The organism is bacterium (assembly GCA_016789445.1).
Taxonomy (GTDB): Bacteria; Patescibacteriota; Minisyncoccia; order Phycocordibacterales; family UBA2100; genus UBA10103.
In genome coordinates this window covers 115,344-173,014 of record JAEUQT010000002.1, presented here as the reverse complement: position 1 = coordinate 173,014, position 57,671 = coordinate 115,344, and the positions used below count along the sequence as shown (strand labels likewise).

General features: G+C 55.7%; 34 protein-coding genes and 1 tRNA gene (1 of these 35 only partly in view). 5 read left to right on the top strand and 30 right to left on the bottom strand.

Translation table 11 applies throughout. The annotated features are described in order from the left end of the window. Positions 1-232: 232 nt before the first annotated feature. The 9 genes from JNK62_02780 to JNK62_02740 all read right to left on the bottom strand — a co-directional run bounded on the left by JNK62_02780 (position 233) and on the right by JNK62_02740 (position 6,828). Positions 233-304 (bottom strand) — tRNA-Thr (locus JNK62_02780). A 38-nt stretch (positions 305-342) separates the two neighbouring features. Continuing rightward, positions 343-741 (bottom strand): hypothetical protein, encoded by a 399-nt coding sequence (locus JNK62_02775; GenBank protein ID MBL8158430.1) that lies wholly within the window; start codon positions 739-741, stop codon positions 343-345. Positions 742-745: 4 nt separating this feature from the next. After that, complete coding sequence (gene tsf, locus JNK62_02770; GenBank protein MBL8158429.1) at positions 746-1,327, bottom strand: elongation factor Ts; 582 nt, start codon at positions 1,325-1,327, stop codon at positions 746-748. Between the two features lie 59 nt (positions 1,328-1,386). Beyond that, positions 1,387-2,091: a 30S ribosomal protein S2 gene (rpsB, locus tag JNK62_02765; GenBank protein MBL8158428.1), complete on the bottom strand. Its 705-nt coding sequence runs from the start codon at positions 2,089-2,091 to the stop codon at positions 1,387-1,389. Positions 2,092-2,114: 23 nt separating this feature from the next. Then, positions 2,115-3,107: a PCRF domain-containing protein gene (locus tag JNK62_02760; GenBank protein ID MBL8158427.1), complete on the bottom strand. Its 993-nt coding sequence runs from the start codon at positions 3,105-3,107 to the stop codon at positions 2,115-2,117. A 57-nt stretch (positions 3,108-3,164) separates the two neighbouring features. Beyond that, positions 3,165-3,422, bottom strand: a complete 258-nt coding sequence (locus JNK62_02755) for a type B 50S ribosomal protein L31 (protein ID MBL8158426.1) — start codon at positions 3,420-3,422, stop codon at positions 3,165-3,167. Between the two features lie 173 nt (positions 3,423-3,595). Then, a complete protein-coding gene (locus tag JNK62_02750) occupies positions 3,596-4,921 on the bottom strand; it encodes a lytic murein transglycosylase (GenBank protein ID MBL8158425.1) in 1,326 nt (441 codons plus the stop codon). A gap of 82 nt (positions 4,922-5,003) precedes the next feature. After that, complete coding sequence (locus tag JNK62_02745; GenBank protein MBL8158424.1) at positions 5,004-5,633, bottom strand: 50S ribosomal protein L25; 630 nt, start codon at positions 5,631-5,633, stop codon at positions 5,004-5,006. A 343-nt stretch (positions 5,634-5,976) separates the two neighbouring features. Further along, on the bottom strand, positions 5,977-6,828 hold the full coding sequence (locus tag JNK62_02740) for a class II fructose-bisphosphate aldolase (GenBank protein MBL8158423.1): 852 nt from the start codon (positions 6,826-6,828) through the stop codon (positions 5,977-5,979). Positions 6,829-6,868: 40 nt separating this feature from the next. Between JNK62_02740 and JNK62_02735 the strand changes: the two genes are divergently transcribed. Then, positions 6,869-7,855 (top strand): carbohydrate kinase family protein, encoded by a 987-nt coding sequence (locus JNK62_02735; protein ID MBL8158422.1) that lies wholly within the window; start codon positions 6,869-6,871, stop codon positions 7,853-7,855. A gap of 11 nt (positions 7,856-7,866) precedes the next feature. On the opposite strand, the gene JNK62_02730 is transcribed toward JNK62_02735, so the two are convergent. Continuing rightward, entirely contained in the window at positions 7,867-8,130 is a 264-nt protein-coding gene (locus tag JNK62_02730) for a hypothetical protein (GenBank protein ID MBL8158421.1), read from the bottom strand. Positions 8,131-8,207: 77 nt separating this feature from the next. On the opposite strand from JNK62_02730, the gene JNK62_02725 reads away from it, so the two are divergent. After that, the gene (locus tag JNK62_02725; GenBank protein MBL8158420.1) at positions 8,208-8,978 is read left to right on the top strand and encodes an alpha/beta fold hydrolase; all 771 of its coding nucleotides are present in this window, start codon (positions 8,208-8,210) and stop codon (positions 8,976-8,978) included. 23 nt (positions 8,979-9,001) lie between these two features. Here the strand turns inward: JNK62_02725 and JNK62_02720 are convergent, their stop codons facing one another. The 19 genes from JNK62_02720 to gatB form a co-directional block, all read right to left on the bottom strand. Continuing rightward, positions 9,002-9,667, bottom strand: a complete 666-nt coding sequence (locus JNK62_02720; protein MBL8158419.1) for a hypothetical protein — start codon at positions 9,665-9,667, stop codon at positions 9,002-9,004. Between the two features lie 61 nt (positions 9,668-9,728). Continuing rightward, a complete protein-coding gene (locus JNK62_02715) occupies positions 9,729-10,718 on the bottom strand; it encodes a transketolase family protein (GenBank protein ID MBL8158418.1) in 990 nt (329 codons plus the stop codon). Position 10,719: 1 nt separating this feature from the next. After that, on the bottom strand, positions 10,720-11,580 hold the full coding sequence (locus JNK62_02710; GenBank protein MBL8158417.1) for a transketolase: 861 nt from the start codon (positions 11,578-11,580) through the stop codon (positions 10,720-10,722). Between the two features lie 22 nt (positions 11,581-11,602). Next, positions 11,603-12,307 (bottom strand): peptidoglycan-binding protein, encoded by a 705-nt coding sequence (locus JNK62_02705; protein MBL8158416.1) that lies wholly within the window; start codon positions 12,305-12,307, stop codon positions 11,603-11,605. An 8-nt stretch (positions 12,308-12,315) separates the two neighbouring features. Then, positions 12,316-12,975 (bottom strand): hypothetical protein, encoded by a 660-nt coding sequence (locus tag JNK62_02700; protein ID MBL8158415.1) that lies wholly within the window; start codon positions 12,973-12,975, stop codon positions 12,316-12,318. 3 nt (positions 12,976-12,978) lie between these two features. Continuing rightward, positions 12,979-13,434, bottom strand: coding sequence for an RpiB/LacA/LacB family sugar-phosphate isomerase (locus JNK62_02695; protein ID MBL8158414.1), 456 nt, complete (start codon positions 13,432-13,434; stop codon positions 12,979-12,981). Beyond that, entirely contained in the window at positions 13,431-14,447 is a 1,017-nt protein-coding gene (gap, locus tag JNK62_02690) for a type I glyceraldehyde-3-phosphate dehydrogenase (protein MBL8158413.1), read from the bottom strand. Before gap ends, JNK62_02695 begins: the two co-directional genes overlap by 4 nt. Positions 14,448-14,480: 33 nt before the next feature. Next, entirely contained in the window at positions 14,481-15,914 is a 1,434-nt protein-coding gene (locus tag JNK62_02685; GenBank protein ID MBL8158412.1) for a hypothetical protein, read from the bottom strand. 31 nt (positions 15,915-15,945) lie between these two features. Then, entirely contained in the window at positions 15,946-17,406 is a 1,461-nt protein-coding gene (locus JNK62_02680) for a hypothetical protein (GenBank protein MBL8158411.1), read from the bottom strand. Positions 17,407-17,438: 32 nt separating this feature from the next. Beyond that, positions 17,439-18,878: a hypothetical protein gene (locus JNK62_02675; protein ID MBL8158410.1), complete on the bottom strand. Its 1,440-nt coding sequence runs from the start codon at positions 18,876-18,878 to the stop codon at positions 17,439-17,441. 83 nt (positions 18,879-18,961) lie between these two features. Beyond that, the gene (locus tag JNK62_02670) at positions 18,962-20,932 is read right to left on the bottom strand and encodes a LamG domain-containing protein (GenBank protein ID MBL8158409.1); all 1,971 of its coding nucleotides are present in this window, start codon (positions 20,930-20,932) and stop codon (positions 18,962-18,964) included. Between the two features lie 419 nt (positions 20,933-21,351). After that, entirely contained in the window at positions 21,352-21,894 is a 543-nt protein-coding gene (locus tag JNK62_02665; protein MBL8158408.1) for a hypothetical protein, read from the bottom strand. A gap of 12 nt (positions 21,895-21,906) precedes the next feature. Then, the gene (locus tag JNK62_02660; protein ID MBL8158407.1) at positions 21,907-22,902 is read right to left on the bottom strand and encodes a serine hydrolase; all 996 of its coding nucleotides are present in this window, start codon (positions 22,900-22,902) and stop codon (positions 21,907-21,909) included. Positions 22,903-22,905: 3 nt separating this feature from the next. Beyond that, positions 22,906-23,892 carry a serine hydrolase gene (locus JNK62_02655; GenBank protein ID MBL8158406.1) on the bottom strand — a complete coding sequence of 329 codons (987 nt, stop codon included), beginning with the start codon at positions 23,890-23,892 and terminating at the stop codon, positions 22,906-22,908. Between the two features lie 24 nt (positions 23,893-23,916). Beyond that, entirely contained in the window at positions 23,917-40,077 is a 16,161-nt protein-coding gene (locus tag JNK62_02650; GenBank protein ID MBL8158405.1) for a hypothetical protein, read from the bottom strand. Positions 40,078-40,417: 340 nt separating this feature from the next. Further along, a complete protein-coding gene (locus JNK62_02645; protein MBL8158404.1) occupies positions 40,418-41,014 on the bottom strand; it encodes a hypothetical protein in 597 nt (198 codons plus the stop codon). A 169-nt stretch (positions 41,015-41,183) separates the two neighbouring features. Further along, positions 41,184-41,882: a helix-turn-helix domain-containing protein gene (locus tag JNK62_02640; GenBank protein MBL8158403.1), complete on the bottom strand. Its 699-nt coding sequence runs from the start codon at positions 41,880-41,882 to the stop codon at positions 41,184-41,186. A 119-nt stretch (positions 41,883-42,001) separates the two neighbouring features. Next, positions 42,002-43,096, bottom strand: coding sequence for a helix-turn-helix domain-containing protein (locus JNK62_02635; protein ID MBL8158402.1), 1,095 nt, complete (start codon positions 43,094-43,096; stop codon positions 42,002-42,004). A gap of 86 nt (positions 43,097-43,182) precedes the next feature. Further along, the gene (gene gatB, locus JNK62_02630) at positions 43,183-44,619 is read right to left on the bottom strand and encodes an Asp-tRNA(Asn)/Glu-tRNA(Gln) amidotransferase subunit GatB (GenBank protein MBL8158401.1); all 1,437 of its coding nucleotides are present in this window, start codon (positions 44,617-44,619) and stop codon (positions 43,183-43,185) included. Positions 44,620-45,181: 562 nt separating this feature from the next. Here gatB and JNK62_02625 point away from each other — a divergent pair. Beyond that, positions 45,182-54,481 carry a hypothetical protein gene (locus JNK62_02625; GenBank protein ID MBL8158400.1) on the top strand — a complete coding sequence of 3,100 codons (9,300 nt, stop codon included), beginning with the start codon at positions 45,182-45,184 and terminating at the stop codon, positions 54,479-54,481. 136 nt (positions 54,482-54,617) lie between these two features. Next, positions 54,618-55,187 carry a helix-turn-helix transcriptional regulator gene (locus JNK62_02620; GenBank protein MBL8158399.1) on the top strand — a complete coding sequence of 190 codons (570 nt, stop codon included), beginning with the start codon at positions 54,618-54,620 and terminating at the stop codon, positions 55,185-55,187. 453 nt (positions 55,188-55,640) lie between these two features. Here JNK62_02620 and JNK62_02615 read toward each other — a convergent pair whose 3' ends face one another. Then, complete coding sequence (locus JNK62_02615; protein ID MBL8158398.1) at positions 55,641-56,285, bottom strand: transposase; 645 nt, start codon at positions 56,283-56,285, stop codon at positions 55,641-55,643. A 1,069-nt stretch (positions 56,286-57,354) separates the two neighbouring features. Here JNK62_02615 and JNK62_02610 point away from each other — a divergent pair. Next, a protein-coding gene (locus tag JNK62_02610) for a hypothetical protein (GenBank protein ID MBL8158397.1) crosses the window boundary here: on the top strand, positions 57,355-57,671 show its beginning. It continues 979 nt past the right edge of the window; the window shows 317 of its 1,296 coding nt (coding positions 1-317); the start codon lies at positions 57,355-57,357; its stop codon lies beyond the right edge, outside the window.

Here is a 57,671-nt window from a genome sequence, read left to right as displayed (position 1 = left end):
GGGAGCCGCCACCCGGATACCTTGAGAACCCTCGGTTCTCAACGGATGCCTGCGCTTCGCTCGGCACCCTGCTCTCAGACACGGGAAAACAGCATGTTTTCCCGGTCACGCATACATCGCTGCTGCGATGTTGCGCGACCCCGCCTCCCTCGCCTACGCTCGGTCCGACCTTGCGACGGGGCCCCAACCCCGTCTCACCCCTCCCGGAGTCGTCTCCCTCACTTCGTTCGTGAGCCGCCTCCCGGATTTGAACCGGGGACCTTCTCTTTACAAAAGAGTTGCTCTACCGCTGAGCTAAGGCGGCTTAGTACACACCGCGGTGAAAGAACTATACCCGACCGGCTAGACTGTCGCTACCGGTCCGTGCCCGTTATCACTCTTGTCGCTGACCTGCTTCAGGTACTGGGACTTCGTCTCACGACGTTCGAAATTACGCTTATGCGAGACGAAATCCGCGACGTTGTGCGCCTGCGCTTCGGCGCGACGCGCGAGGCGTGCCGTGTAGAGTGCACCGATACGGATACCGTAGCGCGTGAGAAGAAACAGGAAATCCGGCAAGCGCGAGAGGTACCATTCGATGACGAGGAAGATCCACTTCACGCGCATCGCGAAGAGATCCGCATCGTCACGGAACGAGCCGCCGATGAGGACGCCGCGCGAGAGTTCGTATTTCTTAATGGCGAACAAGAGGAGAATGCCGACGATCGAGAACCCGAGGACACTGAGCGCGGCGATCATCATGGAACTACTTCACGGCGAGGCGTTCCATGCGGACGACCTCGATCTTCTCGCCGAACTTCTGGACACCGCTCTCGATGAGCTGACGGATGGTGATGTCCCCGTTCTTTACGAACGGCTGGTCGAGAAGGACCTTCTCCTTGATGAATGATTCGAGCTTTCCGTCGATCACCTTCGCACGCATCTCTTCTTTGACGCTTGCTGCTTCCTGCGTGAAAACTTCGCGCGCCTTGGCGATATCCTCCTCCTTTACCTGCTCCTTCGTGATGAATTCAGGACGCATTGCGGCGACGTGCATCGCGATGTCGTACGCGATCTGTTGGAATTCCGGATTGCGGGAGACGAAGTCGGTCTCGCAGGCGAGCACGATAGCGCCGACGACCTGACCGCCGGCGTGGGTATACGCTGCGGCGACACCTGCAGCGAGTTCGCGGTCGGCCTTCTTGCCTGCGCCGGCAGCGGCGATCTTGCGGAGGATGACGATTGCCTTCTCAAGATCCCCTCCTGCTTCTTCGAGGGCCTTCTTGCACTGCATGACCGAGACACCGGTCGCATCGCGAAGCTGCTTGATCTCTTCAGTAGTTGCCATATCAAAAAGACTTAGGAAAACGATTTAATGTATAGCTTACCACACCCCGCAGGATGAAGTTACTTCGCCGCGGGAGCGCGCTTCCCTGCGGAATATGCACCTGCGATCGCATCGACGATGAGTGCGATCGACTTCACCGACGTATCGTTTGCAGGGATCGGGAACTGGACCTTGGAGAAGTCGCAGTCGGAGGATGCGAGCGAGATGACCGGGATGCGCATCTGGTTTGCTTCCTGAACTGCGGTCTTCTCGTGACGGGAGTCGACGACGAAGAGTGCTGCCGGGAGGTCGCGGAGATTGGTGATGCCACCGAAGCGGCCCTGCAATTCCTCGATCTCGCGATCGATCATGAGGCGCTCCTTCTTGGTGTACTTCTCGAGCTCGCCGGATTCGCGATCCTTCATGAGCTTCTCCATGCGGTCGATGCGCTTGCGGATGTTGCGGAAGTTGGTGAGGGTACCGCCGATCCAGCGACCAGCGACGAATGGAAGGCCGGCTGCTTCAGCGCCGGAACGGACCGAGCTTGCTGCTTCGTGCTTGCCACCGACGAAAAGGAGGGTCTTGCCTGCCTGAGCGAGGGATGCAGCGAATTCAGCCGCAGTCGAGAGGCGCTTTTCAGTCTCCTCGAGATTGAAGATGTCGGTGCGGTCCTTGGTCGAGTAGAGGTACGGTGCCGACGTCGGGTGGCGGCGGGTGCGGGCATAGCCCACGTGCGCCCCTGCGTCGTAGAGCGTCTTCATATCTGCGGCTGAGGTAGTAACCATATGTGGCGCGGATTCTAGCAGGATTATTCGTCTTCCGCAACGTCTGAAGCTTCCCCGCCACCCCCCTTTTCAAGGGCTTCCATGATAGGACCCAAACGGCCACCCATGATGGCTTCGACATTGGACCACGACTCCTTGAGGCGATGGTCGGTGATGCGGTCCTGCGGGAAGTTGTAGGTACGGATCTTCTCCGAACGATCGCCGGTACCCACCTGGGATTTGCGGTCTGCGGCACGCTTGCGGTCGTCCGTTTCGTCCTGAAGCTGCTGGAGCTTCGATTCAAGGAGCTTCATCGCGCGCTCCTGATTGGCTGCCTGTGAGCGTTCCGAGGTGCATCGGACGTCGATACCCGTCGGCTTGTGGATGAGCCGCACGGCGGTCTCAACCTTGTTGACGTTCTGTCCGCCCGCGCCGCCGGAGCGTGATGTCTCGCGCTCGATGTCCGCGGGATTGATCTGGATCTTGATGCGCTTGTAGATCGGCATGATGGCAACTGATGCGGTGGAGGTGTGGATGCGGCCCTGCTTCTCGGTCGCCGGCACGCGCTGCACGCGATGCACGCCGGTCTCGTACTGCAATTCGCGATAGACGTTTTCACCCTTCACTTCGACCTGGATCTCCTTGATGCCCCCGAGTTCAGCACGGCTCTCTTCTATGGTCTTCGTCTTCCAGCCCTTGATCTGCGCATACTTGAGATACATGGAGGCCAGCTCCTCAGCGAAGAGCGATGCTTCTTCACCGCCGACACCGGCGCGTACTTCGAGTACGATCTCATTCGGCCATTCGCGCTCGTTCGGGTCCCCCACGATCTGCACCATCTGCTTCATCAGCTGCTCTTTCTGCTGGTCGATCTCTTCGACTTCCTTTTCAGCGAGCTCCTTCATCGAGGGATCGACTTCGAGGAGTTCCTGCGCATCCTTTTCAGCCTGCAGGAGGCGCTTCCATTCGGTAACCAAAAACGCCACGCGGTGATCATCGGCGTAGTCTTCGGGGTTCAAAATCGGTTCCTGGGCCATGGTGCGATAAGTATACGCCAAACCCCGCTTGTAGCGGGGTTTTGTTCGGCAGGGTCGTTACTTCTTGGAGGTCTTTGCTGCGCGAGCCTTGAACTTCTCGACGCGGCCGGCGGTGTCGATGGTCTTCGACTGGCCGGTGTAGAACGGATGCGATGCAGAGGAGATTTCAACCTGGAAGACCGGGTATTCCTTACCATCCTCCCATTTGTCGGTCTTTTCCGTGCGGATGGTGGAACCAATGAGAAAACGAGCCCCCGAGGAGACATCCTCGAAGATCACGTCGCGATAGGTATCCGGGTGCAGGTCCTTTTTCATGTCGGCGTACTATACAAAAAACGCACTGTTTCCGCAAGGAAGGGTCTACCGTCACGCATATTCGCCTGCTGGCGAATTGCGCGACCCCGCCTCCCTCGCCTACGCCCGGTCCGGCCTTGCGACGGGGCCCCACCCCCGTCTCACCTTCCACCTTGAGAAACGTCTCGCGGTGCTCAACGTCCCTCAAGGACGTCGATCTGGGCCTGGAACTCATCGGCGAATCCGAGAACGCGGGTGCCGTAGGAGGCGAATGCCGGGTTCTTCCAGTTGCCGCCGGCGAAGTAGCGGAGTGCCGCTTCCCGCTCCCCTTCGCGCGTGCCACGCGCCGCGCCGATGTCGGAGAGGAAGATCGCGGATGCGGTGAATGCGGCCCGATTGTCCCAAGGGTTCGGCGGATTCTGGCCGGTGGCCGACGCGATGCGATCCTTGTACATCATCCACGTCGAAGCGATGAACTGCGATGGACCCATAGCGCCGCCGTATCCGACCGATTGCGGACACGACACGCGCTGCGATTTCCAGTCGATGCCGAGTTCCGCGGTGATCTCCAGGAAGGGATCGACGTCGCGTGTCGGGTGCATCACTTTCGGGAACGCGGTGCCGGTATTCGCACCCTTGCCGTTGCCTTTGGCCGGTTCGTTCGTCAGGAGGCACTGACCGACATTGCGGCCGAGGTCGCTCTCGTTCTTGAGGATGCCGAGGATGAACGCGGGACGGACACCGGTAGCCTCACTCGCCTTCTTGGCAAGATCGTATGCCACACCGAACGAGACCTCGCTGGAATCGGCGAGCTGGAAGAGACGTGCCCGGATCTGTGTCGCCGTCTGCTGACGCTCGGCGATGATCTTCTGGTAATTGGCTTCCTGGCCTTTCGCCGCCGAAACGAGTTGGGATTTCTCACGCTCTGATCTCTGGAGCTGCTCACGTTCGAGCTTCTGCAGCTGGAGGATCGATTGTTCCTCTTCCTGCTGGCTCTGCAGTGCTTCGCGTCGTGCCGCGAGATCGGAGCGGGCGATCGCCATCTCCTTGAATGCGTCATCAAGCGCCTGCTGCACGATCTGGTAGTTGTCGATCTCGGTGAAGAGGTCGGTGATGGAACCGCCGAGCGCGAGCTCTGCGATGGAGATGCCGTCGATCTCGTGCGTGCGGCGGATCATCTGCGCCACCGACTCCTGCCCTTCGGCGACTTTCCCATCGAGCACCTTGATGGCGGCCTCCTTGTCGGTGATGCCGTCGGTGAGCTTGCGGACGGCAAGGTCACGCTGTTTGATCGCGAGCTGCGTCTCGCGTATCTGTCCATCGAGTATCGCCACATCGCGTTCCAGAGATTGGCGTTCACCCTGCTTCTTTTCGAGCTCGGTCTTATTGGCCGCGATCTGCTGCTCGACTTCGGCGAGCTGCTTCTCGAGTTCCGCGCGCTCCTCGGGAGTAAGCGCCGCGGAAGCGGAAAGCGGCAGGGCAAGCAGCACAAAAAAGACCAGCAATCGCGAGAACTTCATGACCTGATGATTATAGCGTATCTGAAATGAACACAAGAAAAGGCGGCCGGAGGCCGCCTTTCTGATTGGTATTTCAGGAAAATTACTCTTTTGCCTCTCCTTCGGGAGCTGCCGCTGCAGCACCTTCTGCCGGAGCGCCTTCTGCTGGAGCCGGAGCTTCGATCTTCTCTTCGACGAATGCCGTGACGGAAACGACGATTTCTTCCGGAGAGATCTTGAGCTCAGCACTCTTCGGGAGCTTGATGTCGGATGCGAGGACGTGATCGCCGACATTCTCGAGCTTCGAGAGATCGACTTCGAGGTGCTGCGGCAATTCTGCCGGAGCGACTTCGATCTCGACTTCGTGGAGGACCTTCGTGAGGATGTGGCCCTGCTTTTCTGCCGGCGCTTCACCGACGAATTCGAGCGGAATGTTGAGGGTAACCTTCTTACCCTTCTCCAAGACATAGAAGTCCGCATGGAGGACGGTGTCGGTCACCGGGTGTCGCTGGATGTCGTGGACGAGACTGTCCTTTTCATCACCGATACCCTTCAGCTTGATGATCGTGGTCTCTCCTGCCTGCTTGAAGAGGCGCTCGAACTCCTTCTGATTGATCGTAATGGCGGTCGCTTCCTCCTTCGGGCCATAGATGACAGCCGGAAGGACGCCCTGGGCGCGGAGGGTTTCTGCAGACTCTTTCGAGTCACGCGGCTTGATTTCAAGCTCTAACATAGTGCGCGCAGTATACGGATTGGGGGCTATTTTGCAAGGTTTATTGAGAAGGGCGCCTCAGAGGCGCCCTTGTGGCTTATCGAAGGTTCTCGAAGAACCGATACAGGTACGGGAGCGATTCCTGCATGCCCATCAGCACAGGCAGGATCCAAAGCATCGCCGCGACGCAGCCGCTGATAAGACAGGCCATCCAGAAGGCGAATCCCTCCAGTGACAGATCACGACGATAGTATGGCCATTCATTCCACGGCTCGCGGTCCCACTTCTTCCGATCATAGAGCACTGTCTTCCTCCTTCAGCCAGTTACTGAAAAAACAATACAATTATTCAGGAAGTATGTCTACTAGGGATTCGCAAACAGCTGGAGCTTGGCTTTGACCACCTCCTTTAATTGAGCGGCACCGGAGGCAAGGTATTTGTACGGCGCGACATCATCGGAGGCTGCGAGGCCGGCTTCGATTCCCTTTCGGTACGCGACGCGGATTTCCGTATTGATGTGTACGACCCCCATGCCGTTCTTGATGGCCGCACGGAAGTCAGCCTCGGAATTGCCCGAACCGCCGTGGAGTACGAGCGGGATGCTGGTTGCCTGACTGATGCCGCCGATGCGCTCGATGTCGAGTGCGGGCTCCGGAGAATTCTTGAGCATGCCGTGGATATTACCGACTGACGGTGCGAGCATATCGATTCCTGATTCGGTGACGAATCGCTTCGCGACTTCCGGATCGGTCTTATCAAGGCCGGCGCCTTCCGGAATGGAATCAAGGAGGGCACTTGAGCGGCCGATGTAGCCGAGCTCACCTTCGACGAGGACATCGCGGCCGGATGCACGCGCATAGGCAACCGCCTCCTTCGCCTTCTCAATGTTTTCCTCGAGAGGGAGTTCGCTGCCATCGAAGAGGACTTCGTCGTAGCCTGCATCAATCGCCTCCTTGATGCCTTCGATCGTCTTGGTGTGATCGGCATTCATATAGATCTCCTGCCCTTGATCGCGGAGCGCTTTCACCAACGCGGCCGCCTGACGGGTGCCGATGAACTTTCGCTCGCCTTCCGATGCGCCGATCATGACCGGCAGATTCAATTCCCGCGCTGCTTCCGCGATCGCGTTGAGCTGTGTCGAATCAGAGATATTAAAATGCCCCACTGCTACCTTGCGCCCCCGCGCGTCCATAATCACCTCGCGAAGTGTTCTCATGCGGGAATCATAGCATCTTCGTGCGTGATAGAATCCCGATATGAAATACGATTTCGTGGCATTCGGGGATATCGTGATCGACGCATTTATCCGTTTGAAAGACGCCCGCGTCAATTGCGATATTAATGATGAGAACTGCATGCTCTGCGTCAAATTCGGACAGAAGATCCCGTTCGAGAGCGTCCAGGAAGTCTTCGCCGTGGGTAACGGCCCGAACGCAGCGACCGCCGCGGTGCGATTGGGCCTCGCATCGACCGTCGTCGCGAACGTCGGCAACGATCGCAATGGCGATGATTGCATCGCGACGCTTGCCAAGGAGGGAATGAATACTGAATTCATCCGCAAGCACGATGGCATTAAGACGAACTACCACTACGTCCTCCAGTACGAGGCGGAGCGCACCATCCTCGTGAAGCACGAGCAATTCCCCTACGCACTGCCGCAATTCGCAGAAGCACCGGCGTGGTTCTATCTCACCTCGCTGCCGCTTGAGACACTCGAATACCAACTGGAGATCGCGCGCTATGCGAAAGCGAACAACGTGAAGATCGCGTTCCAGCCGGGCACGTTCCAGTTGCAGCTCGGCAAGGAGAAATTGAAAGAGATCTATGAGGCTTCGGAAGTCTTCTTCTGCAACAAGGAAGAGGCACAGATGATCCTGGGCAACCAGGAACACGATGTGAAGAAGCTTCTGGAAGGCGTGAAAGCCTTGGGCCCGAAGATTCCGGTCATCACCGATGGCCGAAACGGCTCCTACATCATGCAGGACGGGAAAGCCTGGCACATCCCGATGTATCCTGATCCGGCACCGCCGATTTCGCGTACCGGCGCAGGGGATGCGACCGCCTCGACGACCGTCGCCTTCCTCATCAAGGGACTTTCCGCTCCCGAAGCCCTCATGCGCGGCATGGTGAATTCCGCCTTCGTGGTGCAGAAAGTCGGTGCACAGACCGGACTCCTCAAGCTCGACGAACTTGAAGCCGCATTCGCAAAACGACCGCCGGAATTCACACCCATGGAGATATAAACGAAGGCGCCTCACTGAGGCGCCTTTTTAGATTGGGGATCCGGCGGGACCGGAAGATCGAAGAGCATGATCTCGAAATCGTCGAAATGCAGGCCGACGTCGTGGAGTTCTTGCTGCTCCATCATGTACTTCACGAAACTGTATACATCTGCCGGCGCGTACTTCTTCGGGTCGAACGATCTCATTTCGGACTCGATAGCGCCTCCCAACGGATAGTGGGATGCATGCGCCGAGGTCGTGAACAGTATCGCGAATGCGAGGAGTGCGATCCGCATGGCTTCCTCCTTTCTCCTACCGGCACCATACCACGAAACCGCGCGAGAGCACGCAATGGTAAAATGCGTCGTTATCTATGACCGAACGGCATCGAGGATTCGATATAGGACGGCGCGACGCATCGCGGCGCATCCTTTGGATTCATGGATATACCGGTTCTCCTGACGCGTTTGCAGGAACAGCCGAGAGATTGGCACACGAACTTGATGCGCACGTGCTTGCACCGCTCCTGCCGGGACACGGCACCGAGCAGCACCACTTGCTCAATCATTCGTTCGACGAGTTCCTTTCGGCGACGCGGTATTTCGCACGCACGCTGACCGAAGGCAGTAAACCGACCGCATTCATCGGATACAGTTTCGGCGGATACATCGCAGCGCTCCTTGCCCAAGAGTTCAAACCGGATGCGCTCGCGATCGCACTCACCCCATACCGATTGCGTTTGCCGTTCCGTCTTCCGGGCATGTCGGCCATCCTTGGCATGCGTAGTTTCTGGAGGAAGTACCTGACTGCCGAGGATCTGCGCATCCGCAAAGGACTCTTCTATTATCGTGATTTCCCGGGACGCTCGCTTTCGCTGATACAGGAGGGGAATCGTCGTCTCACTTCCGCGCTGCCGGAGATCAAAAGCCCGATTCTTACCTTACATACTGCCGGCGACCCTCTGGCAGCACCGGAGAGCGGTGCGCGCATCGTGGCCGGTAACGGGAATGCCGCCGACGAATCCCATGTGCTCTCCGGCGGCCGTCACGCGCTCTTCTTCCGCCCCGAACACAAGGAAGAAGAAAGGATACTGATCGAATTCCTCAAGAAGAATCTACAAAAGAAGAACGCCGCCAGGGAATGACCTGGCGGCGCGTAGTCGTGGCATCACGATGCACAGAAGAACTGTGTCTGATCGATGGGCTGCTTCGCGATCAGCCCTTCTTTCAGGAAATCTTCCTGGATGGTTTTGAACCCACCGGGAATCCTGTTATCGAGCAGACCGCCATAACTGCGGATGAACTTGATCGCGCATCCGTAGTCTGACATTTCTGCCGGCAGGACGCTTGCAGGAGGCTTCCCGTCAGCGACGGCATCAAGGAGCTCTCGTGCAACCGCACGCGCTTCCGTGTATGTCGCACTTCCGGTCGTGCCTGAAGCTTCAGAGAGCACCCAGCCGACCTTCCGAATCGGAAACAACGAAGCTCCTCGCAAGGACTCCGCCGGATGTGCCTTCGAGAGAAGCAAGCGGGCCTTCTCGAAGATCACACACATGTTTTCCTGCTTCGGCGCAGTCAGCTTGTAGTTGAGTGCCGCGACACCGATAAGGCGCATGACGCGCTTACCGGCGACACCTTTCTCAGCTCCGTGCCACATCTCGAGCGCAAGACATACTTGATCGCTCTCATCCAGCGTCATCTTCTCCTGAACCTCTTTCGAGGTCATGATCGTTTGAAGACGCGCCACGAAGTCGACCCCGAGTATCGAACCGATCATCCACACGAGGAAGATCGACGCGATAAGGATGGCGAGCGTAGTCAGCTTGTTGACCATCAGCTATACCCTTCTGCTTGAGACTGATATAATTATACCACTTTTGTTACAAAAGTCCAGCCTATTTTACGGCTCTACTCAGCGCTTTTTTGACCGCTTCACTGATACTTCTCACTCCCATGCCGTAATGCTCGATGAGCTCTTTGGGCTCGCCTGATTGGCCAAAAGTATTCTGGACGCCGATGAATTCGATCGCCTTCGGATTGTTTTTTGCGAGAAGTTCCGCGATCGCGCTTCCTAGTCCCCCATTCACTTGATGCTCTTCGACGGTGACAACGGCCGATACGTTCTGGACTGCAGAAAGGATCGTCGCTTCGTCGAGCGGTTTGATCGTGTGGACGTTGATGACCGTCGTTTGGATTTCGTTCTCTAATTCTTTTGCTGCGAGAAGCGCGTTATGGACGAGCGGCCCCGTCGCGATGATGACAACTTTCGGTGCATCTGATTTCCAGAGAACATTCGCCTTCCCTATCTCGAATGGCGTATCAGGCGTCGTCATGATGGGTGATTTGTCACGAGCAAAGCGGAGATAGACCGGCTTACCTGCTTTTGCTGCGGCGATAGTCGCCTTACGGCCTTCTTCTGAATCGGAAGGAGAAATCACGATCATATTCGGCATGGCGCGCATGAGCGCGATGTCTTCGAGCATCTGATGCGTCGCGCCGTCAGGACCGACAGAGACGCCCGCATGCATGCCGCAGACGATAGCCGGCACATTGTTGAGCGCGATGGTGGTACGGATCTGTTCCCAGTTGCGGCCGGGAGAAAATGCCGCGTACGAAGTAAAGAACGGAATCTTGCCGTAGTTCGCCATACCTGCAGCGACCGTCGCCATATTCTGCTCGGCGACGCCTATCTCGATGAATCGCTGCGGAAATTCTTTCACGAACCATTCAGCACGGGTGGATTCGGTGAGATCGGCAGAAAGTACGACGACGCGTTCGTCGGCTTTACCCACTTCTGCCGCGCCTTTGCCGAAACCATCACGCGTCGGCGCCGTTTCGGGCGTGTCGAAGATATTTGCTGCAAGTCTTGCGTCGGGATTGAGCATACTATTGATGTTCACTAGAGACCTTTCCTTGAAGCGTACGGAGTTCGCTCAAGAATTTTGCGGCTTCTTCCTTGGATGGCGGCTTGCCGTGCCATTTGTAATCGAATTCGATTTCTTTCACGCCCTTGCCAGGGATGGTATGCGCGATGATCACCGTCGGCTTCTCGTAAATGGCTTTGGCTTCTTCGCATGCGGCGATGAATTGCGGGATGTTGTGACCATCTACTTCCAACACATGCCAGTTGAACGATTCGTATTTCTCGCGCAAAGGCTCGAGCGGCATTATGTTTTCCGTCATGCCGTCGATCTGGATATTGTTGCGGTCGATGATGGCGGTGATATTCGAGAGGCGGTTCTTCCCCGCGAACATCATCGCTTCCCAGATATTTCCCTCCTGATGTTCCCCATCGGAGAGCGCGCAATAGATGCGGTATCTCTTCCCATCCATGCGCGCGGCGTAGGCGTAGCCGGATGCCTGTGAGAGGCCGCTGCCCAGAGGGCCTGAAGTCGATTCGACACCCGGGAGCTTTTCTCGCTCAGGGTGACCTTGCAAGCGAGAGCCGAATTTGCGGAGCGTGAGACATTCTTCTAGCGGAAAATAGCCGGCATGCGCCATGGTCGCATAACGCACCGGCACGATGTGGCCGTTCGAGAGGAAGAGGCGGTCGCGCTCGTCCCATGCAGGATTCTTCGGATCGTGCGTAAGGACGTGGAAATACAGCGCCGTAAAGATGTCCGTCATACCCAAGGGTCCTGCGGTATGCCCCGAGCCTGCCGCAAGCAACATCTCGATAATGGTCTGGCGTATCGCGTTTGCTTTCGCGACGAGAGCTTGTACCTCTGAATCAGTCAGGGGTTCCATTCGATTCATTATACCCTGCTCGCTAACGGCAATTCTGAAGCGCAACGCGTGTCTTAGGGCCGACGGCACCGAATCCGGTCGTCGCCGGATCTCCCTCCATCACGATCGCTTTCGCTTTCTGCCATGCCTGTACTGCCGCTTCCGTGAGCTTGCCGAAGAAGCCCGTTGCCGAATCGGACGCGAGAAGACCTTCTGAGATGAGGAACGACTGGAGAGTGCTCACATCGGTTCCATTCATGCCGAACTGCAAGACGCGCGTGATTGCCGGACATGCGATGAGGGTCGGCTCAGGGAGCTCCTGCAGAAAACCGGTAGTCGTGGTTGCGGTAGTTGTGGCCGTTGTTGAAGCAAGAATGGCATTGATCTGCTGCTGGAGCACGGATACCTGAGCGAGCAACGCCGTGATAAGCGCCTGATTGGTGGAGGTGCCTGTCGAGGATGCGAGCGGGATGTTCGCGTAGAAGACCGGACCTACGAGCGAGGCCTGTAAGCGCTGGATGATTGCTTCCGTATCCCCAGGCGTAAGCGATTGGAGGTACGACTGGGCTACCGGCATGAAATTCAGGAGCTGCTGCTGGAGCTGGGTGCTGACCGTATTCGATTGCTGCGGGAGCAGTTGCTGGAGTTGCTGCAGGAGGCTCGCGTCGATGGTTACCTGCTGCGCCGCTACCGCTACGGGCGCGAAGAGCATGAGGATAGCAGTTATGCCGGCGGCAGCGCGTGTCATAGGGGAAATCATACCGCGTCGACCAGCTCGTGGAGACGCTTGTAAACAGCCGCCGGATCGCTCGATGAAGAAAGCGCTGAGCCGACGCAGAAGCGCGATGCTCCTGCGTGTGCCAGCTCGACGATATTGGCTTCCGAGACGCCGCCATCGACGGCGATCGTCAGCTGAGGAAAACGTTGGTGGAAATCGCGGACACGAGCGACGCTGGACGACTCAAATGTTGCGCCTTGTTGGCCTATCTGCGCGATGCACATGAGTGTGATGGAATCACATCGAGTCGCGATTTCTGCGACCGCTTCCGGAGCCGTATCCATCTTGAGCGCGAGCCCGACCTCCTGGGCACCTGCCATCTTCCACGCATCGAAGGCGGCACTGATAGTGGCCATGTCGGCAAACGCTTCGCGATGCGCGATGACGCGCGAAGCTCCTGCCTTTACGAACGCGGACCCGACTTCAAGTGGCTCAGAAACCATGAGATGCACTTCGATAAGAAGCGCATTGAGGCCTGGTATTCGTTCGCCTGCCTGCGGAAGCCAGGTCAGATTAGGTGCGAACTTCCCGTCTACTGCGTCGATATGGAGCGAGCGAGCGAATCCGCGCACCACATTCAAGCCGACCGCGAGATCGTCGAAGGAAGCAGGAACTATGGTCGGAATGATCTCCTTCATGCCCTAGCGGAAATGCTGATCTTCGATCGTCGCGATCTTCTGTATACGACGGACGTATTTCTCATCGCGTACTAACGGCGTGGCGAGGAATGTATCCACGATCCCCTTCGCCTCCTCTATGCCGACGACGTCCGCAGCAAGCGTGATGACGTTGACGCCGTCATGCGATGCGCCATGCATCGCGCCATCCTTCGAGTACGCGACGGTCGCACGGATGCCCTTCACCTTATTCGCGACGATATCCATCCCCATGCCGGAACCGCAGATGAAAATACCACGAGAGCCGGGAGCGGCAGCGACCATCTGCGCTGCGGGATAGCCGAAATCCGGATAGTCATCGGTCGGATTCTCTGTATGTGCTCCTACGTCTTCGACTTCGTGTCCCGTCGATTGCAGATGCGCCTTCAGGGCGTCTTTCAGTTTCATTCCACGATGATCGGCGGCGAGGACGATCTTCATACGCTTTTACCTGCTTCCTTCACGTGCTCGACGAGCGTGTGGGCATAGCCCGCCTCGTTGTCGTACCATGCCATTACTTTGACGAGATTGCCGCCAACGACGCGCGTTAGTGCGAGATCTGCGATTGAGCCGTATGGAAGGCCGAGAATGTCGGAAGAAACAAGCGGCTCTTCCGTTACCGCGAAGACACGCTTCCAGCGCACACTCTGTGCTGCGGCCTTGAGCGCGGCATTGACCTCTTCGACTGTCGTTGCACGCTTCGCGATGAACGTGACATCTGCCATCGATCCTGCCGGCACCGGTACGCGCACGGAGATACCGTCGAATTTATCTTTCACCTGCGGATACGCAAGCGCGGTCGCCTTTGCGGCACCGGTAGAAGCAGGGACGAGATTCTGCGCGGCAGCGCGGCCTTCACGGAGATCTTTTGCATTTGGGGCATCAACGAGCGCCTGGGATGCCGTGTATGCGTGCGTCGTATTGAGAAGTGCTTTCTCGACACCGATCACCTCGTCGAGGATGCCGATCAAGGGAGAAGCGGCGTTCGTGGTGCACGATGCGTTGGAAGTGATCTGACAGCCTTTGATCTTGTCGTCGTTGGCTCCGATGAGGACGGTCTCCGCGCCATCACCTTTTGCGGGAGCTGAGATGACGACACGTTTCGCACCCGCATCGATGTGCCCCTTGGCTTTTGCCGGATCGGTGAATACGCCGGTTGACTCCACTACGATGTCGATCTGCATATCCTTCCACGGGAGTTTCGCGAGTTCCTTCTCCTGTACGAATGCGATCGGCTTGCCGCCGACGATAAGGTTCTTCTCGTCGTGTGTCACTTCAAAGTCAGCCTTCCCGTAGACGGTGTCGTATTTAAGGAGATAGGCGAGACTTTCGATCGTACCGAGATCATTAAGCGCGACGATCTGGAAATCCCTCCCCTGTGCCCCGTCGCGGATCGCCGCACGAAGGAAGCAGCGGCCGATGCGGCCAAAACCGTTGATTGCAACTCGTGTCATACGAGCATTATATACCGTCGCTTGAGTAAACGGCTATTTCTCCACCCAGCTCGGCAGGACGTTCACCGTTGCGGTCTTAGTGAACGTCTGGCCGCCTGCTTGGCACGTGAGCGTATAGGTTACCAAGCTCTTGATCGCGGCGCTGACTTCCCCGCTCACGGGCGAATTGAGACCGTTCCAACTATCGCCATTGGTACCGGTGACCGTACAGCTTGTCATATTCTGGGAGCTCCAATGGACTTTCGTCGTCTGCCCCATGCGCACAAGCGAAGGGAGCGCTCGAAGTGAAAAGTCATTCAAGGTCGGCGTCGGCTCGGAATCGTCTGTGAGGACGGGCTCATTCTCACCGTCCAGATCTACCGTGGTGTCAGTGCCGTTTTCCGTACAGTTGAATGATATCGTTGCCCACGGCGAGCGCGCCCCATGCTCATCTTGAGCACGTGCGCGAATGGTTTTACTGCCGCCTGTCGCGAAGGTGCGGGTTACGTTGCGAGACGTGCCTGATGCAAGGTAGCCACTTGTCGGGATGGTTTCCTCGATCGCCCCATCGTTCGTCCAATCGACTTCGTAACGGATCTTGTCGCCATCCGGATCATTTGAAGTGATCGATACATCGAATGGTTGGCCAATGACACATGCTCCCGCAGCAACCGTGAGATTCGGCCGCACGGGCGGCTGAGTAGGTTCTTCCGGACCAGCGACGCCGATGATCTGGCAACCGAATGTCTTCTGCGGAACCGCAACGATATGGACAGAACCGCTATTCCGCATCGCCGTCTGGTCGACACCGCGATAATTGCGGCTTGGCGCATAGCATTGATCGTCATTTGTGTGACTGGATTCCTCATTCGTGTGTCTCCAACCTCCCCAGAAATTACCTCGCGTAGCGGCGAAGGTGTAGGTCGCGTTGTAGGTACCGACACCAGCGACGCAGGTCTTGGCATCACCTGAACCCTCTGCACAGCCCGGCATATTCGTTGTCACCCTCTTGTCAGGCTGCTCGATAGTGAGTTCGGCGTAGAGGTTCGCCTTATGTGCTCCTTTCTTGTAAAGATTATCTTCTTCGCAGCGCTTCGCCGGACTCGGTTGCGTACCATACGGAGACCACATGCCGTACGGAGAGTCATTGGAGCTTCCGCTGCCGAACCATGAAATGTCCGTATATTTGTGCGTATCAAACGAATACCGCACCCGAGTTCCTTCCGGTACGGTATCGCCGCATGACAGCTCCCGGACGACCTTGCCGGCCGTATCCACTTCTTGCACCTTCACACGATAGTGGACTGTTACCATGGCACCACTGAGCGTTCCATCGAATTTCCCTCCCGCGGTAGTGAAATCCAACTTCGGCTGTGAGCCGGTCCATTTGAGGGCGTAGGTATCTGCAGCTGCAATCACCGGTAGGGCAAGGACGATTATCATCCCGATCACATAGATCGTGACACCCTTCTTGAATGCACCTGCCATAAATTGTTATGTATCGAGACCTAAGCCGTACTTACATCGGCGGGAGCTGGGTGGTGTTCGGCGTACGGCTTACGCGACGATAGATCCAGATAGCACCGATGAGGACGATGATGCCGAGCGCGATGACCGCAAGGGATTGCATCGAGCCGAGCATACCGCTACCTGCCGCAGCGGCCGGCAAGCAGAGCGATGGATCGATCGCCTGACAGTCATAGACCAAGTTCGCTTCGTCGACGAATTGATCTCCCTGGAAGAGACGCGCTGAAATGGTGAAGTAATCGTAATTCTTCGTCGGCGTGAACGCTGATGCGACACCCATCATATCTCCGGTCACATCTCCTTTATATGTGTACTGATGGATCGGGTTACCGTCCCTATCGAGGATCGTGAGATCGAGACTGCCACCGGAGACGACAGCAGCTTCGCCTGAATTGTGCAAGCACGAGAAGAGCGTATTCATCTCCCCGGCCTTGAGCGGGAACGATGAGACACCCGGGAAGTTGATACGGGTTCGATCAACGCCTTCTCGTATGAAGCGAGCGCCGATCACCGACTGCGTATCCTTCCACTTCGCGGTACCGACGACGTAGTAGACCGGATACTTGGTATCGGTGACGGTAATCGTCGCCTGTGCGGACGAATTCGCCGGAACCGTGACGGTGCGGGATTCCTCCTGCACCACGTTCTCACGCAGGAGTCCGTCCCACTGATAGACCGTCCACTGCACCGTTACCGCCTGGGTCGTGTTGGTGGTATTGCGGAGCGTCGCTGATACGACGCCTGAAGACGTCGCGCTCACACGCGGAGGAAACGCAGCGAAGTAGTAGTCTTCACCATTGATCGTGACTCCCGCCTTATCAAACTTGACGCCGGTGGTCATTTCACCGGAGACGGTGAATGGGATGGTATTCCCCACGACGTCATCAGTGAACGAGAGTCCGAGGAGATTGAACTTTCGTGAAGAGACGAAGTATGTCGCGAGTTCGTACTCACCGGAGAGCGCATAGCTCGGGACGCGCCACTGGAACGAGATCGGGGCGCTACCCTTCGCAGGGATGACGATGTCTCCCTTTGCGAAGAACTGGTCGACGACATCAGGACCGTTGCCGTCGTTCTCGCTTCCACGCGACTTGAAGACCTTCACATAGAGCGCGCCGTCGACGATCGGATACGGATTGTCGTTTATGACGGAGCCGGAGAACGTGACCGCTGTGCCGGAAACCGTATTTGCGACCGACGGGGTCAGCTGCGCTTGCACGGAGCCGAATGTGTAGTGATCAAAGCACGAGACTGTCCCCGCAGGAGCTGGCGTTTCAGTTTCCCCGTCCAAAACCCCCTCCTCAAGCTCGAGCATTTCAGGCGGAAGCGGGTTCTCCTCGTCATACCGAACCATTTCAGCCTGAGCGAGCGCGAGGCTCGGTGACGAAAAAAGCACTGCGAGCATGAAGGAGGCGAGTAATACTACGAACGGATTGCGCGATGTGAGATTCATAAATTGCGATTGATACCTAATAAAATAAGTGCTTATTTTTCCACCCAACTCGGCAGCACATTCACGGTTGCCGTCTTGGTGAACGTCTCACCGCCAACGCGGCAGGTCAGGGTGTATGTGACGAGGCCGTTGATTGCACCACTGCCTTCACCGCCTGCGGGAGAGTTGAGCCCACTCCAGCTGTCGTCATTCGAGCCGGTAACGGTGCATGACGACATGTTCTGCGAGGACCAGTGCACCTTGGTCGTACCTCCGAGGCGCACGAGCGACGGAAGGGCACGTAACGAGAGATCGTTTACGCTTGGCGCAGGAGGAACACCGTCATTTCCGAGACCGGCAGTATCTTCGCCTGAGAGACCTGCGGTATCGGAAGAGGAAGAATGATCGCAGGTGAACGAGAATGCAGCCCACGGCGAGAGAGCGCCGTCTTCATCCTGAGCACGCACCGCGATATCCTTGCGACCAACCACGGTGTACGTACGGCTGACTGATTGCGATGAGCCCGCAGCGACATACCCGCTTGCAGGAATCGTCTGGTCCGTTGAGCCGTCATTGTTCCAATCGATCAGATAGCGGATATTTTTATTTTCAGTGTGACTTGCGGTCATAGAAATCGTATGCGGAACGTCAATGGTGCAGCGCCCACCAGCCGCAGAAACCATCGGCGTCTGCGGCCCTTCGGTCGGCGGGACTCCTTCTGCCACTTTCACCGTGAACGGGATGGATTTCGCAGGAAGCGTGACCGTGCTGCGCGGCTCGTTCGTCGCTCCACCTGAGAAATCACGGATACCGCTCAGGATACCGAGTGGTTCGCATTTATTAACGCGCGGCCATCGGCTTGCTGGCGAAGAATCGCGCGAAACATCCATATTGTAGATGCGGAGATAGTGATAGGCCTTACTCGCATTGAAATTGAAAGTAACAGTGTGCGTGCCCACGACACTTGCCGTGCAGGTAATATCGCCATCCGCGGGTGTGGTGCAGGTGCCGAGAGCGGATGCATTCTGCGCCGATTTTGCCGGAGGAACCGCATACACAGGTGAAAAGATATTCTTTCCGCTGACTTTACCCCTGAATGTCTTACCCGTCTCGTTGATGATCCTGTCCGCGGTAGCGCACACTGGTGCAGGAGGCATATTCTGAGTCCAGTACGCATACGGCGTATCGTAGACGGAGCCGCTCGTATGCCATGACATCGTCTCAGGCAGGAACTCGAACTTGAGCTTGGTTCCCTGCGGCACCGTCGAACCTGAAGCTACCACCTGGCCGGTATCAGCATTCACGACGCGGGCCTTGTATTCGACACTGCCCTGGAATGCATTGACCGTGAGGTGGTTGACATGCTTCGGTTCATCACGCATCCATTCGTCATACACCTTCGGGAAACTGACCGAAAATTTCACGCTCTGCGCCTGTGTTGCTGCTGGTATGAGCACAATGACACCAAGTACGAACGCGATCCCTTTTCGCATATAGATTATAGATTACTCGGCATGAAGCCGGATGTTAGGAGGATAGCACCTGAAATACGCTGAAATACCGGCTGTCCACAGCGCTACTGCACGATACGGGCAGCGCCGAGGTTGTAGAGCTGCTTTACCTCCGAGGCAGAAAGCGCGCGGTTATAGAGACGTACGTCGTCAAGCGAGCCATCGAAATGATATGCCCCTGGAGAAAGCACTCCGATCCTGACGGGGTCGGAGTTCGAACGCACCGTACCCAAGCCTCCCGGGTCTGAATTTGTAATTTCTACCCCGTTCAGATATATAGATGCCGTGCTTTGCGGGCCATTGTATACCGCAACCCAGTGCTCCCACACGCCGGTCTTATGTATTGAACTAATGTCGGCCGTAACTGCTGTACCCGCACTATTATCATGAACGAAATAGGCCAACGGACCACCGACATCAACAAATCCAAAATACCAGCTCGGGCTGGCGGACATTTTCGATACGATGATCTGCCACGTAGAGGGTCCCGGCATGACATCTGCCTTGGTCCATGCAGAAATCGTCATCTGAGGAATATTATTGAGAGCAGTGATATTCGTTGATGATGCATAATCATCCACACCATCGAAATTCAGAGCCTGCCCGAGCTTACCGATCGTCTTCGCACTCGATGTCGCTCCTCCGATAAAATAGGCATTATGGCCGTTACCAGACCGGTCCCTGATGGTCGTCGTGACATCTGGTCCGTCGAAAGTCCAATGTGCGACGAGTCCGTTCGCGAGCGAAGTGCCGCGCGTGAGTTCGACCGACGATGTAGTGAACTTCACCGCGCCGCTGCCGTAGAGCACGGCAACCTCCGACGCACTCAGGGCACGTGTGTAGATACGCACCTCATCAAGACGACCATCGAGCGCAAGGGTGGTGTCGCCGTAAGATCCAATGCTCACTACTCCATCCAAAGCGCTGTTATTAGCCAAGGTCTGGGGAGATCCGAGCTGTACACCATTCTTATAGAAGGTCACTGAGGTTCCGATACGAACTACCGCCAGATGATTCCATTGACCGGGAGCGAGGCCACCGTGCGCTACCTGTGCGAAGGTTCCCGCGACAGGACTGTAATACACATCAGTCTGATCGACATAAAAGAAATACCCGAGACCGTTGCCGCTATTCCCACCTCTCCCCAGCAAAACCGCGTCACCACTATCTCGAAAATCGACCCATAATGACGCCGAGTTCACCGTGCCTGCATCGATCGTAGGAATGTCGACATTATCGAGCGTGCCGTCCAGCGTGATCGCCGTGCCGCGCTTACCAGTTGCCCATGTGGCATCAGCGTCCAATGCTCCATGCTTGCCTTGCCCTGAAAAATCGGTTGCGACAGTGCCCGCGCCTTCATCGAAGCTCCAGTAGCCGACAAGCCCAAGCCTATTATGCGGTCTCGCGATTAAGAAACGCTCAATCGGAGAGTATGTAATGATTACAAGACCTCCACCACCAGCGCCGCCAACACCCAGCGTGCCGTCGCTATATCCACCTCCACCGCCCCCACCACCATACACTCCTCCAGAACCACCTGAGCCTCCAGAACTACTCCCAGCCCCCCGTCCACCTCCACCTCCACCTCCAGCGGGCCCCGCGGTCAGAGAGTTTGATGTTTGGATCCAGAGCAGGTCAACGCCGCCAGATCCACCATTTCCACCCGGATTCGTCAGACCATCTCCCCCCCCACCACCACCACCGTCTGAGCCCAGACCGCCATCCGGACTTCCGGCGGCGCCACCGCCCGCGGTAGTGCGATTATTTCCGCCCAGAGAACCATTCGCGCCCGAACCGGCTACACCCCCCGAACCACCGTTCGCACCTCCGCCTCCTCCTCCACCTGAAGCCTCAGAGGCCGCTGCTCCACCAGCAGCCCCGTCTCCATTCGGTCCGGCACTCCCGCCACCGCCACCGCCACCGGATGCAAACGATCCACTGCCGCTGCCGCCATTTCCGCCGGAATACCGTACTGAACCAACACCGTTGCTAGCCAACCCTCCCAAACCACCGGTCACTCCGTTGTTCGTTGCCACACCCCCCCCTTGAGCGCCGACCAGAACCGCAGAGCCTCCGATCGAGTCACAGTTGGAAATATTGTTGCATAGATAAGTATCTCCTCCAGCAACCCCCGCACCCCCGCCGACACCGATCTGTATAGTGATCGTCGCCCCTCGTGATAAAGATGCATTTTCGATCTTACTGTATCCCCCGCCTCCGCCGCCGCCCCCATAATTTGAAGCTGTTTGAGTAAGGCCGCCGCCGCCGCCGCCAATCACTTCAATGGAATTATTGTTATCATTCCAATCAGACGGAACGGTCCATGAGGTTCCTGAAGTCAGAAAAATAACCTTTTGAGTTGCAGCACCCACTTTGGGGGGCGCACTTATGAACGCAAGCGGCAGAGTCACTCCAATAAGAGAAAGAATCTGAATGAAAGAAAAAATTTTATTTTTCATATGAACTGCCACGTGGTGAACATTGATTGTAGCAATTCATCGAGCCGCGCGTAGGTGGAAATCTGGTAGATGTGTCCGCGGAAGACGAACCACACCTCGCGCGACGCACCACCGAATGCTTCGTTGTCACTCTTGAATGCGACACCGGTACGGCCTTCACCGATTTCGACCAGCCGCACATCGCTCACCTTCATGTCGGGAATGTCCCGCTTCACCATTTCAATAGAAAGGTGCGGGATGTCTTCCTTCAGCGGTGTCGCCAGGATCTGAATGCCGTTCCCTTGTGGATCCTGCAATACGACCGTCCTCACACCACCCTCTTCTTCAAATTCTTGCACGGCGAAGCCGTCGGGCAAGCCGAGTGAGAAGCCGAGAGTGGTATTCGTATACGTATCCTGGATCGGCGGGACGATATACGGCGCAGCTGCCGCGGCATTCATAGCCCCATTCTCCTGGAGCTTGAAATACCCCGCTACTGCGCATAGAAGCAGCACAAGAAGTATCGCCGGAATGACGTATTTCAAGCGCACACTACGCATTCTTTAATTGTATCACTGGGTGGCAACCGCCGAGTAAATGGTACCAGAGACTTCTTTGATGAAGTCCGCGAGCATGTCAAAGTCCGTTCCCTGCGTCATGACACAGAGGATATACGGCTTACCGGGCGCATAGACGATGCCGCAGTCATGGAGCTGACGAACGTCGCCGACTTCGCGCGTGCCGAACTTGTGTGCAGCCAGCGTGCCTTCGGGGAGTCCTGCCTGGATTCCCTGCGTGAAGCTGGATTTTGTGAGGATAGAGAGGATCCGTTCCGAATGTGCGCGATCGAGATAGGTGGCATTGAAGAGGATGCGGAAGAATGAGCCGAAGGTGTGCACATTGATCTGGTAGTCCTTGCCGAATTGCGGTGCGGGGATGCCGATATCCTCATACACATCGAGTACATTCTCCTCTCCGGCTATCTGCGTCAAGAGGAGCGCTGCTTCGTTGCTCGAATCCTGCAGCATGATCGCAATCAAATCTTCGAGCGAATATTCCGCCCCGCCCTCCAAACGCTTCGCCGAACCGAACGCTTGCCCCGCCTCGAAATCCTGGCCGGTACTTTCAAACACGGCTCTCGTCTGGAGGAATCCGGGACCCTCCTGATCACGGCGATAGAAGGCTATGGCGAGCGGGACTTTCAGGAGTGAGGCCGGGTAATACGGAACATCTTCGTTGATGCCGAACCACGGGCCGTTGTTGAGGTCGCGATAGTAGACGGCAGCTTCGGTCAGTTTCCCCTCACGCTTCAGCACATCCACCTTCTCCTGGATCTGCTGTTCCAGATTTATGCGCCCACCGATGGAAATCCCCTCTGGCAGCTCGGTGCATTCCAGAAGCTGATTGGTGAGACGTCCTTCATTCTCCGCATTTCGTACATCTGCGAAAAAACGTTTCGCCTCGTGAGAACCATGCGGAATAACCCAGAATCCGATAGCGATGCCGACGCCGACAAGCGCACTCGCGGTTAGCACGGCACTGACCGGAGTCTTGGTAAAAAAGCGCATGGTTTATCGGGTCACCTCGCTAAAGACGAGAGCGGAGACGTCTTTGATGAAGCTGGCAAGCTGGGCGATGTCCTTCCCCTGCGTCATGACGCAAAGAGAATACGGCGTATTCCCTGTATAGACAATACCGCAATCATGGAGCTGGTAGGTGTTCGTTTCCGCATCAAGCACTTTTTCTCCGAATTTATGCGCCACGACGACGTTCTCCGGGACACCTGCGCGTAGGCCCTGGGTGAATGACGACCGACTGAGGATTTCCAGAAGATGCTCGGAATGTGCGCGGCCGATGTACGTGGCGTTGTAGAGGATACGGAAGAATGACGCGTATGTGTGCACGTCGATGACGTATGCGTCGCTCGTGTTGGATGGCTGGATGCCGAAATCACGGTACACATCGGCAGATTTCTCTCTGCCGCCGAATTCATCGAGGATGTTCGCCGCGTCATTATCGCTCTCCTGCAACATGTACTGGATAAGCGCCTCGATGGTATACGTCTTCCCTTCTTCAAGTTGCATCCTCGGGGGGAAATTGACGTAGCTTACGCCGCGCGGCCCTTTGAATTCGATGGCTTGTTCGAGAATGCTGGGATCCTCGTCTGCCTTCGAGTAGTACCACATGGCGAGTGGCACCTTAAGGAGCGAGGCAGGCGAAAACTTCACATCCTCGCGGATACCGAACCACGGGCCGTTATTGAGATCGCGGTAATAGACAGCGGCTTCGGTGAGCGTGCCGTCCTGCTTCTTCGCATCGATCATGCGTTGTACCCTGCTCTCGAGATCACGTCGTTCTCCTACCGAGATGCTTTCCGGTAATTCGGTGCATTCGAGAAGCGGGTTCGTAAGCGTGCCGCCGCTGCGCTCGCGGATTTCTCCGATGCGCGAAACAGCGTGGCCGTGCGGTAATGCGTAGCGGACGAGATACCCCACACCGAAACCGAACACAAAAATACCCAATACAACCCACCATTTCGTCGTCGCACGGACGGACATGGCGCTATTCTACTCGACTATTCTCTATGAAGCATCTTCAGGGGCGGCTGCGGTCTCTCCTGCTGGCTCTTCAGGAGCCGGGGCTGGTTCGGGTTCCGGCTGAGGGGTCGGCTCAGGCTCTGCTTCGGTAGGCGGTTCCTCGGCAGGAGCTTCTTCTGCAGGAGGTGTCTCTTCTGGCGCTTCGGACGAGCCGTCGGAGCCCGAACCGCCTTCAGCGACAGGCGGGGTTGAGCTTGCATTACCATTTCCAGAATCGGTCGGTGGCGTCGAGGATGCGTTTCCGTCCGGCTGCGTTTCTGGTTCCGACTGGGGCTGCGGAGCGGCAGCGACGCCGACATTCGCCAGGAGCGCGTCGAGCTGCGCCTTGGTAATGCAGGTTTCCGAGCCGTTGCCATCTGCGATGCAGAGCGTCTGGGTGTGGGTCTCCCTGACGAAGAGCTTCTCGATGATGGCGATCTTCGCGACAATGTTGCCGACGACGAACTTGGTGAGCTCAGCGCCCTTCTCGAAGGCAGTATTCATGAGCTCGTCCATCGCCGCGCCGAAGTTGGTAACGCTCGTCATCGCGTCTTGGACGATCTCGCCGATGCCCATGTCGAAGTCGGCGTCGAGGACGACGAGCACGCGGCCGTAGCAGCCATCTGAGGTGACCGGTACGCCCAGGTCGGTGAGCTGCTGCTTAAGTTCAGCATCGCAGAAGCCGACATTATTCTCCGGGTCGAATCCTGCGAGCGTCTTGCCGACGATAGCACCTGGGCGGCGAGCCTTCATACCGATACCTGTCAGGCTCGATGAAGTGATCGGATCACCCTTCTTGATAGCGCCGTTTTCGAGGGAAACGATGACCGGCACGCGACCGACCATGCCGACGCGTACAGTGGTCGAAGCTTCATCACCAAGCACCATCTTTGGCGACGTTGCGATAACGCCCATGATCTGGGAATCGTAACGTCCGCTCGAACGTGCAATATGTTTTTCGGTGGTCGTTGCGTTCGAAACGATACTGCCTTCGATCATCTTGATAGGATCGTCTGCAAGATACGCTTCTGCTATGTCGGCACCTTCTATTGGGTTATAGAGATCTTCTGTTTCTGTTCCAGCAATCGGTATTCCTCCTGGCGGATCATCCACCCAAAGACGGAACATCGAGATACGGAGGGCGCGGTACGCGCCCGATGTGCCCGAAGTCGCACCGCCTGCGATAGCGGAAATCGCAGCAGGAGATAGGTACGTTACTGGAATATTCGTCGTATGGCGACCAACAACATTACCGTTGATTAAGAACGTTGCCTCCTGATCGGTCAATTCGACACGCAATCGCTGGAATGAGGTCGATGAGGTTGCGATATTCGTTTCAGTTATGGTCTCTACATTGGTTTTACGCGTAACGAGTCGCCACGTATTTGTCGAAGTTGCCACGAAGTACGCACCATTGGCCGGTAACGTACCTGGCGTAGTCGTCGCTGAGGCAGATCCGTAGAAACCGACCAGGAAAAGTGGCGTTGTCGTTGCGGTACCGGCGGATCCGATTTGCACCATCGCCTCCATGACCGGGCTAGTGGTTGCTGAAGCAACATGACTCCACGTGCGGAATGTCGTACCGGTATTCGCAGCAGGTACCGTTCCTGAGCGAATTTCATAGTAGCCCGGATACGCGCTACCCAGCGCACCCGTCACTGTTCCTTGAACGTCGAGAGAAAATGGTCCACAAATGTTCGCGGTATCTGCGGTAAGTGCAGCGATCAAATGTCCACCGACGAAATCACATCCTGCATAGCGCCACGTTGAGTAGATACGGCCATCGACGACGAGCTGATCGCGCAGGCCTGCATTGCCCCACTGCGTCGTCGTACCCATACCGATACGCTGGTAGTTGAGCTTACCGGTGGTCGTCGACTGGACGATGAAGAGCGGATGCTGACCGTCGCCGCTCGGATCAGACGTCGTCGCGATGATGAACTGCGGCACGCCATGGTTACCGACGATAGAGAGTTTCGCCCATGGGGTCGTCGAACCTATGCCGACATTGCCAGTCGACAGATCGAAGGTCTGTATAAAGCTGGAAAGAGTACCGTTATCATTGAATCGTCCAATGTGACCGACGCCCGAAACCGAGCGGAACCCTAGATTATTGTTAGATTGAGCTCCATCCTTGAGAACGATTTGCGGGGACGCAGTATTCGCTAGGAACAAATTGCCACCATAGATACTGAGTTTGTCTCCAGAATACGGCGTGCTTGTTCCGATCCCGACACTACCATTCGAAGTAATACGTACGCGCTCCGTGGGAGTGATCGCAGTCCCAACGGCTACGGTAGAAGCGCTGTCAGTAAAGAATTGAATTGAGCCAGCCGCGTTTGAACCGTACGGGTTCAAGCGGATTGCGGTGCGTGAGATGGAAGACCCGTAACTGGACTCATAAACATCCGCGGTCGTTGATGCACGAAGTCCAGTGGCAAGTACTAGAGCGGCTGCGCTGTAAGAAGAAAAAATATTGCTGTAGTTCGCGTTACCGGAAGAACCTCCCCATGCGATACCCCGACCATTCGCAGCGGGACCCAAATCAAGTGAAGATACAGGATTCAGTGTACCAATACCAACATTTCCAGAAAGATATGAAATGCCCGCATTCGGATCGAACCAGTATTCTGCGGTCGTCGTCGAGTTGGAGCCAATCGCAACGACATCCGTGGCATTGTTCGGATAATTCACCAATTGGCCAGAGACTGGCGAGGTTGTCGTGGACCACGAGCCCCCGCCGGAGCCCCCGCCTCCGCCGCCAGTAATACATGTCCCATTGATCGCATAGCACCCCGCCGTGATGTTGAAGCCGACGTTCGAGGTGGAGGTTGCGCTGCCGGAGATGTTGAGGCCCGAGAGGGTGGTGGTGCCGAAGCCGGTACCCGAAACCGAGAGGAACTTCGTGGCACTCGAAGTAGAAGCGATCTCGAAAAGTGGAGCGGTCTGCACGTCGGAAGCCTGGATCGCGAGCTTTGCAAACGGCGTCGTCGTACCGATACCGATCTTGGTGCTGGTCGCCTTGATGCCACCGATACCGTCCGATTCGCTGTAGACGGTGAGGATGGAAGTACCATCGATCTGTGCCGAGTAGCTCTCAACGGTTCCCACGGCTGCGCTCGAAGTCACCGGCATGTCTACCCACGAGAGAATGCCACCGTCAGCGTCGAAATTGATGGCACCGATGGCAAGATTCTGGATGGTTGTGAGACCTGCAGAGTAATCATATTTAAGCGCACCATTCCCGACGTTGAGGCCTCCCGCAAACGTGGAGGTCGCCGTCGAGCTGTCTGAGTTGAAGTACTGTGCAGCGACGCCACCAACGACGGAGAGCTTCGCATACGGTGTCGTGGTACCGACACCAAGGTTGCCATTGGTGTTGAGCGTGAGCGCTGCAATGGTGGAAGATGCATAGAGATCGGTTGTGGTGCCGATGTAGAAATTGCCACCTCGTGAGGAGAAGAGCCAATGCTTCAAGTTGATGCCTGCGCCGCTGTCAGAAAGAATGAGATTCTTGCCAGTCGTCGTTGCGATCTGGAGCGTGGCAAACGGCGTGGTGGTGCCAAGACCGAGGTTGCCGATGGACGAGTTGTAGAAGAACTCACTGACACCGGCGTTACCGAAGCGCACTGTCGATGATGCGAAGAGATTCGCGCCACTCTGGAGCCAGATCGGTGTCGTCGTTGCGCTGGCAACCGCATTGAAGTTCGTCGTGCCGGTGAACCAGTTGCCGACACCATCTCCTGCTCCACCTGCGCCGATGCAGGTGCCGTTGATAGCGAAGCATCCGCCATTGCGCAAATCAATGCCGCCCGTACCACCGAAGGTTGTGGTAGCTGTAGTGAAGTTAACGCCGTTGGTATTACCGATCGAGAAGAGCGTGCCCGGTGACGAAGTTCCTACGCCCACATTACCTGTCGCACCTCGAATAGAGAGAGCCGCAAGGGAAGTGGTAGCAAGGCCGTCTAGTGTCGTTGTAGAAAAGTAGAGGTTGCCACCCGCGTTGCGCTGAGTCCATTGGGCGATTCCTCCACCCGCCGAGAGAGAGAGCTGTGGCGATGTGGTGGAAAATACAGTAAGCAATGAAGACGGCGATGTCGTACCAATACCCACATTGCCACCAGCAGTAACTGTAAGTCGACCTACGTCATTTGTTGCAAACACGAGATTATGATTCGAGAGCGTACCAATTACACCAAACTCCAAGGTGGGAAATGCTGCGCTGCGCTGCGCTGCAATTATTAGATCAACGGGCAAAGTCTCTCCTGCAACAAGGTTTAATTTCGATAACGCGATGAAATCCGAGGTATTATCGATGATTTTCTGCGATACAGACGACCCGACTATGGTCAGATTTGAAGTAACGAGATCGGGATCAGATGTCCCGATTCCGACTTTCGTTGCGAAATATGCATCACCCCCCGTATAAGAATTTCCGGTCGTCGTTGCACCTCCAGAAATCATAAGTCCTCCGGTCTGCGTACCGTCGCCGATTGTCGAGGAAGCATATGCGGTAAGACCGCCGTTGAACTGAGTCAGGGTCGAGGTGGCGTTACCGGTGAGACTGAACGGATACGCTGCACCACCTCCGGTCGGCCACGCTGCGATGCAGGAATCACCCGTGAGGCAGAGTGTTGCCGCTGAGAGTGCCGTCGTGGATGCATACGGGAAGATGCTTGCCGTGGAGGTGGTAGCGATGAAGCGCGCGCCGACCACATCACCGACGACGGAGAGCTTTGCATACGGGGAGGTGGTGCCGATGCCGACGCTGCCGCCGCTCGTGACGCGCATGAGATTATTGCCGCTATTCACGAAGCGGATGCTGTCGTTGTAGAAGAGCAGGCTTGGTGTCGAGAGCCCGAAGAGACCATAGCCCTGATTCTGGAACGTCAGGTAACCGTCGCGGAGGTTGATATTGCCTTCTACCTCCAAACGGTCGGAAGGATTGGTGACGTTGATGCCGACATTGCCCGCAAAGTACGCATTACCGGTCGTCGTCGCGCCGCCGGAGATGGTGAGGCCTGTAGTCTGGCCACCCGCGCCGATAGTAGTGGATGCGTACGCCGTCAATCCGCCATTGAACTGAGTCAGGGTCGAGGTCGCGTTGCCGGTGAGACTGAACGGATACGCGAACGAGCTGCCCGAACCGCCGGTGATACACATCCCATTGATCGCATAGCAGCCGGCGGTGAGGTTGAAGCCGACATTCGATGTCGAGGTTGCCTGACCATTGATGTTGAGGCCGCGGACGGTGGTGGTGCCGAATCCTGAGCCGGAGATCTCGAGTGCAGCGATGGTCGTTGTTGCCGTACCCGCGACGGTCGTCGTCGAGAAGTACAAGTTCCCTCCTGCGTTGCGCTGGGTCCACTGAGCGATGCCTGCTCCGGCGGAGAGGGAGAGCTGGGGCGCAGACGCATCGGTAATCGAGAGTTTGTGCTGCGGCGTCGTCGTGCCGATGCCGAGGTTGCCGGTATTGCTCAAGCGCATTCGCTCACCCCAGCCGCCGCCGTATGTCCAGAACGCGAGACCGTTCTCTCCACCACCGCCAGTATGCGAGGCGATGAGCGAGACATCGTTATTGTTGTCATACCCGAGGCTGATACCCTTCAGCTCTGAGGCATCAACGAAACGACCGACTTCCATCCAGTCTCCCGTACCAAGCACGTCGAAGCCATTCTTCATGACATCGAGCGGGCCGCGCGGACCTGTGGCGCCGATCCCGAGATTACCGGATTCGATGAGGCGCATCTTCTCATTGTTGTTGGTCGTCCAGGCGAAGTATTCGTTTGATAACGCTGCCGAAACATCGGCCTTGAAGGTCGCCGTACCATCGGCAACGTCGAGACGGAAGTCGGTTCCCGTCGTATCGCTATCGTTCAAGGAGAGGATCGGCGCCGTGTGCTGGATGAGAAGATCACGCGCCGTTACGGTCGTGCCATCGAATGAGAAGTCGGCATCGGAGGTCAGCGTATTACTGTCGCTCCAGTAGGCGACGCGATTCGTCGATCCGCTGCCTGCCCCGTCTACGTATGCGGAGAGGTCCTGATTGCCGATACAGTTGCCGTTCACATCGCGGAAGCAGCCTGCAGAGAGCTGAATGCCGTTCGCGAACGTCGAGGTGCCGGATGAGGTGATAGCAAGCGGGCCGGCGAAGCTTGAAGTTGCCGTGCTGAGTACCTTGAGGTAGCCGGTTGTCGTTGCGCCACCGGAGATGGTGAGACCAGTCGTCTGGCCACCTGCACCGATCGTCGATGATGCATACGCCGTGAGGCCGCCGTTGAACTGTGTGAGACTTGAAGTAGCGTTGCCGGTGAGGCCGAATGGATACGCGAAGTTCTGGTAGTCGGTGCCAAGGACTGCTGCAGCGACCTGGCCCGATGCATTCGTCTTGAGGAGCGCATTCGAGACGCTTGAAATGGTGAGGTTAGACGTAGATGCGTTGAAAGCGAAGAGGTTCGTCGTCGATGCGTAGCTCGAGGAGAAGAGCGTCGAGGATGCGTTTGCGAAGGTCTGGAGTGCAGTCCAGGTGTTCGCATTGCCCATGTTGAGTGAGAGCGTGCCGGACGAACCACCGACGAGCGCGCCGAAGGTGCCGGTGTACGAGAGGCTGCCGCCGAGGGTTGCTGTTGTCGTCGCGACACTCTGCAGTGCGCCGGTGCCAGAGCCGTACACGAGCGAGCCGGAGGTGAAAGAAGTTGCACCCGTACCGCCGTTCGGGACGGTGAGCGCGGTTGCAAGCGTGAGTGCGCCGTTGGAGGCGAATGAGGAAGTGGCGGTGGCACCGAAACGAGCGACGGAGAAGGCACCGACATTTGCAAAGAGCGCGTTAGTGGAGGTAGCGTTTGTAGATGTTGCGTTCGTCGTGGTGAGACCACCGTTAAATGCGAGCAATGTTGATGTTGCATTGTTCGGGAAGAGATACCCGAAGGTCTGGTAGTCAGTCCCCGCAACAGCGAGCGAGACGACGCCAGACGCATTCACCTTCAAGAGACCATTCTGGAGTGCGGAGATGGTGAGGTTGGAGGTTGAGGCAGTGTTGGCGAAGAGCGCAGTCGTGGATGCGTACGATGCGCTAAAGAGCGTGGAGGATGCGTTCGCGAAGTTCTGGAGCGCCGTGAATGCATTTGCCGTGTAGGTCTTTGGAATTGTTGTCGAGGAATGGACGAAGTAGACTGCTGAAGTCGTGGAGAAGAAGTCGCGCTGCGTCTTCCAGTAATCTGCCGATGTCGTGGAGAACGAGTTCGCGAGGTAGTAACTTCCCTCCTGACCGTCGAAGGTGCCGGTCCAGTCGCCCGTCGCGTTGAGCGTGAGTGCGCCACCGACGTTCTGAAGACCGGTGCCGGTGAGGTCGGTGAAGGTCTCGCTATTGATTCCGAGCGACGTCGTGGTTGCATTGATGAATCGAGAGCCAGTTGCGAAGAGTGTCGTCGACGTAGCGTTCGTCGAAGTCGAAATGACGGATGAGAGCGCATTGATGCTCGACGACGCATTTGCAATAAGGCCACCGTTGAAGCTCAAGAGTGTCGACGTTGCATTTGACGGGAACGGATAGGCGAAATTTGAGTAGTCGGTGCCCACTACCGCAAGTGAGACCGTGCCATCGCTACCCACCTTCAAGAGACCATTGTTGAGGCCGGAGATGATGAGGTTCGTCGTGCTTGCGGTCGTTGCAGTGATTGCGGTCGTGGATGCGTATGGCAACGTGCTTGCCTGGTTGTCACCACGGATGGTCGTCGTTGAGGTGCGGCCGACGGAGATCGTGTTGTATGCGGAGAGTGCCGTTGAAGATGCGCCTGCACCGAACTGCTGCAGTGCAGTCCACGTATTCGCATTGCCGAGGTTGAGCGAGAGCGTACCGGATGAACCGCCGACGAGTGCCCCGAAGGTGCCAGAGTATGTGAGCGAGCCGCCGATGGTTGCTGTTGTAGTTGCAACACTCTGAAGTGCACCAGTGCCAGAACCATAGATAAGAGAGCCGGACGTGAATGATGTCGCGCCGGTGCCGCCGCGCGAGACGCTGAGCGTTCCGGTGGTGTCCCCGATCGCAATGCCGAGTGATGAGGTCGCAAAATCAGTCCACGTACTTCCGTTCCATCCGAGGAGGTCACCGTAGTTCTCGGTCATCGCTGCGACATCCTGCAGGTCTTCGATCGAGTTGTTCGTTAGATCGTCTGCGGTACGCGCGGTCTGCTGCGTCTCCCAGTAATCAGCGGAGGTCGTCGAGAAGAAATTGCGCGTCGTCTGCCAGTAGTTCGTGCTGGTCGTTGAGAACGAGTTCGCGAGGTAGTAGCTTCCCTCCTGACCATCGAAGGTGCCGGTCCAGTCGCCGGTGGTGTTGAGAAGACCAGAGGAAATGGAGGTCGTCGCATACACGCGACCGTTCGCGTCGGTGGCGAGAAGCGCGCTCGTGACGCCCGTAATGCCGAAGTTCGTCGTCGATGCGTTCGTACTCATAAGCGTCGGGAAGGTGTTGACTGCGGTGGTGGTCGCCGTGAAGTTCGCGCCTACTACTTCTCCTGCGACGGAAAGCTTGGCATACGGCGAAGAAGTGCCGACGCCGAGGTTACCACCGGATGTCGAGAGGGTCGTATCGACAGCCAATGTTCCGTTGCCACCCGAAGCCGTAAGGAAACCGTTCGTCGTGTATTGGGAAAGCTTTATGGCTGAAGCAGAGCTGAAATCCACCGCATTCACCGTGCTGGCACTGAGCAATCTCCTGTTAGCTACATCCACTGCACTGACGTTCGAACCATCGCGTATCATCGCCGTGGACACATTCCCCGCGAAGTACGCATTTCCCGTCGTGGTGGCACCGCCGGAAATGGTGAGACCTCCCGTCTGCGTGCCGTTGCCGACGGTGGAAGAGGCATATGCGGTGAGACCTCCGTTGAAGCTGATAAGTGTCGACGTTGCATTCGACGGGAACGGATACGCGAAATTCTGGTAGTCAGTCCCCGCAACTGCGAGCGAGACGACGCCGGAGGCGCTCACTTTCAAGAGTCCATTCTGCAGAGCTGAGATGGTGAGGTTAGACGTAGACGCCGTGTTTGCGAAGAGATTGGTGGTGGATGCATATGACGCACTGAAGAGCGTTGAAGATGCGTTTGCGAAGTTCTGCAGTGCCGTGAAGACATTGGCGGTGTAGGTCTTCGGAATCGTCGTCGACGAGTGTGCGAAGTAGATAGCTGACGTCGTGGAGAAGAAGTCACGCGTAGTCTGCCAGTAGTTGGCGCTCGATGTGGAGAACGAGTTCGCGAGGTAGTAGCTTCCCTCCTGGCCGTCGAAGGTGCCGGTCCAGTCGCCTGCGGTCGAGTTGAGGTAATCGACACCTGGAATTGCCGTCTGAATCGCTCCGGTACCGTTGCCTTTGAGGAGGCCGGTGAGTGTCGTCGAACCCGTACCACCGTTCGATACCGTAAGTGCTGAACCGAGGTTAAGCGTGCCGATGTTTGCCACAGTCGATGACGCATAGACGCTGGAGAAAAGCGTGGACGAAGCGTTCGTGAACGTCTGGAGTGCAGTGAAGGCATTTGCCGTGTAGGTCTTCGCGATCGTGGTCGAGCTGTGCGTGAAGTACGCCGCCGATGTCGTCGAGAAGAAATTCCTTTGATCCTTCCATGCGTCAGCGCTGGTCGTGGAGAAGAAGTATCCCTTGCCGATGGTATCGAGGTAGGTTTGTACTCGAGTATTCGTGAAGTAAAGATTCGTGGCGCCTTCATCGAGGCCATCGGTGGTGGTGGCGTACCACGCTGCGAGCGTGAGGTAGTTGGCGAGATTCGACGAGAGATCGGAGAATGTCGGGAGTCCGAGCGACGATGTCGCGATATCAGCCCAGCTGGAACCATTCCAATAGAGGAGATCGCCGTAGTTCTCGGTCATGGCGGCAACGTCCTGCAGGTCTTCGATCGAGTTGTTGGTGAGATCGTCTGCAGTGCGTACGGTCTGCTGGGTCTCCCAATAGTTCGCGCTCGTCGTCGAAAACGCGTTACCCTGATTCTGCGAGAGGAAATATGAGGCGGACGTAGTCGAGAAGAAGTTCCGCTGGTCCTTCCATGCATCTGCAGACGAGGTGCTGAAACCGAGACCGAGCGACGACCAGTAGTTCGCACTCGTCGTCGAGAAGAAATTCCTCTGCGACATCCAGTAGTCATTCGAGGTCGTTGAGAAGCCGAGCGCGCCGTTCTGCGAAAGATAGTAGTTCGCTGAGGTCGTGGACCACGCGAGGCCGATGGAGGAGAAGTATGAGGCGGAGGTGGTGCTGAAGAAATCACGCTGTGTCTTCCAGTAATCTGCGGATGTAGTGGAGAATTCCGAATCCGTCGGCCACGAGGTGCGGCAGTCAGACGCGAGACAGAGTGTCGTCGCACTAAGTGCCGTCGTGGATGCGTATGGGAAGACGGATGCGGTCGTGGATGTCGCGGTGAAGAATGCACCAGTAATGCGATTCGCGAGGATGTTGCCGGAAACGGCGAGCATCGAGCCCGGAGAAGTGGTTCCAATGCCAACGTTGTTGGAGAAGTACGAGCGGCCGAAGACCTCAAAGATGCTATTAGTTGTAGCAGTCGCATTGGAGCCGACGATGAGAACATCGGTCGTGTCGGTCGGATAGATTGCCAAGGAATCGGTCGTCGTCGACCATGCCGTCGCACCGCCACCGCCGCCCGAGGTGAGGTCCGTCTGCCATGACGGGAGACCTCCCTGCACTTTGAGGACCGTTCCTGCGCCGCCGATCGGGAGCTTCGCCAGTGAGCCCGTCGAGTCAGCATAGAGGATATCGCCGACGCTGTAGCTGGTCTGACCCGTACCGCCGTAGATAGCGAGGATGCTCGAGGTCGCGCTGATGACGCCATTGTTGGCCTGGAGCGGGCCATTGAGAGAGCCGAGAGTGAAAGCGCCCGCAAAGAGACGCGTCGAGGATGCGTAGGTTGATGAGAAGAGCGTCGAGGATGCGTTCGCGAACGTCTGGAGCGCAGTGAAGGTGTTTGCAGTGTAAAGCTTCGAGATGGTCGTTGAAGAATGGATATACGAGTTGATGGCGCTGTTGACGTAGTTGCCGCCGAGGGTAGTCGTCGCGTAGACATTGCCGCTTGCATCGGTGGCGAGGAGCGCGGAAGGAATGCCACTGAAGACAATCGTGCCGGTCGCGGTGAGGTTCGCCGATGAGAGCGCGCCAGTAATGGCGGCGTCGCCATGAACGTTCAGCTGAGCGGTCGGGCCTGCCGTACCAATACCAACCCTCCCGTTCGACGTGAGGACGAGCTGATCGATAGCGTCATTCGTCCCCAAGGCGAGCGATGCGGTGTTGCCGTCGTAGATGATACGACCACTGTCGTTGTTGACGTTGTCGCCGAAGTAGATGGCGCTGTCGAAGGAGTTGTTGGTGAAGAGATTGAGTGCCACATTCTGGCTGTTGTGCTCGAGGACGAGCAATGAATCAGATGCCGGTACGCCCGGTACGTCTTCCATGTTCACATGGAGAACTCCCTCGTATGAACCGCCGGTGCCGATGCGTAGGCCGTCCGTGACGCGTCCCGTGCCGGTCACATCCAGCTTGTATGAAGGACTCGTATTCCCGATACCGAGATTGCCGCTTGCATCCCAGACACCACCGAGGAAGTTCACGTTGCTAGCGAAGGTCGAGGAGGCATATGCGGTGAGGCCGCCGTTGAAGGTGAGCATCGTGGAGGTGGCGTTGCTCGGGAATGGGTACGCGAAGGTCGAATACCCCTTGGTAGAACCCCAGTAATCCGCCGAGGTAGTACTGAAGAAGTTGCGCGTGGTCTGCCAGTAATTAGCTGATGTCGTCGAGAAGCCGTTGGCGAGATAATAACTTCCCTCTTGGCCGTCGAAGGTACCGGTCCAGTTGCCGGAGGTGTCGAGCGAGAGGACGCCTGCCGTATTGAGGAGACCAGAGCCGGTGAGATCGGTGAAGGTCTCACCGTTGACGCCGAGGTTCGTGGTGGTTGCGCTGATGAGGCGGCCGTTGGTTGCGAAGAGATTCGTCGAGGTTGCGCTCGTCGACGTGGAGATGACCGATGAGAGCGCGTTGATGCTCGAAGACGCATTTGCGATGAGGCCGCCGTTGAAGCTAAGAAGCGTCGAAGTCGCGTTTGATGGGAACGGATACACGAAGTTCTGGTAGTCGGTTCCCGCAACCGCGAGCGAAACAACACCGGAGGCGTTGACCTTTAAGAGACCGTTCTGCAATGCCGATATGGTGAGGTTGGAGGTGGAAGCAGTATTCGCGAAGAGCGCAGTCGTTGAGGCATAGCTTGCCGAGAAGAGCGTGGAGGACGCATTTGCGAAGTTCTGGAGTGCGGTGAAGGTGTTCGCTGTGTAGGTCTTCGGGATCGTGGTCGAAGAATGTGCAAAGTAGATTGCGGAGGTGGTTGAGAACGCATTTCCCTGATTCTGTGAGAGGAAATAGCTTGCCGACGTAGTGGAGAAGAAATTACGCTCTGTCATCCAATAGTCACTCGATGTCGTAGAGAAGAAATTGTTCTGTGTCTTCCAATAATCAGTCGATGTGGTGCTGAAGAAGTTACGCTGGCTCTGCCAGTAATCTGCAGACGTGGTCGAGAAGCTTGCTGAGCTGAGTCCAAGCGAACTCGTTGCCGCGAGCATGTATCCACCGAGACCATCACCCACGAGCACTTGGCCATAGTTCGGCGTTGAGGAAATGCCGGTACCGCCACGACCCACTGCCAAGACACCGCTCCAGACCGGTGTAAACGTATGAGTATCGCCTGATGAAGTAATCGTCAGCTGGAGATTCGTGTCGGATGACGTTGCGAAGACCTGCGCCGAGCCGGTCTGACTGCCTGAGTACTGTGCACGGAGCGAGGTAATGCCACCGCCCGCGCCAGCATCGGCCGCACATTCGAACTTCTTCGTATTCGCGTTGTAGACGAGCTTATCGCCCGAGGCATTACATGCGCCGAGGCCTGCGCCCGCGAAGGTGTCGGTGATGAAGAGATTCGTGGTGGTTGCATACGAGGTTGTCGCATTACCGAAGATATTGCCGCCAGTCCATGTATTAGAGGTATAGAGCTTCGGCACGGTCGTCGACGAATGGATGAAGTAGTTTGCCGAGGTCGATGAGAACGCGGCACCCTGGTTCTGTGAGAGGAAGTACGACGCTGAGGTCGTCGAGAAGAAATTACGTACCGATGCCCAGTAATCGTTTGACGTGGTCGAGAACGCGAGGCCGACGGACGAGAAGTACGCTGCCGAAGTTGTCGAGAAGAAGTTACGTTGATCCTTCCAGGCATCCGCACTGGTCGTTGAGAAGAAGTATCCCTTACCGACCGTATCGAGGTAGCTCTGGACGCGCGCATTAGTGAAATAGAGATTCGCAGAGCCTTCATCAAGACCGTCCGTCGTAGTTGCGTACCACGAAGCAAGCGAAAGGTAGGCACCAAGCTCGCTCGAGGTCACCAGGCCGAGCGAGCTGGTGGCGATGTCTGCCCAGCTGCTGCCGTTCCAATAGAGGAGATCGCCGTAGTTCTCGGTCATCGCCGCGACGTCCGAGAGATCTTCGATACTATTATTAGAAAGGTCATCGGCAGTGCGGGCGGTCTGCTGGGATTCCCAGTAGTTGGCGGAAGTGGTGGAGAAGGCTGCGCCCTGGTTCTGACCGAGGAAGTACGCCGCACTTGTCGTGGAGAAGAAGTCCCTCGTCGTCTGCCAGTAGTTTGCAGACGTCGTCGAGAAGAAGTTACGCTGCGACATCCAGTAGTCATTCGAGGTCGTTGAGAAGCCGAGCGCGCCGTTCTGCGAAAGATAGTAGTTCGCTGAGGTCGTGGACCACGCGAGGCCGATGGAGGAGAAGTATGAGGCGGAGGTCGTCGAGAACGAGTTCGCAAGATAGTAGCTTCCCTCTTGGCCGTCGAAGGTACCGGTCCAGTTGCCGGAGGTGTCGAGCGAGAGGACGCCTGCCGTATTGAGGAGACCAGAGCCGGTGAGATCGGTGAAGCGCTCTCCATTAATGTACAGGCTGCCGACGCTCTGCATACCGGTCGTCGTCGCGTTCCCATTGATAGTAGTAGAACCTACGCTCACGATACCGTTATTGAAGGTAATGGTGGTTGAGGTCGCATCGTTCGGGAATGGATATGCGAACGACGAGCCTGCACTCGGCCATGAGGTGCGGCAATCGTTTGAGAGACAGAACGTATCAGCGGAGAGGATCGATGATGATGCGTTACCGAAAGTCTGCAGTGCCGTGAAGGTATTCGCGGTGTAGGTCTTCGGTATCGTCGTCGAGGAATTGACGAAGTACTGCGCCGAAGATGTCGAGAAGAAGTTGTTTGCGGTCTTCCAGAAATCAGCCGACGTAGTCGAGAAGAAATTATTTACACTCTTCCAATAATCAGTGGAAGTAGTGGAGAAGAAGTTACGCTGCGTCTGCCAGAAATCCGCTGACGTCGTTGAGAAGCCGCTTACGTTCTGCTGCGACAAGAAGTATGCCGCAGACGTCGTCGAGAACGCTTCTTCCTGATTTTCAGAAAGGAAATACGCTGCGGAGGTCGTTGAGAAGAAGTTACTGACGGACTTCCAGTATTCGACGGAGGTCGTGGCGAAGAAATCACGCTGCGTCTTCCAGTAATCCGCTGATGTGGTCGAAAAGCCGCTCAGATTCTGCTGCGAGATGAAATATGACGCAGAGGTCGTTGAGAAGGAATTCGCGAGATAGTAGCTGCCTTCCAAGCCATCAAACGTACCCGTCCAATCCCCTGTTCTATCCAATGCTAGAGCCCCGGATTGGACCGAGAGGCCATCCCCTGAGATATCAGTTATATAGTCGCTGCCGATACCGAGGGAGCCGGTGATATTGAGGCGCGGCATCGTCGAAGTTGCCGTCGTTGATGTTGCGGTAAAGATCGGCCCGGTAATCGTGTTGTATGCGGTGAGCGCACCGCGCATCAGAGTATTTCCGGCGATTTCAAGAATATTTCCGGTGGTTGATGTCGCATTCGATCCGATGATCACAACATCACTTGGATCAGCGACGTAGATCGCAAGATCATCAGAGGTGGTTGCGAATGCACCAGAACCTCCGCCACCGGCGATATCTTGCGACCACACGAGATTTCCTCCGACAACTTTAAGAACTTGTCCGTTCGTTCCTTGCGCGAGTCGACCAAGCGTCGATGGCGAATCTGCATACAAAATGTCTCCGACTGCGTACGTCGAAGTTCCGGTACCACCATTTGCAACCGGAAGTACTCCATCAAACTCTGTTGCGGTAACACTGCCACCCGTGATCGTTGCACCGGTGATCGTACCGCCGGTGTACGTCGAATTCGTGATGTCGATGTCATCAAATCCGCTGCCACCGATGCCGCTACTATTGTCTACATAATAGTGATACACCGGCGCCACACTGTTTGTCGGCGGAACGATCGAGATGAGCGCCATCAATCGTGATTCGAGTGCGGCGAGACGCGCATTAAGAATCGCTTCCGAAATACTACCCGGAGTGATCGCATCGATCACGCGGCCGATGACCGAATCGTTTCCTGCGAGACCGGAAGAGATCTCCGGCTGATCGTATGTCGCACCACTGGTCTCATACCAGATCCAGTACGACTCGTTATCACGATTCGCGCCCAAGAATTTCGCGATTGCGCTTTGCGACGCGTTTGCAAAAACATCATTGCGACCACTGATCGCCGCAGCAGCCGGAAGTACTTCACGCGCAACCTGGAATACACTCGCATCGCTGAATCGCAAACCGCCTACAACAACAATGACCGCAAACATGACCGCGAGACCACGCTGCGCGAAGATCGTGAATGTCTTCGGTACACGTCGTGGTGCCGGATGAATGCGGAGCGGTCGCGGAGGAAGCGGCGCAACTTTTTTCTCGGCAATCACAGCACGCTTGGCCGGTATCGCATCTCCGAGCAGGCGCGCCTGTGCTTCGCGGTATGCATGTGCACGCTGCTCGCGCAACGCTTCACGGCGCTCATATTTCTCTCGATTTGTTTTGAGCAAGAAATCTCGGAGCGACTCTTCATTTACGTACCACGAACCCGAGATGAGGGATCCCGAGACTTTGCCCTGTTTGCACAAACGACCGATGTAATCGTTCGTGATATTGAAGCGTCGCGCGGATTCGCGCGACGGAACAAGCCGCATGCCATGGTGAATGATTTCTGTCATAGACGTCCCATATCGTCAATGCGATTTAAGTAGTATTTTACTTGCTTTTCCGACGATATCGGGTTCAAAAGTATTGAGACTGTGGACAAAGATGAATACCTCGTGAACACGATACAAACTCGTTATAGGATGTTCGATATCGGCCCTGCGACATCGGTTTGCCGCTCTCAGTATTCCGAGAAGATAAAAACTGCCCATCGCAGGCGGTTGCAGACATTCATCCATATGGAGATTGCTGTATAAGGACTTCTTGGCGGTAAATCCTACGTATTCTCGGCAAACCGAGTTATTATTCCATCCTTTATTTAAGCTCTATCTCGGATATTGAGATACATCTCGGCTATATAGCCTTTGAGGGCTCGATGGCGAGCATCCCCTTCATCTTCTCGAGCTTATTCTGCTGACTCTTCAGCAAATACTCTGCTTCGGCTGCAACATGCGGATCCATACCCTTCGAGTCTCGAATAAGGTGGTCGAGACGCTCGACTTCTTCCATGAGGTTATGCGACATGCTATGGATGTCGCGCTCTGCCATAAGAAGCTGCTCTTCATGGATACGACGACGGTGCTCGTAGTACCAACTGCCGACTGCGGCAACGAGGAAAAGTATGAAGAGGGCTCCTATGAAGGCATCGAGCCATCCGAACTGGTAGCCGTTTACATCTAAGAGAGGCTTCGGCTGTATCTTATATCCGCGTACTTCGGTTACGGGACCGAGTAGACCACCTTGATCCTGCACGATCGCACGTAACGTATACGCACCGTCTTTGAATGAGCTATCTCCTATAGTGAGATACCAGTCTCCTGCCTCATTCGAGACCGTTTGCTGCCGCAAGAGTGGACCCACATCATCGGAAATGATCTCGACATTGATGGTCGTACGTGGCTGCGCCTTTCCTTTCACATCGATCGCACCAGGAGTATCGACCGAACGCACTATCGAAGTGATTGATGCTGCAGGAATTTTCGCTTGTTGCGCATGAGATACGTATGGAAACGAGCAAAATGCCACAAAAGAAATGAGAGATATAACAAATGCGATAAGTGACGTGTGTGATGCGTTACGTATCTCTGAAGTCATTTTTGCGCGAAATTTGAAGGTCATATCAGTGTGCGCACGCTGCGCTGAGCGGGGTGAGTGACGTATCGGGAAGTCCCGATGGCATCGCGTTATCGATCGAGGTGAGCGCATTCTGGAATGCGAGATGCGCTGCGGCCGCCATGCGTTGGGTTCCCGATGCACAATCAGGCGAAAAACCGATAGTTACAGCCGCAAATGCGACGATACCGCTTGCAGAATACGCAAGAGCGTCAACAGCTGCAGCGCCGAATTCCCTATCGAAGAGTCCGTAAGCGCCGAAGACGAGAACGAATGCCGTAACGAGAGCGACGACTCGATGGAAGAGGTCGATTCCGGGGTGCATCGCATACGTCACCGCATGTGCATTGAGGCCCGGAGTCGCCCAGAGGTTTGCGTGCTTCACCGTGGTCACGACTGCATGCTGTGTGCGTGGAGATACGTTATCCGCGATCGTATCGTCTACGCGCGCAAGCGGCTGTGCGTGCTCAAGATATTCTTTCTTGTGCTTCTCGCGCAATTTCTCGCGACGTTCTTCTTTCCCTTCCGAGTGGCTTTTCAGGAATTTCTCGAGGGCGGATTCGTCGACATACCACTTGCGACCGACACGTTTTGCCTTGATCTTCGACTGACGCGCGAGGCGTGCGATGTAATCCGGATGCAGGCGCGCACGAAGAGCGGCATCACGTGCCGGAATGTACGAACCTATGTCGGTTGCGTTTTTCATGCAGGCTCGCAAGCGATTTAGCTATATACTACTAGCTTTTCCGGGGCTTCTCCTTTTTTCTTCGGAAATGTGGGGATAGAAAAGCCGCACCTCTCGGTGCGGCTCTGATCGCAAAACGATTACTGACGCTTATACGTTATCTCTTTCGAGAAGAATCCACGGATCGTCTCTCCTGCCTTGTCAGCATTGCTCTCTACAACAGTATTGGCCGCAGAAGCATTCTGAGAGCCATCTCCCTGCGGCATGACGCTACCGAAATCGAGGAATCCAAGCGAGCTTCCGATGTAGGCGAGCGTCCCGAGAGCAGCAACTACCGTGAGAGACGAGATTGCGATGAAATTAAAGGCGCCTACCGGCTTTCGCGCCTTACGTACCGGCGCATCCTCCTCGATATACGCCTCCTCTATCGCCTCTTCGTCCGTGACTCGGATCGGGATGACGACCTCCTCCATGACGGGCTCTTGTGGCGTCTGCGGGGCGATTTCCTCACCGACTACCGGAGCTTCCTCTATCGATTCTACGGCTTCAAATCTAGCCAGTTCGGGCTCGGGGGCACGATATTCCTGAAAGACCGGTTCAGCTACTTTGCGTCGCGGGAATTCCGGCATGGGTTCTGGCTCCTCGGTCTCAAACTCCGGGATAAGAGGCGCTTCCTCTTCCTTAACGTAGCTGAAATGGGTTACCTCCTGTTCGACGACCACCTCCTCTACGGGAGCAGGTTCCGGCTCCTGGATCGGCGGGAGGTCTTCTGGCTTCGCAAGACCGACAGATTCGACCTGTACCGCAGCAAGAAGCGCGTCCTTCTCCTCTTTATGCTTCAGGAGCGATTCTCGATCGACATACCAGCGCTTACCGACCTGCCGCGAGAGGATCTGATTACTGCGGGCAAGCTGACCGATATAGTCCTGGTTATATCCTGTAATCTTCGCTGCTCGGTTTGCCGAGATGTAGTCTTTACCATCGAATGATACTGCCACTTCCGCTTCGGGTGACTTCGTGAATCCCTCAGGAGGCGTGGGGACGAACTGGTCTGCTTTCTCCTTATACGCCCGAAGGGATTCCTCAAGGATGTACCACATACCTGATACACGCTTCGCCTCGATGGAGCCGCCGCGGGCAAGCTGGCCGATGTAGTCCTGCGTATAGCCGGTCTTCTCGGCTGCATGCTTAGACGAGATGTATATCGTTCCTCCGAGATTAATCTCCTGTGCCATGCAGCTATTATACTCCTCTCGCCTGTTTGCAAGAGTAGACATCGGGGAAAACCCCTTGTGTTTCAACGGAGGCTCGGGTACCCGAGTTATTTCTTAGCGATGGCGTCAATAAGCGCCTGACGCAACGTAGCTGGCTCAGCAGCACCCTTCAGAACCTTCATTGCCTGTCCGAAGAGGAATTGCAGTGCCGCTTCCTTTCCTCCCTTGTAATCTGCAACCACGGATGTATGCTCGGTGAGAATTGCATCAATCGTAGGCCCGAGATCAGCAGCAGAACTGGTCTGGAAGAGCCCCTTCTCTGTGGCAAGGGACTCAGGATCGCGCCTTTCAGCGATAACCATAAGCAGGAGGTCCTTGGCGACACGGGAAGATATCTTACCTGCACCGATGAGATCGATTATTTTGGCAAAATTCTCTACAGAAACCGGTATCTCGGCGCTTAATTCTGAATCTCGCGAATCAGTATCTCGGATTATCTTCACTAAGTCGTTGGCAATATAGTTGGCGGCACGCTGTGCGAAAGCTGCATCCCCTGTTTTGGTGGCTGCCACCGCATCAAAGAAGGATCCGATGCGCGGATACTGTACGAACTGCTCCGCATCTGCAGGCTTAATACCCCACGACGCGTAGCGTGCTCGGCGTGCGTCGGGCAATTCAGGCAATGTCTGTGCGAGATTCTCTCGTGAGAATTCCGGTATCTCTGAAAGCTTGAGTGATGGGAGATCAGGATCCGGGAAGTAGCGGTAATCAGCGGCGACTTCTTTTACGCGCTGCGAGAACGTCTGCTGTTTTACATCATCCCAACCACGCGTCTCTTGTATCACCTTCTCTCCTTTGGATAGAAGCTCGGTCTGGCGCTTGATCTCGTATGCAACTGCGCGTTCCATCGCGCGGAATGAATTGATGTTTTTTACTTCCACTTTCGTACCGAGCTTGTCGGTATCAGAAAGAGAAATGTTCGCTTCGAGACGCATCTGTCCTTGCTCCATATCCGCATCAGATGCACCGAGATAGCGCAGCAAGAGCTGCAGCTCACGACCGAACTTCCCTGCTTCCTCCGCGCTATGGATAACCGGCTCGGTGACCAACTCCATGAGCGGCATGCTGGAGCGGTTAAAGTCTATGAGTGTAGCGCCCGTTTGGCTGTCGTGCACCGAGCTTGCCGTGTCTTCTTCAAGGTGTATGCGTGTAATCTGTACGCCTGCGAGCGTACCGCCGCTAACCAATGGAAATTCATATTGGCTTATCTGGTATCCCTTCGGAAGATCAGGATAGAAATAATTCTTGCGATCGAATTCGGTGTAATCAGCGAGCTCGCTGCCAAGTGCGATGCCCACACGAAGCACATGCTTCACCGCTTCCTTATTGATGACGGGAAGCGTTCCCGGATGCGCGAGACACACCGGACAGATGTTTACATTCGGACGCATCTCATGCGCATCGTTCTTCGAATTGCAGAACATCTTTGTCGCGGTTTTCAGCTCTGCGTGTACTTCCATTCCGATCGTCGGTGTGTAGGCCATAGTTCTTAAGTATATAAGGAATCGCCGCCTTTGCAGGAACCTTCCCTAGTACGGATGACTTTACCGAATTCTTGAGTTCATTTCAGTGCCGTTTATGATACGCCACGAGAACGAATCGATGGCAAGTCCCACCCGAAAAGAACAGACTCAACGAAAAAGGGCCGCAAGGATCACACCTAAAGTCCGAGAAACCACACCAACAAATGAAAATGCCTGAAGAACAACCGACGAAAGCGCCAATCCGAGATGCATCCGAGATTTGGATCCGAGATATTCCGAGATTAAACGAGATACCGTTAATTTATTTAGCTCGTTAAATCGAGATGTATATGTTAGACGCTACTACGTAATATCCGAGACGCTACCGAGATCTCACAAAGATTGCTTCCTAAGCTCCGGATTCCGCTCTACAGCACGTGCATGCAAAGATTTTATACACGACTGCACGAATACATGATCCAGAAAATACTTTGCACAGTTATTCACAGAATCCACACCCTTTCGCGTAAGCGTGACTGACGAAAAAAGTTATAGTTGCAACATATTTCGTCACTTTCGCGGTGTGAAAAATAACTTGTACATTGACGGCGTTCACTACCTGACGGCACGCGAAGCCGGAGATGTTTTGGGGTACGCGCCGGATTATGTATCGCGCCTTTGTCGCGAAGGAAAACTTCGTGGACGACGCTCGGGTAAGACGTGGATCGTTGAAGCTGATTCCTTGGTCCCCTTTATCAAGGCGCATGAGGCGAAGAAAGAGGCATGGCACCAAAACCTCTCACGCGAGCTTAAGAGTGTTGCGGAGCCGGTCGTCGTGCGCGATGAGAACTTCCAGCCGCTCTCCCCTGTACACGTAGCACCTCGTCAGCTGCATATCTTGCGTGCATCCGAAAAAGCTCACGCGGCACGCGAGAAGGCACAGACGATGCTGATCACGCGCATCACGATATCTTCCATCTGTGCAGTACTTCTCCTTTTCATCGCAAACACTACGGCGCTTTCCACTCCGATCGCCAACATGCTTCGTGGTTCTGCGGCCGAGCAGGTTGCTGCTGCATCTTTCTTCTCGCCGATCGAATCGATCGCGCGCGCGAGCTACACCAGCATTACTTCAATCGCCTGCAGCATCACCGGCTGGTGTGACGACGTGCAGCCGATGCCAGTTGTGTACGTTCGCGGTGGTTCGCAGCCGGTTGCTCAGGCACCTGCCCCAACCCAGATCACGAACAACATCACCAACTACATCCAACCGACGGTCGGCTCCGGCGGAGTGCTTGCTTCGGGCCTTTCCGAGCAGCTGTTGGATAGCCGTCTCAATGCGATGGAGAACTACCTCACCGGGCGCATCGAGCTTGCTGAGTACCGGGGCGATCGCCAGGCGGAGAGCATCGTCGACAGCTTCCCCGACGGCATCGGAGGCGCCGGATTCGACGATATCGATATCACTGATTCGACGTTCACGGGCGGCTCCATCTCCGGTGCCTCCATATCCGGCTCCACGCTCTCGGGGATCACCTTCTCAGGCACACAGGCCTTCGACGGACTTGAGGTGACTGACGCAACCAGCACCAATGCCACCTCTACTAATATGTATGTGAGCGGCTCCTTCGGCTTCGGTACTGGCACCGGCCTTCTGCAGACAAGCGATGGTATCGCCTCGACGCTTACCAATGGCTCGAACGGCCAAGTACTGAAGATGGTCAGCGGCAATCTTACATGGAGCACCGACCTCACCGGTGGTGGAGGCGGTGGTGCGAGCTTCTTTGCTTCTACGACGGATGACTTGGCCATCTACCCTGCGGACCCGACGGATGTCGTCATCATCGGTAGCAGTGCGACGACTACCGTAGGAACTATCCTCGAAATCGCCGGAAACTCCCTCTTCCGCGGCGCTATGACGAGCTATGGCAACGTGACTGCGCCGCGCTTCACCGCCACCTCGTCCGCGGCATCCGTATTCCCGTACGCATCCACGACGGCACTCAGCACGAATTCCCTCTGCATCTCAGGAGATTGTCGTCAGGCATGGCCGACGTTCACCGACACCTCGTTCTCGACGACGAGTGCTGATTATTGGAAGACGCAGCGTGATTTCTTCTCCACCACGTCTGCCTCGTATTTCCTCGCGCAGAATCAAGGCAATGCGTTCTCAACGACCAGCGCCGACGCCTGGAAGGACCAGCGCAACTTCTTCTCGACTACCTCAGCCTCGTACTTCTCCTCGATCGGCCTCGCCTTCTCTACCACCTCGAACGACTACTGGAAGTCAGTCAATAACTTCTTCTCAACGACATCTGCGACGTACTTCGTCCACTCATCGACGACAATCCCGAAGACCTATACCGCCAATACGTATACCGGCTTACAAACATTCTCGAACGCATCGACCACGCTCTTCTCGAGCACCTATGCATCCTCGACCGTCGGATACTTCGGCTCACTGAATCTCGGTGCGGCGCTCAGCGTACCCAACGGCGGCACCGGCTCGACGACGCTCACCGGACTCCTCAAGGGCAATGGCACGGGCGCGGTTTTGACGGCGGTTCCTGGCACCGACTACATCGCAACCACTGCCGGTGATTGGACCGGCACGTTTGATGGCCTTGAAGGTAGCTACTATCTCGCGAACAGCTTCTCGACGACCAGCGCGAATTACTGGTCGTCGCTCGGTCTCGGATTCTCCACGACATCAGCCAACTACTGGCAGACCACTCGTGATTTCTTCTCGACGACGTCTGCCATCTACTTAGCCCACTCCTCGACGACAATCCCGAAGACGTACAGCGCAAACACCTTCACCGCACTCCAGACCTTCGCGAACGCGTCCTCGACGCTCTTCTCCTCAAGTTATGCATCTTCGACAAATGCCTTTTTCGGTTCAACAACCGTAAGTGGCAATGTGACTGCAAGAGACTATCTTTTCTCAGAAACGTCGGCATCTGCTCAGAAGCGCTTCAGCGTCACGCGCGCAGTGCCCACAACGATCAATGACACAATTAGTATCGCAAGCACCACGATCACCAATGGTGCCCACAATCTCTACATAAGCATTACGGTGCCTGCATCGAGCTTCTCGGTCTCAAAACAATATGCGTTGCCGCTCAAATATGCACAGACAAGTGGCGCGTGGCAATTGGCGCTCCCGATTTCAGATACTGGTTCCTATGTCGGAAACGATTTTGCTCTTGATGTGCGTATTACAAATCAAGTGGCTGACTTCCGCATTCGTCGAACATTAGGTTCGACCGTAGGAACTGCGACTATCAATATCGAGCAGCTTGGAGCCGCTTCTACCTTCACGTTCAGCTCGTTCACGGAATCGGTGAGTGCGCCGACTGCTGCTTTGGGCTCGACTGCATTCACACAAGCTAACGGTGTTGCATCGACAAGTGCGCTGGTGGTATCCGGCCAGACCACTCTCTCAGGCAATTTGAGCGGAGTTTTGAAAGCAGCAAACGGCGTCGTCTCCGTTGCGACACCTGGCACCGACTACCAGAACTTTGCGTATCCGTTCCCATCGAATGCGACTTCAACCCTGCTCGGCTTCAACGGCGGACTCACGGCGTATGCATCGTCGACCATTGGTGACGGTACGCAGACCGGTGGCCTCACCATCTCCGGCGGTGCAACAACAACCGGCTCACTCTATGTCGCGAGCAACGTCGGTATCGGAGTCGCATCTCCGAGCGGCAAGCTCGAGATCGGCGGCACCGAAGGAGCAGACGAGGCTCGTCTTATCTTCGGCGCATCGGATGGCTCAAATCGCTACACGTTCGAGACGGATCTCGACAGCAGCACCAGCAATGACTTCCTCGGCCTCCGCACCGCCTCGACCGATAACACATTCGTCGTTCGCGGTAACGGAAATGTCGGTATTAGCACCTCGACACCGGGCTCACTTTTCTCTATCGGCAACACGAACGGCATCAACTTCTCGACTGCCACTTCGACCTTCTCATCGACGGGCGGTATCAATCTTTCCGGTGGCTGCTACGCCATAAACGGCACCTGCATCGGCGGTGGTTCTGCATCGCTCTCAGGTACTCAAGGTCAGCTCGCCTACTTCAGCGGCACGAATACGGCGATTGGTACGTCGAGTTTGTTCATAGACACGAACGGCCGCGTCGGTGTGGGCACAACAACTCCCGTAGCAAAATTCAACGTTTGGGGCGACATGGAGATCGGCGCAGGTGGCACCACAAATCTCCGCGCATACAATAGCTCTCGAAACGCGAACGGCTTCCTCACGCTCTACGATGGCACCAACGGCAATGTCGCTATTGGCACCACCTTCGGCACCGGTGATGTGATTCTTTCTCCGGGCACCAACGGGTTCGTCGGTATCGGTACCACAACCCCAATAGCTGCGCTCACCGTCTTCGGCGATACCCTCTTCAACGGCACGGATCGCTACGCGAACTTCGGCACCACTACTGGATCAAGCGGTTACGGCTTCCGTGACAACGGCGGTGTCATCGAATTCAAGAACGCCGGCGGGACGTGGCAGGGGGTGACGACCGCGACGACGGGGCCGTCGTTCAGTGTGCATAAGAACGGTTCGGATCAGACGATTGCCGCCGGCGGAGCCACACTTCTCACTTGGAGTACCGAAACGTTCGACACTAACAACAATTTCGCGTCGAATCGATTCACGCCAACAGTGCCAGGCAAATACCTCATCCGCGCGCAGGCATGGTGGGCGAATACCATCGATGCCGGGGGGAACGCATCGATCATGATCTATAAGAACGGCGCAGTAGTCGCACAGGTCTATAACTATCCCGATGTCGCTGCCGCACAACGCCTCACTAGCTCCATAAGCGAGATAATCGACATGAACGGTTCGACCGACTACGTTGAAATCTACGTCAGCCACGCCACCGCAGGATCGGAGGTTGTCGACGGCACAGCGATTCTCACCAACTTCTCAGGCGCCATGATCGCGCCCGTGAACGGCAACAACGCCGCAGGCTGGGCAAATGATGGTACGCAGTCGTTCCTTTTGGACAATGCGGATAAGGTTGGCATCGGCACGACCACGCCGTGGGCGAAGCTCGCACTGCAGGGTGATGCTGGGCAGACGAATCCGGTGTTTGAGATTGCTTCGAGCTCGACCGCGACCAAGTTCCTCTCGGTATCTGGTACCGGTTTCGGCACCACCACTCTTTCTGGTTTGAATATTTCCGGTTCTGCGACTTCTACCTCGAACGTAGGCATGAACATCACGAGCGGCTGCTATGCAGTAAACGGCACGTGCGTCGGTGGTGGAAGCGCCTCGCTCACTGGCACCACCGGCCAAGTCGCCTACTTCAGCGGCACGAATACGGCGATTGGTACGTCGAGCTTGTTTATCGCAACAAACGGAAACATCGGCATCGGAACAACCACGCCTGTTGCATGTACCGGATGTTCCGCGCGAAGTCTCGCTATCGAAGGAGACAATGCGTCTTTGAGACTCAATGACACTACTGGCACTGCAGGAGATTGGCTCGCATTTGCCAATAATGGATCATTTACTCTTTCGGATAATCGCGCGAAAAGCACTCGTCTGCTCGTCAATTCCAATGGCGATATGGGACTCGGCACCTCAACACCGAATGCAAAACTCACCGTCTTCGGCGATACCCTTTTCAACGGCACGGATCGCTACACGAACTTCGGCACCACGACCGGTACGGACGGCTATGGCTTCCGTGACAACGGCGGTGTCATCGAATTCAAGAACGCCGGCGGGACGTGGCAGGGGGTGACGACCGCGACGACGGGGCCGTCATTTCATGTGAGCAAAACCGCTGATCAGACGAACGTCGGCGCGAGCCCTACGCTTATCACCTGGGACGTTGAGAGCTTCGATACAAATAACAACTTTAGCGGCAACCGCTTCATGCCGACCGTGCCGGGCAAATACATCCTTACAGCTAATCTTCAATATGGTGCCCTCAGCGCTGACGATCATGGATTCGCGATGATCTATAAGAACGGAGTTGCAGCTGCGAACGCAATATTGCCGAGCGAGACCGCGGAAGCAAGCACCGTGAATGTGGTGATAACTACCATCGTCGAAGCAAACGGTACGACCGACTACTTCGAGGTATACGGCGACACACAGACCGCCTCAAACCAAATCGTCGACGGCGGGAACACGGCTATCACCTACTTCACCGGTGCCATGATCGCACCCGTCAACGGCAACAACGCGGCCGGTTGGGCGAATGATGGCACGCAGTCGTTCTTGTTGGATAACGCCGATAAGGTTGGTATCGGTACGACCACGCCGTGGGCAAAGCTCGCACTGCAGGGTGATGCTGGGCAGACGAATCCGGTGTTTGAGATTGCTTCGAGCTCGACCGCGACCAAGTTCCTCTCTGTATCCGCTACTGGATTCGGCACTACCACCCTCTCCGGCCTCAACATCTCCGGCTCAGCGACCTCGACAAGCAACGTAGGCATGAACATCACTTCGGGCTGTTATGCGGTCGGTGGCGTATGCCTCAGCAGCGGCTCATCGTTCGCGTATCCGTTCCTTCTTAATGGCAATGCGACTTCGACACTCACGCAGTTCAATGGCGGCCTCACCGCATATGCTTCGTCGACGATCGGTGCAGGCGGCCAGGCGACAGGACTCACCATCAATGGTGGCGCAACGACCACAGGAAATGCGTATTTCGGCGGCAACGTGGGCATCGGAACCACTTCACCAGGCTCAGTATTTTCAATCGGCAGTATTGCGAACTTCCAAGCCGGGACTTCGACCCTGTATCAGAACCTCAATGTGCAAGGTCAATTGAAGGTTGGCACGAACTCCATATACCTCAACGGCTCCGGAACAAGCACCTTCTCAAACGGAATCGACCTCGCGGGAGGTTGCTTCTCGATCCTCAATACCTGCGTTCTTTCGGCAAACACATCAGGACTGGTTGCCGGTGATCTCACTACAGCGATCAATACTTCCGTAAATGCACTTCAGATCGCATCGAGCAGCGCGAAATGGGTCAGCCTTAGCAACGGCGTGGCTGATTCTTTTGGCTCTGCATCGATTGCTGATGATTCAGGAATCGATCTCGTAAATTCAAGCGGCATCGCGACAAGCGCAGGCATGATCGCATTGGTACCCGACGCCGCTCCGAGCGGCGGCAGTTCATCCTCTTCCGGCGGCGACAGCATCCGCACATTCACGTCGAACGGAACCTTCTATTCCGGTGCCGTCGGCACGGTACAAGTCCTCGTTGTTGGCGGCGGTGGCGGTGGCGGTGGTAATGCCACCGCAAGCGTGCGTGGCTCGGGAGGTGGTGGAGCCGGCGAATATGTTGCTATTAGTTCCTTCAACGTCACGCCTGCGACATCCTACGCAATAACTGTCGGCACCGGCGGTGGTTCGAATACCGATGGCGCAACGACGACCGCATTCGGCCTCACTGCTCGTGGCGGTGGCGCAGGTGCCGAACCATTCAACAACGGTAGACCCGGCGGTAGTGGTGGCGGTGCGGGAGATGACTCCTCAGCTACAACAGGAGGAGCTTCGACGGCAGTTTCTCCTGGCGTCGGATCCAGCGGTGGAAATGCAGGCTCCGGAGGAAGCGGCGGTGGAGGCGCAGGTGGAGGAGGCGCTGCGGGTGCAGGCGGTTCTGGCGGGGGTAACGGCGTCGAAGCAGGCGGTGCTGGTGGTACCGGTATTGCAAACACCATCTCCGGAACATCGGTCACGTATTCCAGTGGTGGTGCCGGTGGTACGCGCAGCGGCAATAACAACGGAACCAACGGAGCAACGCCGGGAAGCGGCGGACGAGGCGCGGGCGGTGGCGCATCAACAGTAGTCACCGGCGGTACCGGCGCGGACGGCATTGTGATCGTCCGCTACACTACCGTCTCTGGAACAGGAGCGTCTCGCCTTATCTCAAACACCTTTACCGCATCGTCATCACCGAGCACAGCAAAATTCTTCTTTGCCGGCACTTCGACGGCTGCATTTACGCTCAACACCCACATCGCCGCAGCCGTGTCTCGCGATGGAGGCACCACCTGGTCGACCACCACCCTACAAGCCCTTTCTACACTTGAGGATGGCTCGACATTGTATGGCGACACGGCAGTGGATCTTTCGGGACAACCATCAGGCACCTCAATGAAATACCGCATTCTGATGAGCCCGAGCTCGCCCGCAGGCATCATGTTGCGCGGTGTCTCCCTGCAATGGGGAGAGGTCTCTGCTCAGAATGCAGGTGCACTATCCGTTACGGGCTCACTGTCCGCACAATCACTCAGCCTGACATCCGCTCTCGGCGTTGCGAATGGCGGAACCGGCCTTACCTCGATCAGCTCTGGTTCCATCCTTTTCGGAAACGACACAGGCTCAATCGGCACTTCTTCTTCGCTGTTCTGGGATACCACAAACCAACGACTCGGCATCGGCACCACGACGCCAACGTATATGCTCTCCGTCTCTGGTAACGGCACCAATGCAAAAAACCGCATCGCGGTATGGGGACGCCAGAACACCACCAACGGCACAGCTGCAGGCCTCTCCTTCTTCAACACCGATGGCAATCCATCGACACAGAAAGAGATTGCCGGTATCGATGCAGGACGCCATTCCAACAACTTCGGTGGCAGCCTCAGCCTCTTCACTTCAGACACCGCTGGCGCGACGAGCACCCGACTCTTTATCGACTCCTCTGGCAACGTCGGTATAGGAACCACTACACCGCTTCGCCAGTTGCATGTAAGCGGCACGAACGCATACGTTCGCCTCGACGGTTCTGCTAACAGTGGAATGGAGATCTACGAGAGCGGTGCTAGGAAGTGGATCATTGATAACCTGGTATCTGATGATCGTTTGAGATTCTTCAGTGATACTGCAAACGAGATCATGAGCCTTACCCAGAGTGGCAATGTGGGAGTCGGCACCACCACCCCAGTCTCCACTCTCTCCGTCCAAGGTTCTCTCTGTGTGCGCAGCACCGGCTCTTGTGGCACCACCGCCGGCACCATCTACGCAACCACCGCGACCATCAGCGACATCGACCTTGCCGAAAACTACCGCGCCATCGATTCAACTCTCCTCACAGGAGAGATCGTCTCCCTCCTTGAGAACTCCACCTCCACGATCCGCCGCGCGAAGCACGGCGAAGAAGGATTGGGAGTCCTATCTACCAAGCCAGGCCTCTTGCTCGGCCAGGAGATCAAGGACGGTCGTGCCGTCGCTCTTAAGGGACGCGTACCACTTAAAGTGAACATGGAAGGCGGTCCGATCGCAGTCGGCGATCGTCTCACGATCTCATCCGTGCCGGGTATCGGTACCAAGGCGACGACATCTTCGTATACCGTTGCACGCGCACTTGAGGCAACCTCAGTCTCTGGTGAGATTGAAGTCTTCGTCGAAAACGAATACACACTCGTGATCGAAGAGAAGAATGCACTGCGAGATCTTCTGAATGCAACAAGCACCGCAACTTCTACACCTGTCTTTGCAAACATCTTCGCGCGCATGACCAATTGGCTCGCGGATGCACAGAACGGCATCACGGAGATATTCACGAAGACATTGCGTGCGGAGAACGTGTATGCGGATACCGTGAACGCAAACAAACTCTGCCTTGAAGATCTTTGCGTGACGAAGGCAGAGCTTCAGCAGCTGCTGAACCAAAGCGGTGCGACCCCGGCATCAACACCGGAAGAGCCACCTGATGAACCCCAATCAGAGACACCACCTGAAGAGACTGGAAGTGAGGAACCCGCTCCGGAACCAGAGGATTCACCTGAGACCGAGGCACCAGAAGATGCTCCCGAAGAGTCTGAAACACCGCCGAATGATGAAAATCCTGAGCCAGAATCCACTCCGGAACCATCACCAGAAGAAGTATGAACGCTGCCCTCTCACGCCGCGATATAACCGAGAAAGCATTGAAAATGCGTGTCTCGGGACTAAATCTCGGCGTAGCTAATCGGGTCATTTGTATACAAATGACCCGATTACGCTTTTAGACTGACCCGATTACGGTATGACAGACCCAACCCCAACTCCTGAACCTACTGAACTTCAAGTAGCCTCCGAACAGCGCGTTCAAGACCACGTGACTACTCCCGTACCAACGAGCGCCCTGCCGGTCGATATTGAGACTCCAATATCCGTATCAAATACTTCTCCAACCAATAGCGATGAAGTGCCTGCTGATGCAGCTAGGAAAACGGAAACCAGCGCTGATACCACCCACGTGTCTGCAGTTGAATCAAATAGCACGAAGACTTCCTCAGATTCCGGAACTACTACCGCGCATAATTCTGGAAGTGATACACCCGCCGATCAATCTCACGCAGTTGTTGAGAAAAGATTTCAAGGAAGTGCGGGTCGACTTAAATCTCTGGAACATCGTACCCGTAAGCGCGAGAATGATCTGGAGAAGATTCTGAGTCATCTTGCTTCGCATACGCACATCACGAACGACGGCATTCAGAAACTCCTAGCAGTCTCCGATTCCACCGCATCACGGTATGCAAGGATACTCATCTCTCGCGGCAAACTCTTCCGCACCGGTAAGGGCCGATCGACGCGTTATACCCTGGCTCACTAACGCCAAAAGAGGCCCAATTCCTCACCTGCTGCGAGTCATTGGCCGCGCGAATCGAGATCAAAATGTGGTCTGGTACGACTACCCTAAATGCATGCCGGCACGGCTTTTGTGAGGGAAACAGCTGCCTCTGATCACCGACGAAATCTCAGCCCCACCTTCTTCGTTGCATGGCGCACTATCATGCACAAAACAGCAGGCGTATCATCGTTAAAGGCCTGTTTTGCTCGATTTTTTCCCTAAAATATTCAGATACAAACCTGATTTCGCAATTTTCAAAGCGGAATGTCTAATTTTTGAAGCTATGCACGCAGACGCATTGAGGAGTGTCCATTTGATCAAATAATGACGCCGGTATGGATATCGGATGTCCATATATGGACTGTCGATGTCCATAGCTTTTTTCGTCAAAATTGAAATAACACCTATAAAACCTACTCAAAAAATGAACCGAAATTACTCCAAAATGGCACTATGTTGCGCCAATTCAGCATCTTCCGTGATTTCCTTCAATCCTTTCTCGTAAGCGTAGCGATCCCCTACCGAATCCCTGACGATTCCCATGCGGATAAGGGAGGGAAAATTACTCTCCCCCACGTAGTCGAGGTGACTGCTCCACCGATACGTGCGAAGCCTGTCAAGCGCATGATCGGGGTCTTTCAGATTACCCTTGCGCCAATTCGGAAACGAGAGGTCCAACGGGTTCAGATGGATGTACTTCGGCATGAGGTGGAAGTTCTCATCCTTCTTGATACGCAACTTTTTTGCCTTCCCCTGCCACAGAGCCCCGCTGCGCTCATACTTCTGATTGAAATATTTTGCATAGCCCATGTTGAGCTTCTTCAAGAAAAGCGAGATCCCACCTTCAATGGATTCAGTAAGAAGAAGATGATAATGATTCGGCATGAGGCACCATGCATGGATCGCGACCAATGTTTCCCGCTTACGCATCGGATCAAAATCGCGCAGACGATGATTCGGATCAGCAAGCATCTGATCATTCAATTCGAAAAGCGAATGCACGAATCGCATGCGATCCTTATCATCAAGAACGATCATCCGATTATCGATTCCGCGATTCACCACGTGAAAGAATTCCATGCGATACATGATAACAAGAAATATGGACGTCAGACGTCCATATCCCCTCTCAGTAAGCCGGATACGTCCAGTATCTACATGCACAACGTTTTATAGTTGACGTCAAATTATGAAATGAACGTCGCACTCACTCAATAGAATGCATAGAAACTCGTCTTTGATAGTCGCGATGCCGCTTACTCACTCGTTTTCCATAGCGGCATTAATTGCGGCTTTAGATCAATCCGAGATTAATCCGATATTGAACGAGATATCAATATGTTTCGTATCTCGGTGCCGATATCTCGAATTTGAAAGCCATTAAGGTTATTGGAATACCAAACTAGGAGGTCGATATATACAATAGTGAGTATTAACGAGGAACGTTGGCATTTTCTGGATTCTCTTGCGTTTTTTATGATTACTTCCAAGGAGACAGAGTGCCACTCGACTAAGGGAGCGGCAATTCAAGTTGGACTTTCTCCTAACTACATCACTCGGCTCTTCAGAGAAGAGTTTTATTACAAGGCGTGAGAAGATTCTATGGCTGGCATGTGGATATGAGCTCCCCGCAGGCGTTTGTAACTACACCGACGCATAAAAGATGCATGATTCTATCGGAAACTGGCTGAATGGCTCCAAACAGAGCGTCGTGGGACCGATGGCTTTATTGCCCCTCCCGCTCTCGAGTGACCCCTCATGCCCTGCATACCCATAGTTCGGCTCGACGTGCTCGTGACGCCTCTCTGAGACGCATGACCAGCGCGGAATCATGCGCTGCCATCCTTCTTATTGCTGGTACCGGTTTTGTGTTCACTTATTTACGCTTTGCTATTCACAGTGCCCCCTCGGTTTTCAGCACTTTTTCGACGATACTTAACTACATATGACCATCTCACGTCGCATTATTGGGGCCTGTGCGATTGTTTTGCTTTCGTTCTTCACCATTACTACTGTGCATGCGGAGAGTGCTATCTGGACAAATACATCTACAACAAAGATCTGTATGCCTAGCTGGGGTCCGGGTGGATCAGAAAAGAGTAAGACGTATGTCAATAAATACGGCGGCCCGTGTACGGCCACACGTCTCATGAGCAGGAACGTATCTATCGAATACAACGTCCGCGTAGTGAATGAGACCAAGGGGACCCAGATAGCATGCGGTAGCACCGTCACTAAGGGAGACAGGCTTTCCTTCGAATTCGTCCCTCATCACTATACGGACATCTCGTGGAACGGCGTCGGATATTCCAACGACACACCGTATGGCGATTGGATCGCAAACGCAGGCCCACCTGCCGGCTCGCCGCATCAATGCCTCGCGAAAGACCAGGTAAACGGAAAGATGTATGTCCCGCTTTCGGTCGCACCGCCAAGCAAATCGATCACCGGCCAGAGTAACCTTGG

Coding starts and splice junctions, on each gene's coding strand:
- JNK62_02775 (MBL8158430.1), bottom strand. CDS start 741: ATGATGATCGCCGCGCTCAGTGTCCTCGGGTTCTCGATCGTCGGCATT.
- tsf (MBL8158429.1), bottom strand. CDS start 1,327: ATGGCAACTACTGAAGAGATCAAGCAGCTTCGCGATGCGACCGGTGTC.
- rpsB (MBL8158428.1), bottom strand. CDS start 2,091: ATGGTTACTACCTCAGCCGCAGATATGAAGACGCTCTACGACGCAGGG.
- JNK62_02760 (MBL8158427.1), bottom strand. CDS start 3,107: ATGGCCCAGGAACCGATTTTGAACCCCGAAGACTACGCCGATGATCAC.
- JNK62_02755 (MBL8158426.1), bottom strand. CDS start 3,422: ATGAAAAAGGACCTGCACCCGGATACCTATCGCGACGTGATCTTCGAG.
- JNK62_02750 (MBL8158425.1), bottom strand. CDS start 4,921: ATGAAGTTCTCGCGATTGCTGGTCTTTTTTGTGCTGCTTGCCCTGCCG.
- JNK62_02745 (MBL8158424.1), bottom strand. CDS start 5,633: ATGTTAGAGCTTGAAATCAAGCCGCGTGACTCGAAAGAGTCTGCAGAA.
- JNK62_02740 (MBL8158423.1), bottom strand. CDS start 6,828: ATGAGAACACTTCGCGAGGTGATTATGGACGCGCGGGGGCGCAAGGTA.
- JNK62_02735 (MBL8158422.1), top strand. CDS start 6,869: ATGAAATACGATTTCGTGGCATTCGGGGATATCGTGATCGACGCATTT.
- JNK62_02730 (MBL8158421.1), bottom strand. CDS start 8,130: ATGCGGATCGCACTCCTCGCATTCGCGATACTGTTCACGACCTCGGCG.
- JNK62_02725 (MBL8158420.1), top strand. CDS start 8,208: ATGACCGAACGGCATCGAGGATTCGATATAGGACGGCGCGACGCATCG.
- JNK62_02720 (MBL8158419.1), bottom strand. CDS start 9,667: ATGGTCAACAAGCTGACTACGCTCGCCATCCTTATCGCGTCGATCTTC.
- JNK62_02715 (MBL8158418.1), bottom strand. CDS start 10,718: ATGCTCAATCCCGACGCAAGACTTGCAGCAAATATCTTCGACACGCCC.
- JNK62_02710 (MBL8158417.1), bottom strand. CDS start 11,580: ATGGAACCCCTGACTGATTCAGAGGTACAAGCTCTCGTCGCGAAAGCA.
- JNK62_02705 (MBL8158416.1), bottom strand. CDS start 12,307: ATGACACGCGCTGCCGCCGGCATAACTGCTATCCTCATGCTCTTCGCG.
- JNK62_02700 (MBL8158415.1), bottom strand. CDS start 12,975: ATGAAGGAGATCATTCCGACCATAGTTCCTGCTTCCTTCGACGATCTC.
- JNK62_02695 (MBL8158414.1), bottom strand. CDS start 13,434: ATGAAGATCGTCCTCGCCGCCGATCATCGTGGAATGAAACTGAAAGAC.
- gap (MBL8158413.1), bottom strand. CDS start 14,447: ATGACACGAGTTGCAATCAACGGTTTTGGCCGCATCGGCCGCTGCTTC.
- JNK62_02685 (MBL8158412.1), bottom strand. CDS start 15,914: ATGGCAGGTGCATTCAAGAAGGGTGTCACGATCTATGTGATCGGGATG.
- JNK62_02680 (MBL8158411.1), bottom strand. CDS start 17,406: ATGAATCTCACATCGCGCAATCCGTTCGTAGTATTACTCGCCTCCTTC.
- JNK62_02675 (MBL8158410.1), bottom strand. CDS start 18,878: ATGCGAAAAGGGATCGCGTTCGTACTTGGTGTCATTGTGCTCATACCA.
- JNK62_02665 (MBL8158408.1), bottom strand. CDS start 21,894: ATGCGTAGTGTGCGCTTGAAATACGTCATTCCGGCGATACTTCTTGTG.
- JNK62_02660 (MBL8158407.1), bottom strand. CDS start 22,902: ATGCGCTTTTTTACCAAGACTCCGGTCAGTGCCGTGCTAACCGCGAGT.
- JNK62_02655 (MBL8158406.1), bottom strand. CDS start 23,892: ATGTCCGTCCGTGCGACGACGAAATGGTGGGTTGTATTGGGTATTTTT.
- JNK62_02650 (MBL8158405.1), bottom strand. CDS start 40,077: ATGACAGAAATCATTCACCATGGCATGCGGCTTGTTCCGTCGCGCGAA.
- JNK62_02640 (MBL8158403.1), bottom strand. CDS start 41,882: ATGAAAAACGCAACCGACATAGGTTCGTACATTCCGGCACGTGATGCC.
- JNK62_02635 (MBL8158402.1), bottom strand. CDS start 43,096: ATGGCACAGGAGATTAATCTCGGAGGAACGATATACATCTCGTCTAAG.
- gatB (MBL8158401.1), bottom strand. CDS start 44,619: ATGGCCTACACACCGACGATCGGAATGGAAGTACACGCAGAGCTGAAA.
- JNK62_02620 (MBL8158399.1), top strand. CDS start 54,618: ATGACAGACCCAACCCCAACTCCTGAACCTACTGAACTTCAAGTAGCC.
- JNK62_02615 (MBL8158398.1), bottom strand. CDS start 56,285: ATGGAATTCTTTCACGTGGTGAATCGCGGAATCGATAATCGGATGATC.